Origin of the sequence: Myxococcus sp. AB036A (assembly GCF_006547355.1) — a bacterium.
GTDB lineage: Bacteria > Myxococcota > Myxococcia > Myxococcales > Myxococcaceae > Myxococcus > Myxococcus virescens.
In genome coordinates, this window is the sequence record NZ_VHLC01000002.1 from 172118 (window position 1) to 229788 (window position 57671).

27 protein-coding genes and 2 tRNA genes (2 of these 29 running past the window's edge) are annotated in these 57671 nt (G+C 67.3%); 11 read left to right on the top strand and 18 right to left on the bottom strand.

Annotated elements, in window-relative coordinates:
• A protein-coding gene (locus FL344_RS01635) for a GNAT family N-acetyltransferase (RefSeq protein ID WP_141617238.1) crosses the window boundary here: on the top strand, nt 1–822 show its 3' portion. The gene continues 417 nt to the left of window position 1, outside the view; the window shows 822 of its 1239 coding nt (coding positions 418–1239); its start codon lies beyond the left edge, outside the window; it ends in the stop codon at nt 820–822.
• A gap of 101 nt (nt 823–923) precedes the next feature.
• Here FL344_RS01635 and FL344_RS01640 read toward each other — a convergent pair whose 3' ends face one another.
• Both FL344_RS01640 and FL344_RS01645 read right to left on the bottom strand, forming a co-directional pair.
• Nucleotides 924–4118 (bottom strand): type I polyketide synthase, encoded by a 3195-nt coding sequence (locus tag FL344_RS01640; protein WP_141617239.1) that lies wholly within the window; start codon nt 4116–4118, stop codon nt 924–926.
• 54 nt (nt 4119–4172) lie between these two features.
• Nucleotides 4173–8696 carry a type I polyketide synthase gene (locus FL344_RS01645; RefSeq protein ID WP_141617240.1) on the bottom strand — a complete coding sequence of 1508 codons (4524 nt, stop codon included), beginning with the start codon at nt 8694–8696 and terminating at the stop codon, nt 4173–4175.
• Between the two features lie 513 nt (nt 8697–9209).
• Here FL344_RS01645 and FL344_RS01650 point away from each other — a divergent pair.
• From FL344_RS01650 to FL344_RS01665, 4 genes are all read left to right on the top strand, one after another.
• Nucleotides 9210–13817, top strand: a complete 4608-nt coding sequence (locus tag FL344_RS01650) for a type I polyketide synthase (protein ID WP_228564683.1) — start codon at nt 9210–9212, stop codon at nt 13815–13817.
• Nucleotides 13818–13876: 59 nt separating this feature from the next.
• Nucleotides 13877–27592: a non-ribosomal peptide synthetase gene (locus FL344_RS01655; protein WP_141617241.1), complete on the top strand. Its 13716-nt coding sequence runs from the start codon at nt 13877–13879 to the stop codon at nt 27590–27592.
• A 588-nt stretch (nt 27593–28180) separates the two neighbouring features.
• The gene (locus FL344_RS01660) at nt 28181–33178 is read left to right on the top strand and encodes a hypothetical protein (protein ID WP_141617242.1); all 4998 of its coding nucleotides are present in this window, start codon (nt 28181–28183) and stop codon (nt 33176–33178) included.
• On the top strand, nt 33175–36225 hold the full coding sequence (locus FL344_RS01665) for a helicase-related protein (RefSeq protein ID WP_141617243.1): 3051 nt from the start codon (nt 33175–33177) through the stop codon (nt 36223–36225). Before FL344_RS01660 ends, FL344_RS01665 begins: the two co-directional genes overlap by 4 nt.
• A 132-nt stretch (nt 36226–36357) precedes the next feature.
• Here FL344_RS01665 and FL344_RS01670 read toward each other — a convergent pair.
• From FL344_RS01670 to FL344_RS01730, 13 genes are all read right to left on the bottom strand, one after another.
• Nucleotides 36358–36434: transfer RNA gene (locus FL344_RS01670), tRNA-Pro, on the bottom strand.
• A gap of 88 nt (nt 36435–36522) precedes the next feature.
• Entirely contained in the window at nt 36523–36912 is a 390-nt protein-coding gene (locus FL344_RS01675) for an integration host factor subunit alpha (protein ID WP_002639669.1), read from the bottom strand.
• Between the two features lie 90 nt (nt 36913–37002).
• Nucleotides 37003–39417: a phenylalanine--tRNA ligase subunit beta gene (gene pheT, locus FL344_RS01680; protein WP_194862946.1), complete on the bottom strand. Its 2415-nt coding sequence runs from the start codon at nt 39415–39417 to the stop codon at nt 37003–37005.
• A gap of 61 nt (nt 39418–39478) precedes the next feature.
• Nucleotides 39479–40528 carry a phenylalanine--tRNA ligase subunit alpha gene (gene pheS, locus FL344_RS01685; protein WP_011553619.1) on the bottom strand — a complete coding sequence of 350 codons (1050 nt, stop codon included), beginning with the start codon at nt 40526–40528 and terminating at the stop codon, nt 39479–39481.
• A gap of 160 nt (nt 40529–40688) precedes the next feature.
• Nucleotides 40689–41036, bottom strand: coding sequence for a 50S ribosomal protein L20 (gene rplT, locus FL344_RS01690; protein ID WP_011553618.1), 348 nt, complete (start codon nt 41034–41036; stop codon nt 40689–40691).
• 99 nt (nt 41037–41135) lie between these two features.
• Nucleotides 41136–41342, bottom strand: a complete 207-nt coding sequence (rpmI, locus tag FL344_RS01695) for a 50S ribosomal protein L35 (protein WP_011553617.1) — start codon at nt 41340–41342, stop codon at nt 41136–41138.
• A gap of 167 nt (nt 41343–41509) precedes the next feature.
• Nucleotides 41510–43438, bottom strand: a complete 1929-nt coding sequence (gene thrS / locus FL344_RS01700; RefSeq protein WP_011553616.1) for a threonine--tRNA ligase — start codon at nt 43436–43438, stop codon at nt 41510–41512.
• Nucleotides 43439–43511: 73 nt separating this feature from the next.
• Nucleotides 43512–43583: transfer RNA gene (locus FL344_RS01705), tRNA-Val, on the bottom strand.
• A gap of 73 nt (nt 43584–43656) precedes the next feature.
• A complete protein-coding gene (locus tag FL344_RS01710) occupies nt 43657–44364 on the bottom strand; it encodes a uracil-DNA glycosylase (protein WP_141617245.1) in 708 nt (235 codons plus the stop codon).
• Entirely contained in the window at nt 44361–45536 is a 1176-nt protein-coding gene (locus FL344_RS01715) for an AI-2E family transporter (RefSeq protein WP_141617266.1), read from the bottom strand. The genes FL344_RS01710 and FL344_RS01715 overlap by 4 nt, the downstream gene beginning before the upstream one ends.
• Before the next feature lie 209 nt (nt 45537–45745).
• Nucleotides 45746–46108 (bottom strand): PEGA domain-containing protein, encoded by a 363-nt coding sequence (locus tag FL344_RS01720; protein ID WP_141617246.1) that lies wholly within the window; start codon nt 46106–46108, stop codon nt 45746–45748.
• A gap of 22 nt (nt 46109–46130) precedes the next feature.
• The gene (locus FL344_RS01725) at nt 46131–47054 is read right to left on the bottom strand and encodes a hypothetical protein (protein ID WP_141617247.1); all 924 of its coding nucleotides are present in this window, start codon (nt 47052–47054) and stop codon (nt 46131–46133) included.
• Between the two features lie 12 nt (nt 47055–47066).
• Entirely contained in the window at nt 47067–47402 is a 336-nt protein-coding gene (locus FL344_RS01730) for a PilZ domain-containing protein (RefSeq protein ID WP_171410519.1), read from the bottom strand.
• Nucleotides 47403–47622: 220 nt separating this feature from the next.
• Between FL344_RS01730 and FL344_RS01735 the strand changes: the two genes are divergently transcribed.
• Nucleotides 47623–48363 (top strand): FKBP-type peptidyl-prolyl cis-trans isomerase, encoded by a 741-nt coding sequence (locus tag FL344_RS01735; RefSeq protein WP_228564684.1) that lies wholly within the window; start codon nt 47623–47625, stop codon nt 48361–48363.
• Between the two features lies 1 nt (nt 48364).
• On the opposite strand, the gene FL344_RS01740 is transcribed toward FL344_RS01735, so the two are convergent.
• From FL344_RS01740 to FL344_RS01750, 3 genes are all read right to left on the bottom strand, one after another.
• The gene (locus tag FL344_RS01740) at nt 48365–50575 is read right to left on the bottom strand and encodes a hypothetical protein (RefSeq protein WP_141617249.1); all 2211 of its coding nucleotides are present in this window, start codon (nt 50573–50575) and stop codon (nt 48365–48367) included.
• Between the two features lie 33 nt (nt 50576–50608).
• Entirely contained in the window at nt 50609–50812 is a 204-nt protein-coding gene (locus tag FL344_RS01745) for a cold-shock protein (RefSeq protein ID WP_011553608.1), read from the bottom strand.
• A 115-nt stretch (nt 50813–50927) separates the two neighbouring features.
• Complete coding sequence (locus tag FL344_RS01750; protein ID WP_141617250.1) at nt 50928–52802, bottom strand: M2 family metallopeptidase; 1875 nt, start codon at nt 52800–52802, stop codon at nt 50928–50930.
• Between the two features lie 151 nt (nt 52803–52953).
• On the opposite strand from FL344_RS01750, the gene FL344_RS01755 reads away from it, so the two are divergent.
• The 5 genes from FL344_RS01755 to FL344_RS01775 form a co-directional block, all read left to right on the top strand.
• Nucleotides 52954–54015 (top strand): hypothetical protein, encoded by a 1062-nt coding sequence (locus FL344_RS01755; protein ID WP_228564685.1) that lies wholly within the window; start codon nt 52954–52956, stop codon nt 54013–54015.
• Nucleotides 54015–54572 carry a DUF3105 domain-containing protein gene (locus FL344_RS01760; RefSeq protein ID WP_141617252.1) on the top strand — a complete coding sequence of 186 codons (558 nt, stop codon included), beginning with the start codon at nt 54015–54017 and terminating at the stop codon, nt 54570–54572. Before FL344_RS01755 ends, FL344_RS01760 begins: the two co-directional genes overlap by 1 nt.
• Nucleotides 54573–54739: 167 nt before the next feature.
• Nucleotides 54740–55654 (top strand): SDR family oxidoreductase, encoded by a 915-nt coding sequence (locus tag FL344_RS01765; RefSeq protein WP_194862947.1) that lies wholly within the window; start codon nt 54740–54742, stop codon nt 55652–55654.
• Nucleotides 55655–55766: 112 nt separating this feature from the next.
• Nucleotides 55767–57224, top strand: a complete 1458-nt coding sequence (locus FL344_RS01770; RefSeq protein ID WP_141617254.1) for a metallophosphoesterase — start codon at nt 55767–55769, stop codon at nt 57222–57224.
• Between the two features lie 20 nt (nt 57225–57244).
• On the top strand, nt 57245–57671 hold the 5' end (the start) of the coding sequence (locus FL344_RS01775; RefSeq protein ID WP_141617255.1) for a heparan-alpha-glucosaminide N-acetyltransferase domain-containing protein. It continues 695 nt past the right edge of the window; the window shows 427 of its 1122 coding nt (coding positions 1–427); the start codon lies at nt 57245–57247; its stop codon lies beyond the right edge, outside the window.

The window sequence follows — 57671 nt, forward strand, 5'->3', positions numbered from 1 at the left end:
ATCCACTGTGCCGCGCAGTCCGTGGACGGCGCGAAGCAGGCGCGGGAGCTCATCCTCCAAGGGCTCCGGGAGCTCGCCACCAGCGAGCGGCTGCCGCTCTACTTCTACGGCGTGGAACGGGATGACACGACGCTGAGAGAGGCGCTCACCTCGGCGGCGTTCCAGGAAATCTTCATCTACGACGACAACGTCATGGATGTCCCGGGGGACAACTTCGACGCCTATCTGGGGCAGTTCAAGAGCGACGTCCGGCGGGTGCTCAAGAAGGAAATGGCTCACGCTCGGGATGCGGGCGTTCGCTTCGAGCGCGTCTCCCGGATGGGCGAGATGGCGGAGCAACTGGAGCGGTTCTACGAGGTGACCTACTCCAAGTACGGCAACGAGCACCTCCGCCATCCTTCCACGTTCTGGGCAGCGCTCGACGAGCACGTCTCGCCCGAGGCCGAGGCCGTGGTCGCCTACCAGAACGACGACCCCATCGGCTTCTCCCTGCTGCTCCACAAGAACGAAGAGATGTGGTTCTACCGGGTCGGCCGCGCCGAGGCCGGAGCATCCGAGACGCCGCTGTACTTCAACCTCGCCTTCTACGAGCCCCTGCGCCGGGCCTATGAGCTCGGCGTCAAGAAACTCTGGCTGGGCTCCAGCGGGTACGAGACGAAGCGGCGCCGTGGCGCACGCAGGCACGGCCTGTACAGCTACCTGTGGATTCCGGGGCGCTGGTCACGCACGGTGCTTCAGCCTTACGTGTCTGCCTACTCTCGCGTGGCAATGGCCATGGCGGCTAGCGGCACCCAGAACGCTCGCATTCGCAAGACACCCTGAAACTTCGAGGTGGGGACCTCCGCATCGCCCCCGCCCCAAACGATGCCCACGAGGGACGGCCCCTTCATGCGAGCCGTCCATCACATCAAGTCGTGGAGCGGTCACGCATCATCATCGTCGTCGAAGCGACGAAGGTTGCGCTGCCGCGCCAGGGTCTGCTTGCGACGCTGGAGCGAAGCATCCACCGCTGGCGCCTCTTCACGGCGCTCCTGCCCCTCCGCTTCCGCCGGCTTCAGCAGCGCTGCCAGGGCTTCCACGGTGACGCCTTCGTAGAGGCTCGACGCAGGCAGGTCCAAGCCCAACTGCTTCTTGATGCGGCCACTGAGCTGCACGGCGATGAGCGAGTCGCCGCCGAGTTCGAAGAAGTTGTCCTGGATGCCGATGGGCGCCACGCCCAGCATCTCCTGCCACAGCTCCACCAGCGACCGCTGAAGTGGCGTGCCCGCCATGACATACGCACTGCGAAGCTGCGGGCGCGGCTGGTACGGGCGAGCACTGACAGCTTCGCCTCCCTGTTCCGCCTGCGAGGCCTGAGGCGTGGCGTCCTCCGCCGCCGTCACGGGCTGGGATGCAATCGTGACCCGAGGCGCGGTCTCGACGGCGGCGGGTTCGATCCAGAAGCGCTGGCGCTCGAAGGGATAGGTGGGGAGCGGCACCCGGTAGCGAGCCTCCGCGCCATGGAACCCCTTCCAGTCCACGCGGACGCCTGCTTGCCACAGCCGGCCGAGCGTCTCATAGGCCAGCGGCGCCATGCCGGCAGTGGCCCCGCCGTCCTTGGGCGGAGGCATGGAAGCCAGCACCGTGTGTGATGTCGTGAAGGCGGGGTGACGCTTCGCCAGCTTCCCCAGCACCTGGCCCGGGCCTGCCTCCAGCAACACGCGCCTGGTGTCGGTGAGGAGCGCGTGCAAGCCGTCCGCGAAGCGCACCGTCCCGCGCAGGTGCTCGGCCCAGTAACGAGGGCTCGTCGCCTGCTCAGCCGTCACCCAGGTACCGGTGACGTTGGAGACGAATGGAAGCGTGGGCGCCGCCAGCGGTACCGTGGCCACCTGCCCGGCGAACGCGTCGAGGATGGAGTCCATCATCGACGAGTGGAAGGCATGCGACGTCACCAGCGGCTGGCACTGAATCCCCGCCTCCTGGAGCTGCTTTCGCACCGCTTCGACAGCCGGGTGCGTCCCCGACAGCACGCACTGCATGGGGCCATTGAGGGCCGCCAGACTGAGCTCGGCTCCGCCTGCGCGCAGGTACGGCTGAACCTCGTCCTCGGACAGGGGCACCGCCAGCATCGCACCGGAAGGAAGTCCCTGCATGAGCCGGCCACGCGCGGCCACCAGTCTCAGTGCATGCTCCAGCGAGAAGACACCCGCGAGGCACGCCGCCACGTATTCGCCGATGCTGTGTCCCAGCATCGCCTGCGGCATCACGCCCCAGGACATCCACAGGCGCGCGGTAGCGTACTCCAGCGTGAAGAGCGCGGGCTGCGTGAGCGCCGTCTGCGCCAGCTTCGTCCCGCTGACCTCGGCGGCCTCGGGCTGAGGGTACAGCACCGTACTCAGGTCCAGTCCGTCCAGGTGGGGCTTCAGCAACTCCGCGCAGCGGTCCACCTCGGCGCGGAAGACGGGCTCTGCCTCGTAAAGCGCTCGCCCCATGTCCACGTGCTGCGAGCCCTGGCCCGGGAAGAGGAACGCCACGGACCGCTCCACCGCGTCCTGCGCCTCCGTGAACACGCGAGGGCTTTGTGGCTGCGACAGCGCGCCGACCGCATCCTCCGCGCTGCGAGCCAACACGAAGCGACGGTGCAGGAAGCGTTGGCGTCCGCCCTGGAGCGTCCAGGCCACGTCCGCCAGATTCATACCCCCTTGGTTCTTCAATGACTCCACCAGCCGCGTCGTGACCGACTCCAACGCCGAGGGCGTCCGGGCTGACAGCGGCAACAGGTGCCATGCACGTCGCGAGGGTGCGCTCGCGGGCAACCGGGGAGCCTCCTCCAGCACCACGTGCGCGTTGGTGCCACCCACGCCGAAGGAGCTCACGCCCGCGCGTCGCGGCGAGTCCCCCGCGGGCCAGGGCTTGAGCGTGGCGTTGACGTAGAACGGGCTGCTGTCGAAGTCGATGGCTGGGTTGGGCCGCTCGTAGTGAAGGCTGGGCGGCAGCTCGCCGTGCTTTAGCGCCATCACCGTCTTCAGCAGGCCGGTGACTCCCGCCGCCGCGTCCAGGTGGCCCAGGTTGCCCTTCACCGAGCCCAGCGCGCAGAAGCGCCGCCGCTGGGTGGTAGCACGGAAGGCCTTGGTGAGCGCCTGCACCTCGATGGGGTCGCCCAGCGGCGTGGCGGTGCCATGGGCCTCCACGTAGCTGATGTCGTCCGCCTCCAGTGCCGACGCCGCGAGCGCCTCCGCCACCACCTGAGCCTGACCATCCACGCTGGGCGCGGTGAAGCCCGCCTTCAGCGCGCCGTCATTGTTGGTGGCCGTGCCCTTGATGACGGCGTGGATGGTGTCACCGTCCCGCACTGCGGCTCGCAGCTTCTTCAGCAGCACCACGCCCACGCCGCTGCCGAAGAGCGTGCCCTGTGCCTTCGCATCGAAAGGCCGGCAGTGGCCATCCGGAGAGGCCATGCCGCCCTCCGCGTGCCGGTACCCGTTGAAGAACCCCACGTTGACGGACGCACCGCCCGCGAGCGCCATGTCGCACTCGCCATTGAGCAGGCTCTGGCAAGCCTGGTGCACCGCCACCAACGAGGTGGAGCACGCGCTCTGCACGGTGTGACTGGCACCCCTCAGGTTGAGCTTGTACGAGACGCGGGTGGCCAGGAAGTCGCCCCCGTTGCCGATGTTCACCTGCACCGGCTCGAAGGACTCCAGCACGCGCGGGTTCCGCGCCAGGTTCATCAACAGGTACGTGTTGAGCGTGGCACCGCCGAACACGGAGATGGCGCCGACGTAGTCACGCGGTGAGTAGCCAGCGTGCTCGAGCGCCTCCCAGGACGCCTCCAGGAAGACACGGTGCTGGGGGTCTGTGATTTCCGCCTCGCGTGGCGGCATCTCGAAGAAGGCCGCGTCGAACGACTCCGGCTCTGGAAGGATGGCCGCGGCTCGCACGAAGGACGGGGCCTCCAGCCGCTCCTCCGGCACACCGGCCGCGCGGGCCTCCTCCTTGGAGAAGAAGCGGATGGACTCCACTCCCTCACGGAGATTGGCCCAGAGCGTGTCCACGTCCCGAGCGCCGGGAAAGCGCCCGGCCATGCCGATGATGGCGACGTCGGCGTCGTCGAACTCCTCAGGGAGCTTGCTGTCCAAGGTGTCGTCTCCAGGTTCTCGTAGGTCGAAGGGGCTTCAATGCGTGCACGCGCCCTACTCGCGACGGCTGCGCCGCTCTCTGCGCTGAGCCCCACGGCTCTGGCTGGACTCGAAGGCGGTGGTCTCCGCTGGAGCCGGTCCCTGTCCCAGCTTCTTCGCCAGGGTGGCCACGGTGGGGGCCTCGAAGACGCTGGTGAGGGGCACGTCCCGCCCCAGTTCCCGCTTCATGCGCCCGACGATCTTCAGCCACAGGAGTGAATTCCCTCCCAGGTCGAAGAAGTTGTCGTGAATGCCCAACTGCTCCAGTCCCAGCTGCTCCTGCCACACACGCACGAGCGCGCGCTCCACCTCATCGGTGGGTGCCACATACTCAGTGCCCAGCGCGGGACGTGAGTGCAACGTGCCCCCCGCGTCCTTCTTCGCGCCCGCGCCCTCGCGCCGTACCCACTGCGCCACGCGCGCGTCCAGGTTGCCCGTGGACACCAACACCTGCCCTTCCAGCGGCGCCTCCACCACCCGGCGAAAGGCCTCCACCGCCTCGTCGGGCGTCATGGCGAACTGGTCGATGCTGGTCTGGACCGCCTTCGCGCCCTCGGCGGCATCCACGGGCCACCCATCCCAGTTGGTGCTCAGCCATCGCGTGCCCCCGGTCCGCGAGCGCGCCGCCGCGAATGCATCCAGGAAGGCATTGGCCGCCGCGTAGGCCCCCAATCCCAGGCCGCCCAGCACCGTGGCGTTGGAGGACACCAGCAGCACGAAATCCAACGCGCGGCCCGCCAGCGCCCGGTCCAGTGCATATGTGCCATGCACCTTCGCCCGGAAGTGCGGCGCGCACGTCGTCGGCTCCATGGTTCCAAGCAACGACACCGCGCCGTCGCCCGCGAGCCCCGCGGCGTGGATGACGCCATCCAGCGCGCCAAAGCGAGAATCCACGTCCGCCAGGACCGCGCGCAACTGCGCCTCATCCGCCACATCCGCGCGAGCCACCAGCACCTCCGCTCCCGCGGCCTCCAGCGCTCGCACCGCACGTTGACGACGGCCATCCGCGTCCTGCTCCACGCCGGAGCGCCCCACCAGGACCAGCCGCGCCTGCCTGGTGCGCGCCAGATAATCCGCCATCCGCAGGCCCACGCCGCCCAGGCCGCCCGTGATGACGTAGACGCCGCGCTGCTTGAGGGGCCAGGACGCCGGCGTGTCGGCTTCGATGCGCAGCGGCTCGTACGCCTGCACCTGCCGATGAGGGCCGCGCCAGGCCACCACCGGCTCCGAGGCATCCGACGTCACCTCCCGCACCAATGCGTCCACCGATGGCGTGCGGACGTCCACGTAGCGGCACGCCACGGTGTCCAGCTCTTGCGGAATCACCTTGCACAGCGCCGGCAGCGTGGCGCGCTCGGGAGCCACCGCGTCGGCGCTCTCCACCTCCAGCGCTTCGCGCCCCACCACCGTCAACTCCACGGGCCCGGGCAGCTCCGCACCGGACAGGGCCTGCGCAAGCCGCAGCACGCCAAAGAAACCGCGCGCCTGGGCCTCGTCGAAGTCCGCCCCGGACACATCGAGGCTCCAGAGGTACACCACGCGCTCCACGTTGAAGCTCCGAGCCTTCAACGCATGCAGCAACTGGGCGTGGTCCTCACGCGCTCGCCCATCCACGGTGAACTCGTGCTCCGTCACCTGACGGAAACCGGGGCCGGGCGTCACGCGAATGACACCGTGGCCCAGTCGCTCCAACCGCTCCGCCAGGGCCGCCCCCAGGCCCCCCGCATCCTGGTAGACGACCCATCCGCGCGACATCACGGGCCCTGCCTTGGGCATCAACGGCGCACGCTGCCACGAGGGCAGATAGAACCAGCCGGCCACGTCCGCGCTCTTGCGCGCGCCCCCCCTGCGACGCGAGGAGGACGCCTCCGGCGCCAGCCAGTAATCCTGGCCCTCGAAGGGATAGGTCGGGAGCGGCACACGCAGACGCCGAGCACCGCCATGTACCGCGTTCCAGTCCACCTCCATACCCGCCGCCCAGAGCCGGCCGACAGTGGTGGTGAGAAACGCGTCATCCGGCACCGGGTCCTGGGGGTGACGCAGCGAGGAGAGGACCGAGGGGGCCTTGGGCCCATTGAGCTGCAGGCGCGCCAGTGTCCCCAGCGTGCGGCCTGGACCGACCTCCAGGTAGACGCGGCCAGGCTGCGCGGCCAGCGTGCGGATGCCGTCACCAAAGCGCACTGTCTGCCGCAGATGCCGCGTCCAGTAAGCCGGGTCCACCGCCTCCTCGGGCGTCATCCACGTGCCGGTGACGTTGGAGACAATGGGCAATGTGGGCGCATTGCGCGTCAGGGTCCCCACGAAGGACTCGAAGCGCGCGAGGATGGGCTCCACCAGGTGCGAGTGCGCCGCCACATCGATGGGGATGTGACGGAACTCCACCTCGCGCCGGGTCAGCTCGGCGGCCAGCGCCTCGACGGCCTCCACCGTCCCGGCGACCGCGCACTGCGCGGGTCCGTTCATCGCGGCAATGGACAGCGAATCCCCCAGCAACGGGCGAAGCTCCGCCTCGGGCAATGGGACGCTGAGCATGCCGCCACCGGGCAGTTCTTCGAAGAGCTTGCCGCGCAGCACTACCAGCGCCAGTGCGTCCTCCAAGGAGAAGACGCCCGCGAGGCAGGCCGCAGCGTACTCGCCCAGGCTGTGGCCGATGAGCGCCTCGGGCTTCACGCCCCAGGATTGCCACAACTGCGCCAGCGCGTATTCCACGGTGAAGAGCGCAGGCAGCGCCAGCGAGGTGCGCTTGAGGCGCTGCACGGCATCCGCGGCATTCGCCGCGTCCGGGTACATGACGGGCCGCAAGTCAAAGCCCAGCCGGGGCCGCAGCAGCCCACAGCAGCGGTCCACGGCCTCGCGGAACACCTTCTCGGAGGCGTAGAGGCCACGGCCCATGTCCGGGTACTGCGCGCCTCCGCCGGGGAACATGAAGACGGCCGACGGCGTGCTGTTGCCTGGGGCCAAGGTAAACATGCGCTGCGGGTCCTTGGACTCCAGCGCCGCCACGGCGCTCGCCCGGTCCACACACACCACCACGCGGCGCAGCTCCATGGGCTTGCGCCCGACCTGAAGCGTCCAGGCCACGTCCGCGAGCTGCTGCTCCGGGTGGGCCTGCAAGTGCGCCAGCAGCGCGGCCGTCTGGGACTCCAGCGCCGAGGCTGTCTTCGCGGACAACACCAGGAGCTGCCATGGGCGCGCCGCATCGCCCGGGAGGGTGGCAGGCGCCTCCTCCAGGATGACGTGCGCGTTGGTGCCACCAATCCCGAATGAGCTCACCCCCGCGCGCCGAGGCGTGTCCCCCACCGGCCATGGCTTGAGCGCGGCGTTGACGTAGAAGGGGCTGCTCTCGAAGTCGATGCGTGGGTTGGGCTTCTCGTAGTGCAGGCTGGGAGGCAGCTCGCCATGCTCCAGCGAGAGCACCGTCTTCAGCAGGCCGGTGACGCCCGCCGCCGCGTCCAGGTGGCCCACATTGGTCTTCACCGAGCCCAGCCCGCAGAAGCCACGCCTGTCCGTCCCCGCGCGGAAGGCCTCCGTGAGGGCCTGCACCTCCACGGGATCTCCCAGCGGCGTGGCGGTGCCATGCGCCTCCACGTACGAGATGGAGTCCGGGGACACCTCCGCCACGGCCTGTGCGCGGGCAATGACCTCCGACTGTCCCTCGACCCCGGGGGCGGTGTAGCCCACCTTCATGGCGCCGTCGTTGTTGATGGCCGAGCCACGAATGACGGCGTGGATGGTGTCACCATCGTTCAGCGCGTCCTCCAAGCGCTTGAGCACCACCACGCCCGCGCCGCTGCCGAAGAGCGTGCCCTGCCCCTGGGCGTCGAACGCGCGGCAGTGCCCGTCCGGAGAGGTGATGCCGCCGTCCTGAGAGTGGTAGCCCGTGCGCTGGGGCATGTGCACGGACACGCCGCCCGCCAGCGCCACGTCGCACTGGTAGCCCAGCAGCGACTGACAGGCGAGGTGCGTGGCCACCAGCGACGTCGAGCACCCCGTCTGCACGGTGAGCGCGGGCCCCTTGAGATTGAAGTGATAGGCCACGCGCGTGGCCAGGAAGTCTTTGTCGTTCCCGACCATGGCCGGGAACGTGTCCTCGGCCTGCTGGAACTCCGCCCGGGAGAGCAGATTGAACAGCAGATAGGTGCTCAAGCTGGAGCCCGCGAAGACGCCGGTGGAGACCGTCAACCGGCCCGGGGCGTAGCCCGCGTGCTCCAGCGCCGACCAGGCACACTCCAGGAAGATGCGGTGCTGCGGGTCCAGCAACTCCGCCTCACGTGGGGCGTATCCGAACAATGCCGCGTCGAAACGCCCTGGCCGCGCCAGGACAGGGGCTGCGCGAACGAAGTTTGGATTGGCCAGCCAGCCGGGCTCCACGCCCAACGCCTTCATCGCTTCGTTGGTGAAGAAGGTGATGGCCTCCCTGCCCTCACGCAGCAGGCGCCAGAAGGCGTCCACGTCTTCGGCACCGGGCACGCGGGCGGCCATGCCGACAATGGCTACCGCGAGACTCGCGTCCCCCTCATACCGGGTGTGACGACCCATGTTTGTCTACCCCTGCTTCCTTGCGCACGGCTGATGGAGCTCGAACCGCTCGAGCTGCTGCTCCGAGCGCCCCTGGGACGAGACTCGGCGGCGCTTCGATGAACTGAAGGACTGGACGGACTCACGTCAGGGGACGCCAGCATCCCAATCACCGGATGCCCGACATGCACCTGCCTGCCGCGTGCTCGCCCGCTCTCTCTGAGAACGGCAACTACACTCCAGGTAGCTCATCCTGGTACCAGTATGACATTGCCTACCGCGGCAACCTCAGTCGTAATCCAGCGATATCAGCCTAGTCAATTTACCAAGAAAAAGTAACTTGGCGTGCCTTATAAGTTTTTCCTGCTGTAGCGACTTTCATCCTGAAACCTGCTTTACTTGAAGCGCTGGGGGCCTGCTTCGTTGCTTGCTGTTTCGCGCGCCAGGGCCCTCAGCGTGCTCCGGAATGGAACCGCTGCGCGCGAGCGTGCGGGACCTCCGACTCCCGAAAACATCTTGGGGACTCAAGAAATCATGGCTGGCGACACCCACTGGAACGGGCTGGAGATTGCAATCATCGGGATGGCCTGTCGCTTTCCCGGGGCCTGTAACGCCGAGGCGTACTGGCGGAACCTTCGGGATGGCGTCGAGTCCATCACCTTCCTCCAGGAGTCGGAGCTGGAGCCTTCCGTCATGGAGGACCCGGCGCTGCGCAAGTCACCGCAGTACGTGCGCGCCGCGGCCCCCATCGAGGGCGCGGACCTGTTCGACGCGGCCTTCTTCGGCATCACCCCCAAGGAAGCCGAGGTGATGGATCCGCAGCAGCGTGTCTTCCTGGAGTGTGCCTGGGCGGCACTGGAAGACGCGGGCTACGACCCCGAGCGCTATCGGGAGCACATCGGCGTCTACGCAGGCGCCCGGACCAACACGTACGTCTTCAATCTCTTCTCCAACCCGGCCGCGCTGGGGATGCTCGGCGCGTTCGAGGTGGGCCTCGGCAACGACCTGGCCTTCCTCAGCACGCGGGTGGCGCACCGGCTCAACCTGAAGGGTCCGGCCTATTCCCTGCACACCGCCTGCTCCACCTCGCTGGTGGCGGTGCACCTGGCTTCCCAGGCGCTCCTCGCGGGCGAATGCCGCATGGCCCTCGCTGGCGGTGTAGCCCTCCAGTCGCCTCAGCGCACCGGCTACCTGTATCAATTTGGTGGTGTTGCATCGCCAGACGGACGCTGCCGCGCCTTTGATGCGCAGGCGCAGGGCACCCTCTTCGGTAACGGCGCGGGCCTGGTGGTGCTCAAGCGCCTGGAGGACGCCCTGGAGGATGGAGACACCATCCACGCCGTCATCCGTGGCTCGGCCATCAACAACGACGGCGCCCAGAAGGCCAGCTTCAACGCCCCCAGCGTCCAAGGCCAGTCACGCGTCATCCGCAATGCCTTGCTGACAGCGGAGGTGGACGCGCGGAGCATCACCTATGTGGAGGCCCATGGCACGGGCACCCAACTGGGAGACCCCATCGAGGTGCGCGCGCTCACCCGCGCCTTCCGGACGAGCACCCAGGACACAGGCTTCTGCGCGCTCGGCTCGGTGAAGCCCAACATCGGCCACCTGGATGCCGCGTCTGGAATCGCCAGCCTCATCAAGACGGTCCTCGCGCTGAAGCACCAGCAACTGCCGCCCACACTGCACTTCCAGGAGCCCAATCCGCAGATTGACTTCGCCACCAGTCCCTTCTTCGTCAACGCCACCCTGAGGGACTGGGCACCGGGCTCCTCCCCTCGCCGAGCCGGCGTCAGCGCCTTTGGCATTGGTGGCACCAACGCGCACATCATCCTCGAGGAGGCCCCCTCCGTCGCCCCCACCGCGGACGCCCGTCCCTGGTACGTGCTGCCGTTGTCGGCGAAGACGAGCACCGCCCTGGATGCCGCGACGGAGTCGCTGGCTGCCCACCTGGAACAACACCCGGAGCAGGCGCTGAAGGACGTGGCCTACACGCTGCAAGTGGGTCGGCAGGCCTTCCAGCACCGCCGCATCGCCGTGGTGAAGGACCGGGAGCACGCCATCCGCGTCTTGCGAGGCGAGGAGCCAGAGCGGCTGGTGACGCTGAAGCAAGAGGCGCGAGGCCGCCCCGTGGCGTTCCTCTTCCCGGGAGGAGGCACTCACCACCTGGGCATGGGCGCGGGCCTGTACCGCACGGAGTCCGTCTTCCGTGAGGCCGCCGACGAGGTCGCCAGCGTCCTGCGCCCACACCTGGGCGTGGACCTGCGCACGGTGCTCTACCAGGAGCCCCTCCAGGAGGTGCCGGGGCTTTCCCGCAACGCGCTCGCGCTGCCCGCCATCTTCCTGACGGAGTACGCCCTGGCGCGGCTGTGGATGTCATGTGGCGTGGAGCCGGAGCAGATGCTCGGCCACAGCCTGGGCGAGTACGCGGCGGCGTGCCTCGCCGGTGTGCTGTCGGTGGAGGATGCGGCGGCCCTGGTGGCCCTGCGTGGCCAGCTCATGGATGAGCTGCCCGCCGGGTCCATGCTGAGCATCAGCCTTCCCGAGGCGGAGGTGGTGCCGCTGCTGGGCCAGGAGCTGGACCTCGCGGCGGTGAATGCGCCCTCGCAGTGCGTGGTCTCCGGCCCACTCGCGGCGGTGAAGCGATTGATGGCGGAGCTGACGGCGCGAGGCGTGGAGCACCGCCAACTGCACGTGGAGGCGGCGGCGCACTCGCGCATGCTGGAGCGCATCCTGCCGCGCTTCCACGAGCGCGTGTCCCGTCTGACACTCCGTCCACCCGAGCGGCCCTACATCTCCAGCCGGACCGGCCAGCCCGTCACGGGGGACGAGGTGACGCAACCGCGGTACTGGGTGGACCACCTGCGCCACTCGGTGCGCTTCCGGGACGGCATGCAGGTGCTGCTGGAGGACTCGACGCGCGTCCTGCTGGAGGTGGGTCCCGCGCAGTCGCTGACCGCCGTGGCAAGGCTCCAAGGCGAGCCCGCAGCCGCGCGCACCATCGTCTCCTCCGCACGTCATCCCAAGGATGACCAGCCGGACGAGGCCGTCTTCTTGAATGCGCTGGGACGGCTGTGGCTCGCGGGAGTGGAGGTGGACTGGAGCGGCGTGCACGGGTCAGAGACGGTCCGGCGCATCCCCCTTCCCACGTACCCCTTCGAAGGACAGCGGTATTGGGTTGCTCCGCTGGACCGGTCCGCCGCGCTGCTGGCCTCGCAGGCTGCGGGCGCCAGCAAGCTGACCGACATCGCGGACTGGTTTCACCTGCCCTCGTGGCGGCGCACGCCCCCGGCCACGCCGGCGCCCTCCGCGCTCGCCCAGCCCCGGTGCTGGGTGGTGTTCACCGACGGAGGCCCGTTGGCCTCGCGGCTCGTCTCCCGGTTGGAAGATGCGGGACAGTACGTCGTCACCGTGCACGCGGGCGCCGCGTTCTCCCGTGACGGCGAGCGGCTCTTCACCGTGACACCGAGCGTACCTGGAGACTACGTCGCGTTGCTGAGCGCGCTGGCGGAGCTGACACCCCGGCCTGAAGTGTTCGTCCACCTGTGGAGCCTGACGCCGCAGGGCGAGCGCGAGTCCGCGCTGACGCGGTTCCAGGCCGAGCAAGCGTTGGGCTACTACAGCGTGGTGCACCTGGGGCAAGCCCTAGCCGGACTGAAGGATGCACGCCCCCTCCGGGTGGAGGTCATCTCCAACCACCTGTTCGACCCAGACGGCCGAGCGGAGGCACTGCCGGAGAAGGCGCCCCTGTTGGGCCCCTGCCAGGTGCTGTCGCAGCAACACGTGCACATCACCGCGCGTGGCGTCGATGTAATCCTCCCTGGCGCAGAAGGCGTTGCGGCGCTAGCCGAACAGCTCGTCGCCGAGCTCGCCACGGAGGCACGAGACGTCCGGGTGGCCTTGCGCGGTTCACGCCGCTGGGTCCAGGAGCTTTCTCCCGTGCGGCTGACGGAGGCGGCCGCCCCCGCACGGCCTCTGCGTGAGCGCGGCGTGTACCTCATCACCGGTGGCCTGGGCCGCGTGGGCCTGCTGCTGGCCAGCCATCTGGCGCGCACGAAGCAGGCGCGGCTGGCCCTGGTGGGCCGCACGCCGCTGCCGCCCCGGCGGCTCTGGGATGATTGGGTTTCCACCCAGGGTGAGGACGACGACGCCAGCCTGCTCATCCAGCGCGTGCGTGAATTGGAGTCACACGGAGCAAAGGTGCTCGTCCTGAGCGCCGACGTCTCCAAGCCGCACTGGATGCAGGAAGTCCTGGCCGAGGTGGACCAGCGCTTCGGCGCGCTCCACGGGGTGCTGCACTGCGCGGACCTTCCCCTGGCTCCGCCCGAGCGGCCCCCGCCCTCCTCGACGAACACGGACGCGGAGGCCCGTTTCCGCGCCAAGGTACGCGGCACCTACGTGCTGGAGGACGTCCTGCGCGGCCGGGCGCTGGACTTCGTGATGCTGTTCTCCGCGTCGGCGGCCGTGCTGTCGCCGTTCGGCGACACGCCTTCGACGGCGGCCAACCTCTTCGTGGATGCGTTCGCGGCCCACCGCAGCCGGGACACAGGAACGCCTTGGATGAGCGTGGCCTGGGACCCGTGGCCGCGAGCAGCCGGCGCCAGCGATGCGCGCGCTCCTGACCTCGAGCCGTATGCCATGGCCGAGGACGAAGCCACCGAGGCCTTCCAGCGAGTCGTCACGGGCGGCCTGGATGGCCCGGTGGTGGTGGCCACGGGTGACGTGTCACGGCGACTGACTGCGTGGCTCCAGCGAGCGGTTGCGCTGCCCAAGGTCGCTCGCAAGGTCCGCACCGGAGACGAAGAGCTTCCCGCCAATGAGCTGGAGCGTGTCATCGCGAGCCTGTGGCAGGAGATCCTGGGCGTCGAACAGGTGGCGCGGCACGACCACTTCTTCGAGTTGGGTGGGCACTCGCTGCTCGCCACGCAGGTCGTCGGGCGGCTGCGCTCACGGTTGCAGTTGGACCTGAGTCTGGCACTGCTCTTCACGTCGCCCACCGTGGCGGGGCTGGCGAAGGCAATCGCCGACCTCCAGGCGCGGCAACAAGAGTCCCTCTATCGCGAGCTGCTCGACCGGGTCACCCGCGTCTCCGAGCAGGAGCTCGCCGAAGAGCTTCGACGCCGCGGCGTGAAGGCCGCGTGAACGGAAGCTCCAGCCCCCGCTGGAGCACCCGATCCCCCACTTTCTGGATATCGACTTCGATGACTGACATCTCTCGGGCCCTCGAGCAGCTTTCTCCCTCGCAGCGCGCCCTTCTCGACCTGCTCCTCCAGGAGCAGCAGTCGGCGCAGCCTCACGCGGCGGCGCCCGTCCTGGTCCGGCGCGAAAGCAGCGAACCCGCTCCGGCATCGTTCCCTCAGCAGCGTCTGTGGGTCCTGCATGAGCTGGATCCCAGCAGCATGGCTGCCTACAACGTCCACGTGAGCGTGGAGTTCTTCGGGCGGCTGGACCGGGCCCTGCTCACGCGATGTGTGAACGAAGTGGTGCGCCGTCACGAATCGCTGCGCACGACGCTGAGGAGCCACGGCGGAGATCCGGTGCAGGTGGTCGCCCCCTCGCTGGAGCTCACCCTCCCCGAAGAGGACCTGTCGGCGCTGTCCCTGGAGGCGCAAGGAGATGAGATACGCCGCCGCATCATCTCGGAGGCCAACTTCGAGTTCGACCTCTCCGCCGGGCCGCTGCTGCGAGTCGGCATCCTGCGACTCGATGCGCAGCACGCACTGGTGCTGTTGACCCTGCACCACTCCGTAACGGACCAGTGGTCCCTGGGCGTGTTCCTCCAGGAGTTGATGGCGCTCTACAAGGCCTTCGAGGAGGGCCTGCCCTCGCCCCTGCCGGAGTTGGAACTCCAGTACCCGGACTACGCGCGGTGGCAGCGCGAGCAGCTCGAAACGCGGGAGCTGGCCGGTCAGCTCGATTATTGGCGACGGCAGCTCACGCCGCAGCCTCCCGCGCTGGTCGTGCCGTCGGACCATCCCCGACCAGCGCTGAAGACGTATCGCGGCGGGTGGCACCACTTCCGGCTCGAGCCAGAGCTGGCACGGAAGCTCAAGCAGTTGGCGCAGAAGGAAGGCGCCACGCTCTTCATGGTGCTGATGGCGGCCTACCAGACGCTGCTGCACCGTTACAGCGGCCAGCTGGACTTCGCGGTGGGCTCGCCTGTCGCCAACCGCCGGGCGCCCGAGCTCGAACCGCTCATCGGCTTCTTCGTCAACATGCTGGTGATGCGTGCGGATGCATCGGGGGACCCGACGTTCCGCTCGTTCCTGCACCGGGTGCGACAGGTCTGCCTGGATGCCTACTCACACCAGGACGTACCCTTCGACAAGTTGGTGGAGGAGCTGCAACCGCCCCGCGACCCCAGCCGCAATCCGTTTTTCGAGGCCGTCTTCGTCCTCCAGAACGTGCCTCAGCCGGCCCTGCGGATCCCGGGTCTGCTCGCGCGCTACGTGGAGTTGGATCTGGGCGCGTCCCAGTTCGACCTGCTGATGGAGCTGCGCGAGGACCGGCCGGACCGGTTCATCGGCCGCATCGAGTACTGCGCGGACCTGTTCGACGCGAAGACCGTCGAACGGATGGAGCACCACTACGTGCGCCTGCTGGAGAGCGTGGTGGAGAACGCCGACCAGCGACTCTCCGAGCTGCCCCTGCTACGCATCGAGGAGCGTCAACAGCTCCTGGTCGACTGGAACGCGACGTCCGCCGTGTTCCCGCGCGATACGCCGATTCACTCGCTCTTCTCCGAGCAGGCGGCTCGTACGCCAGATGCCGTGGCGCTCGTCAGCGGGGAGAGCGTCTTCACCTATGCGGAGCTTGAGCGCCGTGCGAACCAGCTCGCGCATCATCTGCGCACGTACGGCGTTTCCCGCGGCACCCGCGTGGGACTGTGCCTGGAGCGCTCGCCCGACATGGTGGTGGGCCTGCTCGCCATCCTCAAGGCCGGCGGCGCCTACGTGCCTATCGACCACCACTACCCCGCTGAGCGCATTTCCTTGCTGTTTCAGGAGGCTGGCATCGGCGTGCTCGTCACGACGAAGCCGCTGGCGGAAGAGCTCCCTGAATCCAACAGCAAGCACGTGTGTGTGGACACAGACGCGGACCTCATCGCCGCCTTGCCGCATGACGCGCGTCCTTCCGTGGACGTGGGCGGTGATGACCTCGCCTACGTCATGTTCACCTCCGGCAGCACCGGCCGGCCCAAGGGCGTCTGCATTCCCCACCGCGCAGTCGCTCGCCTCGTCCTCGCCAACCCCTTCATCCACTTCGGCCCTGACGAAGTCTTCCTCCAGCTCGCTCCCGTCGCCTTCGACGCTTCCACCCTGGAGCTCTGGGGCGCCCTGCTTCACGGCGCTCGTCTCGTCCTCGCTCCGCCTCACACGCCTTCTCTGGATGAACTCGCCGCGCTGCTGACTCACCACCGCGTCTCCACCCTCTGGCTCACCGCTGCCCTCTTCGAGCAGATGGTCCTTCACCAGGGCAACGCCTTGGCCGGTGTCCGGCAGGTGCTCGCTGGCGGTGACGTGTTGCCTCCTCTGCGTGTCCGGCAGCACCTGGAGCGCATTCCCCTCGGCGCAGTCCTCGTCAACGGCTACGGCCCCACCGAGAACACCACCTTCTCCGCCACCCACTCCCTTCGCACGGGTGACGCCTTCGGTACCTCCGTCCCCATTGGCAGGCCCCTGGGCCACTCCTCCGCCTTCGTCCTCGACTCGCGCATGGAGCCCGTCCCCGTCGGCGTCCCTGGCGAACTCTTCGTCGGTGGCGACGGCCTCGCCTGGGGCTACCTGAACCGACCGGAGTTGACGGCTGAGAAGTTCCTCCCTCACCCCTTCTCCTCCGCCCCAGGCGCTCGCCTCTACCGCACCGGCGACCGCGTCCGCTGGAGGGCCGACGGCTCCCTGGAGTTCCTCGGCCGCTCCGACTTCCAGGTGAAGGTGCGCGGCTTCCGCATCGAACTGGGCGAAATCGAATCCGTCCTCCAGCAGGCCCCGGGCGTCCAGGAGGCTGTCGTCCTCGCTCGTGAGGACGCTCCGGGCGACAAGCGCCTCGTGGCCTACTTCGTGCCCACCGCCGCAGCGCGGTCGGAAGAGCAGGCCTCGAATGCCGTGGGCGGCATCCGCACGTTCCTCAAGGCGCGGCTGCCCGAATACATGCTACCCGCGGTGTTCATGCCGCTGGAGGTCCTGCCGCTGTCCCCCAACGGCAAGGTGGACCGCAAGGCACTGCCCGCCCCGTACGCGGACCTGAATCGAACAGGAACGCCGTTCGAAGCACCGCGGAACGCCTCCGAGCAGACCCTGGCCGAAATCTGGGCCGAGGTCCTGGGCCTCCGTCAGGTCGGCATCGACGACAGCTTCTTCGAGCTGGGTGGCGACTCCATCCGCAGCATCCAGGTCATCGCGAAGCTGCGCGAACGGGGCTTGGAGCTGCCCACGCTGGAGCTGCTCCAGCACCCGACCATCCGCGAACTCGCCGGTGTCATCAAAGCCACGAGCGTGGCCCCCGCGCTCCAGCTCGCGCCCTTCAGCCTCGTGTCCGAGATAGACCGTCAGCGGCTGCCCGAGGACGTGGAAGACGCCTACCCGCTGGCCGCGCTCCAGTCAGGCATGCTGTTCGAGAGCGCGCTGGATGCCTCTGCCGGCATCTACCACGACATGTTCAGCTTCCATGTGGAGATGGCGCTGAACGAACCGCTGCTGCAACAAGCCTTCCGGGAGCTGTTCGCGCGTCACGCCATCCTGCGCACGTCGTTCCACCTGGACGGCCACGTAGAGCCCCTCCAGTTCGTCCACCGTGAAGTGGAACCGCCGCTAAAGTTCGAAGACCTCCAGCACCTGGAGGCCGCGCAGCAAACGGCCTACTTGCAAGCGTGGGCGGAAAAGGAACGCGTCCAACCGTTCACCTGGAACCAGGCGCCGCTGATGCGGCTCTGCGTGCATCGCCGGTCGGAAACCACCGTCCAGCTGACCATCGTCTTCCACCACGCCATCCTCGATGGCTGGAGCGCCGCGACCCTTCTCTCGGAACTCTTCGGCCGCTACCTCGAATTGCTGGAGGGCACTGAAGCCCCCGCCGCGCCGTCCCCGGCCGCCACCTACCGGCAGTTCGTGGCCTTGGAGCGAGACGCCCAGAACTCCCATGAGAGCGAGCGGTTCTGGCTGCGGCGCATGGATGGAGTGGACGCAGCAAGTCCGCGCCCGCTCCGGTCCCGGGGCGACGAGCGCGTCCTGCACACCCACGACGTGCGCATCCCCGCGCCGCTCCAGCAGGCCTTGCTACGCGTGGCTCATGAAGCGGGTGTGTCCCTCAAGACGGTGCTGCTGGCCGTGCATCTGCGCGTCCGGGGCTTCGTCGAAGGAAGCACCTCCATCGTCACCGGCATCGTCACCAATGGTCGTCCGGAAGTCGTGGATGGTGAGCGGATGATTGGCCTGTTCCTCAACAGCGTGCCTTTCCCGGTGACGCTGCCTGGAGGCACATGGCTGGAGCTCATTCAACAGGTCGCGAAGCATGAGCAGGAGTTGATGCCGCACCGCCGCTACCCCATGGCGCGGCTCCAGCAGAAACGCGGCGGTCAGCCTCTGTTCGACACGCTCTTCAACTTCATCCACTTTCACGTCGCGGGAGGGCTCTCCCAACAGAAGGGGCTGCGCTTCGTAGACGAGATGCTGGGCGCCGCCTGGATGGAACTCCCGCTCGGCGTCACCTTCACCCAGGACCCCGACACCTCGTCGCTATCGGTCTCCATCGCCACCACAGGCACTCGGCACGAAGCGGAGCGGACGCGGGAGTTGGGGCAGTACTACCTGCGCGCACTGGAAGCCGTGGCCGCGGGACCAAGTGGCCGCTACGAGCAAGCGGCGCTGCTCCCACCGGCCGACCGCGACACGCTGTTGGAGGCGTGGAATGCCACTCGCCGAGAGGTCGCCTGGGAAGGATGCTTGCACGAGCGGTTCGAGGAGCGTGCAGCCCTTTCTCCCGATGCCCTCGCCGTGGTGGACGATGAGCACTCGCTCACCTATGCCGAACTCAACCGTCGGGCCAACCAGCTCGCCTGGGCCCTGCGTACCCGAGGCGTAGGGCCCGAGGTCCGCGTGGGCCTATGCATGGAGCGCTCGGTCGACATGGTCGTCGGCGTCCTCGCCATCCTCAAGGCAGGCGGCGCCTACGTCCCCATGGATCCGGCATATCCCGCCCAGCGCCTGGCCTACATGGTGAGTGACTCGAATGTCGGCTGCGTGCTCACGCAGCAGCGCGTCGCGGACAAGCTCGCCGGGCACAAGGTGGAGGTCCTCTGTGTGGATGACGCAGGGCGCGTGAGCGGTTCGCGGGACGCGTCCAACCCGCCGCGACTCAGCGGGCCCCAGCACCTCGCCTACGTCATCTATACGTCGGGTAGCACCGGCATGCCCAAGGGCGTCATGGTGCAGCACGCCTCGGTGATGAACCTGCGCGCGGCGCTGGCGGCCACCGCCTACGCAGGTGTGGACACGCCCCTCCGCGTCAGCCTCAATGCGTCGCTGTCCTTTGACGCGTCCGTGCAGCAACTGGTGCAGCTCGCAGACGGACATGCGCTGTGCGTGGTGCCACAAGCGACACGTGAAGACACCCGCCTGATGCTGGCGTGGTTGGAGCGGCACTCCGTGGACGTCCTGGACTGCGCTCCCTCACAGCTGCGGCTGCTCCTAGACGAGGGCCTTGCCGCACACCGCCCCTTGCGCGTACTGGCCGGCGGCGAGGCACTGGACGAGGCGCTCTGGGCCCGGCTCTCCGCCCATCCCCACATCGAGTGCTTCAACGTCTACGGCCCGACGGAGTGCACCGTGGACTCCACGCTGCGTCCCGTACGCGGAGCGTCCCTGCCTCCTTCGCTGGGCGGTCCGTTGGCGAACGCTCAGACCTACGTGCTGGACGCCTACCTGCAGCCTGTACCGGTAGGTGTGCCAGGCGAGCTCTACATTGGTGGAGCGGGCCTGGCGCGTGGCTACCTGAATCGCCCTGAGCTCACCGCCCACCGCTTCATTCCCAATCCCTTCAGCGCGGCCCCCGGCGCCCGCCTCTATCGGACGGGAGACCGGGCTCGCTGGTTGCCCCAGGGCGAACTCGAGTTCCTGGGCCGCATCGACTTCCAGGTGAAGCTGCGCGGCTTCCGCATCGAACTGGGAGAGATTGAGTCCGCGCTACGCCAACACCCCGCCGTGCGCGACACCGTGGTCCTGGTCCGCGAAGACACGCCAGGGCTGCAACGCCTGGTGGCGTACGTGGTTGCGGAGGCGGAGACCACCACTGTCGTGGACTCCGGTACGTTCCGCCCGTTCCTCAAGGAGCGACTGCCCGAGCACATGGTGCCCTCGGCCTTCGTCACATTGGAGGCCCTGCCACTCACCCCCAATGGCAAGTTGGACCGCAGGGCACTGCCGGCACCGGAAGCTCCTCGGCACGCCGCCACGCGCCCGCTCAGCACGGAAACGGAGCGTCGTGTCGCCGCCCACTTGGCCTCGCTGCTGCATGTCGAGACGGTCAACGCCGAGGATGACTTTTTCGCACTCGGGGGCCACTCGCTCCTGGCCACCCAGTTGGTCACTCGGCTGCGGCAGGACTTCGGCGTCGACCTGCCGCTGCGGGCCCTCTTCGAGCAGAGCACGGTGGCGGCGCTTGCCGCGCGTCTGGACTCCGAGCGGGCTCGCGGCACCACGAGTGCCCTGCCTCCCATCCGTAGCGCGCCACGCGCTCAGCCACTGCCCCAGTCCTTCGTCCAGCAGCGGCTGTGGGTGATGGAGCAACTGACGCCCGACACCGCGACGTACAACAACCCTGCGGCGGTGGCCATCGACGGAGCGCTCGACGTTCGCGCGATGGAGCAGTCCCTGTTGCGGGTGGTGCAGCGACACGAGGCGCTGCGCACGACGTTCCGGAACGAGGGGGACCTGCCCGTGCAGGTCGTCCATCCGATCAAGACGCTGGAGTTGCCCATCACGGACATCTCCACCCTGCCCGAAGGTGAGCGTGATGCCCGGGCTCGTCAGCTCGCGAACGAGGAGGCCCATCTCCCGTTCAACCTGGTGCGCGGCCCGCTCTTCCGGGCGCGCTTGCTCCGGCTGGCTTCGGACAGACACGTCCTGCTCGTCACGATGCACCACATCGTGTCCGACGGCTGGTCCGTGGGTGTGCTGGTACGAGAGGTGGCGGAGGGCTACGAAGCCGCCGTCCAGGGCCGCGATGCACAACGGCCCCCGCTTTCGGTGCAGTACGCCGACTACGCCCTCTGGCAGCGAGAATGGATGCAGGGGCCGGTGCTGGAGTCACGGCTGAACTACTGGCGTGAGCAGCTCGCAGGAGCCCCCGCGGCCCTGGAGCTGCCTACCGACAGGCCGCGCCCAGCGGTGCAGACGTACCGGGGAGCGCTCCTCCCGGTGAAGATGCCCGCGAAGCTCTCCGAGGCGGTGACTGCGCTGGCGCGCCGTCAGGAGGCGACGCCCTTCATGGTCCTTCTGGCGGCATGGCAGTTTCTGCTCTCTCGCTACTCTGGTCAGCAGGACGTCTGCGTCGGTTCGCCCATCGCGGGCCGCACCCGGCCGGAGTTGGAAGGGCTCATCGGCTTCTTCGTCAACACGCTGGTCTTCCGGGCCCGCATGTCACCGGAGCTCACCTTCCGTGAGCTGTTGGCCCAGGCAAAGGCGGCGGCGCTTGGCGCGTCCGAACACCAGGACGTGCCGTTCGAAAAGCTGGTCGAGATGCTGCAACCCGCGAGAGACCCGAGCCGCTCGCCGCTCTTCCAAGTCACCTTCACCCTGCAGAATACGCCGCCCGTGCGACTGGAGTTGCAGGGGCTATCGTTGCGTGTGCTGGAGACGGAGCTGGAGACCGTCAAATTCGACTTGAGTCTCTTGCTGGAAGAGACCCCGGACGGGCTCTCCGGCGCGCTGAACTACAACACCGACCTCTTCGATGCCTCCACCGCCGAGCGCATGATGGGGCACTTCCGCACGCTGCTGGAAGCCATCGTCACGGATGAGCACCAGCGTCTGGCCGAGTTGCCCCTTCTGCGCACCGAGGAGCGTCAGCAGCTCCTGGTCGCCTGGAACGCGACGTCCGCCGCGTTCCCGCGCGATACGCCGATTCACGTTCTCTTCTCCGAGCAGGCGGCTCGCACGCCAGACGCCATGGCGCTTATCAGCGGTGAGAGCGTCGTCACCTACGCGGAGCTGGACCGCCGCTCCAATCAGCTCGCGCACCACCTGCGCGCGTATGGCGTTTCCCGCGGCACCCGCGTGGGCCTCTGTCTGGAACGTTCGCCGGACATGGTGGTGGGCCTACTCGCCATCCTCAAGGCCGGCGGCGCCTACGTGCCCATCGACCACCACTACCCCGCTGAACGCATCTCCTTGCTGCTTCAGGAGGCCGGCGTCAGCGTGTTCGTCACGCAGGAGTCGCTCGCCGATGAGCTGCCCAGCTCCGGCGGGTTGATGGTGTGCGTGGACACGGACGCGGACCTCATCGCCGCCTTGCCGCATGACGCGCCTCCTTCCGTAACCATGGGCGGTGATGACCTCGCCTACGTCATGTTCACCTCCGGCAGCACTGGCCGACCCAAGGGCGTCTGCATCCCCCACCGCGCAGTCGCTCGCCTCGTCCTCGCCAACCCCTTCATCCACTTCGGCCCCGACGAAGTCTTCCTCCAGCTCGCTCCCGTCGCCTTCGACGCTTCCACCCTGGAACTCTGGGGCGCCTTGCTTCACGGCGCTCGCCTCGTCCTCGCTCCGCCTCACACGCCTTCTCTGGATGAAATCGCCGCACTGCTGACTCACCACCGCGTCTCCACCCTCTGGCTCACCGCTGCCCTCTTCGAGCAGATGGTGCTTCACCAGGGCAACGCCCTGGCCAGTGTCCGGCAGGTGCTCGCTGGCGGTGACGTGTTGCCTCCTCTGCGTGTCCGGCAGCACCTGGAGCGCATTCCCCTCGGCGCAGTCCTCGTCAACGGCTACGGCCCCACCGAGAACACCACCTTCTCCGCCACACACTCCCTTCGCGCGGGTGACGCCTTCGGCACCTCCGTCCCCATTGGCAGGCCTCTGGGACACTCCTCCGCCTTCGTCCTCGACTCGCGCATGGAGCCCGTCCCCGTCGGCGTCCCTGGCGAACTCTTCGTCGGTGGCGACGGCCTCGCCTGGGGCTACCTGAACCGACCGGAGCTGACGGCTGAGAAGTTTCTCCCTCACCCCTTCTCTTCCACCCCGGGCGCTCGCCTCTACCGCACCGGCGACCGCGTCCGCTGGAGGGCCGACGGCTCCCTGGAGTTCCTCGGCCGCTCCGACTTCCAGGTGAAGGTGCGCGGCTTCCGCATCGAACTGGGCGAAATCGAAGCCGTCCTCCAGCAGGCCTCGGGCGTCCAGGAGGCTGTCGTCCTCGCTCGTGAAGACGCTCCCGGTGACAAGCGCCTCGTGGCCTACGTCGTGGGCGAAGACGGCGTGGAGTCTGTCGATCCGCGAGCCCTGCGCGACCACGTCCTGCGCAAGCTGCCCGAGTATCTGGTCCCCGCCATCTTCATTCCGATGGAGTCCCTGCCGCTGTCGGCCAACGGGAAGGTGGACCGAAAGGCCCTGCCCGCCCCCGCCGCAGACCGAGCGCTGATGGGCACATCCTTTGAGGCACCACGCGATGCCTCCGAGCAGGCGATCGCCGAAATCTGGGCCGAGGTCCTGGGCCTCCGACAGGTCGGCATCGACGATAGCTTCTTCGAGCTGGGCGGAGACTCCATCCGAAGCATCCAGGTCATCGCGAAGCTGCGCGAACGGGGCCTGGAGCTACCCATCATGGAGCTGCTGCAGCACCCGACCATCCGCCAGCTCTCCGGCGCGGTGAAGCACGCCGGAGAGTCCGCCCCTGCCGCACATGACGTGGCCCCCTTTGGCTTTGTGTCCGAAGCGGACCGCAAGCGGCTGCCGGAAGACGTGGAGGATGCCTACCCACTGGCCGCGCTCCAGTCGGGCATGCTCTTCGAGAGCGCGCTGGATGCCTCGGCCGGCATCTACCACGACATGTTCAGCTTCCATCTGGAGCTGGAGCTACACGAGCCGCTGCTGCGTCAGGCGTTTCAGGAACTGATTGCGCGTCACGCCATCCTGCGAACCTCCTTCCATCTGGATGGCTACGAGGAGCCACTCCAACTCGTCCACCGTGAGGTCAAGCCGCCTCTGCGCATCGAGGACCTTCGGCATCTGGAACCCTCCCAGCAGGACGCGTTCCTGCGGGAGTGGGTGGAAGCGGAGCGCATCAAGCCCTTCGAGTGGACCCAGGCGCCCTTGCTCCATGTCGCCGTGCATCGCCGCACGGACCGCAGCGTTCAGCTGACCATCGTCTTCCACCACGCCATCCTCGATGGCTGGAGCGCTGCGACCCTTCTCTCGGAACTCTTCGGCCGCTACCTCGAATTGCAGGACGACTCCAACACGCCCCCGGCACAGCCCCTGGCTGCGACCTACCGCCAGTTCATCGCGCTGGAGCGTGAGGCCCAACAGTCCGCGGAGAGTGAGCGCTTCTGGCTGAAGCGCATGGATGCCATGGACTCGCCAAGCCCCCGCCCGAACCGGGCCAGGGACGACGAGCGCGTGCTGCACAACCATGACGTGCGCATCCCCGCGCCGCTCCAGCATGCCTTGCTACGCGTGGCCCATGAGGCGGGCGTGTCCCTCAAGACGGTGCTGCTGGCCGTGCATCTGCGCGTCCGGGGCTTCGTCGAAGGCAGCACCTCCGTCGTCACCGGCATCGTCACCAATGGTCGTCCGGAAGTCGTCGATGGCGAGCGGATGATTGGCCTGTTCCTCAACAGCGTGCCTTTCCCGGTGACGCTGCCTGGAGGCACATGGCTAGAGATCATTCAACAGGTCGCGAAGCATGAGCAGGAGTTGATGCCGCACCGCCGCTACCCCATGGCGCGGCTCCAGCAAAAGCGCGGCGGCCAGCCTCTGTTCGATACACTCTTCAACTTCATCCACTTCCACGTCGCGGGAGGGCTGTCCCAACAGAAGGGGCTGCGCTTCGTAGACGAGATGCTCGGCGCCGCCTGGATGGAGCTGCCGCTGGGCGTCACCTTCACCCAGGACCCGGACACCTCGTCGCTGTCGATTTCCATCTCCACCACAGGCACTCGGCACGAAGCGGAGCGGACGCGGGAGTTGGGGCAGTACTACCTGCGCGCACTGGAGGCCGTGGCTACGGGCCCAAGCAGCCACTATGAGCAGGCGGCGCTGCTGACGGAGGCCGAACGCGACACGCTGTTGGAGGCGTGGAATGCCACTCGCCGAGAGGTCGCCTGGGAAGGATGCTTGCACGAGCGGTTCGAGGACCGTGCAGCCCTTTCTCCCGATTCCCTCGCCGTGCTCGACGATGAGCACTCGCTCGCCTATGCCGAACTCAACCGTCGGGCCAACCAGCTCGCCTGGGCCCTGCGTACCCGAGGCGTAGGGCCCGAGGTTCGCGTGGGCCTGTGCATGGAGCGCTCGGTCGACATGGTCGTCGGTGTCCTCGCCATCCTCAAGGCCGGCGGCGCCTACGTCCCCATGGATCCGGCATATCCCGCCCAGCGCCTGGCCTACATGGTGAGTGACTCGAATGTCGGCTGCGTGCTCACGCAGCAGCGAGTCGCGGACAAGCTCGCCGGGCACAAGGTGGAGGTCCTCTGCGTGGACGACGCCGCTCTCACGAACGAGCCGCGGTCCGAAGCCAATCCACCGAGGCGCAGTGAACCCGAACACCTCGCGTACGTCATCTACACCTCAGGCAGTACCGGCAAGCCCAAGGGCGTCATGGTACAGCATGCCTCGGTGATGAACCTGCGCGCGGCGCTGGCGGCCACCGCTTACGCAGGTGTGGACAAGTCCCTCCGCGTCAGCCTCAACGCGTCACTATCCTTCGACGCCTCCGTGCAGCAACTGGTGCAGCTCGCGGATGGACATGCGCTGTGCGTGGTGCCGCAGACCGCTCGCGAGGATGCGCGCGACATGCTGACGTGGCTGGAGCAGCATGACGTGGACGTGCTGGACTGTGCCCCGTCGCTGCTGCGCCTGCTGCTGGACGAGGGCCTTGCCGCACACCGTCCCTTGCGCGTACTGGCTGGCGGCGAGGCACTGGACGAGGCGCTCTGGGCCCGGCTCTCCGCCCATCCCCACATCGAGTGCTTCAACGTCTACGGCCCGACGGAGTGCACCGTGGACTCTACGCTGCGTCCCTTACACGGAGCGTCCCTGCCTCCTTCGCTGGGCGGTCCGTTGGCGAACGCTCAAACCTACGTGTTGGATGCGCACCTGCAGCCTGTACCGGTTGGTGTGCCAGGTGAGCTCTACATTGGTGGAGCGGGCCTGGCGCGTGGCTACCTGAATCGCCCTGAGCTCACCGCCGACCGCTTCATTCCCAATCCCTTCAGTACGGCCTCCGGCGCCCGCCTCTACCGGACGGGAGACCGGGCTCGCTGGTTGCCCCAGGGCGAACTCGAGTTCCTGGGCCGCATCGACTTCCAGGTGAAGCTGCGCGGCTTCCGCATCGAACTGGGGGAGATTGAGTCCGCGCTACGCCAACACCCCGCAGTGCAGGACACGGTGGTGCTGGCACGCGAGGATACCCCTGGCTTCCAGCGCTTGGTGGCATACGTGGTCCCGCATGCTTCACAGTTGGAGGAACAGCCTTCGATGGCTGCGGGCGTGCTCCGGGCGTTCCTCAAGGTGCAGCTGCCCGAGCACATGGTGCCCTCGACCATCGTCATGCTGAACGCCCTGCCCCTGAATCCGAGCGGCAAGGTGGACCGAAAGGCCCTGCCGATACCGGAGGAGACGTCCGTTCAGCAGGTGGCGTACATCCCGCCGCGTGATGCATACGAAATAGAGCTGGCCCGTATTTTCGAGGACCTGCTCGGCGTGGCGCCGATCGGCGTGAGGAGTGACTTCTTCGAGCTAGGCGGTCACTCGCTGGTCGCGGTGCGGCTGCTATCGATGCTGCGCGCACGCACGGGCCGTGCGCTCCCGGTAACGGCGCTCTTCCAGGCACCGACCGTGGAAGGGCTGGCCGCTTTCCTGCGGCGAGAACCCGCGCCATGGACTCCGCTCGTCCCCATCCAACGCGGTGGCTCGCGAGTGCCCTTCTTCTGCGTCCACCCCGTGGGCGGCACGGTGTTCTGCTACACCGAGCTGGCCCGGCGTCTCGGCCCCGAACAGCCATTCTACGGGCTGCAGGCCCAGGGGCTCGAAGGATCACTGCTGCCGAACGAGTCGATCGAGTCCATGGCGGCGAGCTATGTGAACGCCATCCGCACGGTGCAACCGAGGGGGCCCTACCGGCTGGGCGGCTGGTCACTCGGAGCAGTCATTGCCTTCGAGATGGCGAGACTGCTTCAAACAAGCGGAGAGACCGTGGATGTCGTCGCCATGATTGAACCCAGCTCCACATCGCAGGTTCGAGGCATGCCGGCCGCCGACGACCTGGCCGCGGCGACGATGTTCGCAGTGGACCTGGCACGCACGGCCGGAATCCCATGGGGGACCTCGGAGATCATCGAGGGTGACGCGAAGGTGCTGCTGGAGCGCGTGCTGGAGAAGGGCCGAGAGGCGGGCGTCCTCATCCCAGATGCTGACATGGAGCAACTCCACGCCCTGCTTAGCGTCTTCACCGCCAACGTGCGTGCGATCCAACAGCACACGCTGGGCAACTACGCAGGCACACTCACCGTGCTACGCGGAAGCGACTCAGAACTGGAGTCACCCGAGACCGAGGACCTGGGCTGGAGCCATCACGCCGCACACCTGGAGGTGCGCGAAGTTCCGGGAGACCACTATGGTGTCCTACAGGCACCGGGGTTGGATGCGCTCGTCAGCGCGCTGCGCGAACTCCTGGAGCGCGCCGACACGCCCACACGACTGGGGTTGTGAGGCGGAGGATCATCGCTAACTCCTTGTAACTGTGGAGCGGCAACGGCCTCCGCTCCACTTGCTGCTCGTCTGTCGTTGAAGCCAAGGAGCCCCAATCAGAGCCCCTAGTAATGAACTGTTTCGCCAAGAAGTCTGAGCCTGCATGCTCAATGCGGCGTTTTTTGAAGCGGCGACCACTTGCACCCCAAGGAACCCCGGGAGCCGTTCGGCCGCTGGGGTGCGAAATGCCCCGCGCGAGCTGGACATACGCGGCACTCGCCCACTATTACACGCGCCAGCAGCAGGCGCACGTGAGCGATGCCTGCATGCGCAACGTCTGCCAACGGCACGTTTCGTCGGCCCGGGACAGAGTCCCCATTCCCGTCAGCGCCCCTCTCTTCGCCGCCGCGTCCACGCTCCACGCTCAGCTACTCCAAGGCGCTCCGGGGCATTCGTCCACAGCGGGGTGTCAGAAAGCACCGCGCAGGCTCGGGCGACTTCACTGCGAGCAAACCAAGTGCATCGGCACGGCGAGGCTGAAATGCCCCTTGGTGAAAGCAGCGGATGCTTGCCTACAATCGAGGGGCATCCGATTGGGGGACAATGCCGATGGAGTCGCGCGAATCCAGGATCATCAAGGGGCTGCTGACTCTCCTGGATGCAGAGGGGTTAACGGACGAGCGACAGATTCTGGAGGCGGACTTCGGTGCCCGGAACTGGAGGGATCTCTCCCAGCAGGATGTCGATCGCGTCTACGCTGCCCTCCAGCGCGCAACTTCTCCGGCGAGCACCGAGCCTTATTCTGCGCAGCAGCCTGACAAGACTGCCGATCCAGTAGAAAGCAGCGCCTCGGTTCTCAAGCCCGTGGAGCCTCCCCACGCTCTGGCGCAGGTCGTCACGAAGCCTCACCCCATCACCAAGCCTGCATCCGCGGCCATCGCGGACTTCACCCCGTTCATTGAGTCCATCGCAGGAGGTTTCGCCATCGCGGCTGCACTCGAGGAACTGGCGGCAGCCACGACCTTGGACGAGAGCCAGGAGGCGCTTGAGGGAATCTTCGTAAGAGCTCTGGGATTCGCCCAAGATGCTCTGGACGAAACGGAGCGCTACCAGAGCGAAACGCTTCGCCATGTTCGGGTCATTGCTCGGGATGCAGGCTTCGACGTGACGCTCGTCGCACTCGATTACCCCTACCCCTATCCCAATATTCTCGCCCCGGTCTTCAAGAACCATCCCTATGGGTTGGTTGTCGTCGTCTCGCCGCGATGGAACACCTGTCGGTTCGTGTTCCGCCAGATCAAGGGCTCACGTGTGGGGGAACTTTGGGCGAGGACTTTTGTAGGTCGGCGGCCTGCTCCCGAGCCGCTCGACAATCTCGCAATCTGGACGCGCAGACTCGAAATGCTGCGGCCGGTCTACGGGGAGTCTCGGGGAGAGAAACAACTTCGGGTACAGCGTGCATTGGCGACGCCTGCTCCGGCCATGGCCGAGGATTGGAGCAGCGCCGCGGTGCCGCTGGATGTGGCTCCCCCAGGGATAGGCTGGGGAACGCTCATCTCCCGAAGGCTCGAGACCTTTCTTCAGCCAGTGGCTCCCATGTCAGGTAGGAGGAGCTTTACCGGACTTGAGAGAGCACTGCGCTCCTACTTTCCCGCCTCGGTCGCCCATGGCGCTGCGTGGCTGCGCTACGAATCCTATACGGTGGATCAGGAACAGGGTTCGGCGGACCAAGCCTTCGCCGAGGGGCGTACCTGGGGATGGCGGGTGGTACTCCACTTCTCCCTGACCAGAGATCTCTGCCAGCCTGGGCGGCAGATTGACATTCCCGCGGTAGTTCCCTCGGCTACGTCCAATGGACGCCTCGTACTTAACGGGAGCTGGTACCGGTTCGGTCCGCGCATGGGCAACAGTCCCCTGATTGAGGAGCTGCCCGTCATCTCGAGGGAGGATGACGCGGACGAGAACATCTTCGAATTGCTCATGCCCCCGGACCCGTTCAACGAGGCAAAGGAGCCTCCTCCAGAGGATGAGCCGCTCGTGCTCGCGGCGGATGCCAAGGTCGAGCCCCCCAAGCCCGAGGACGAGGAAGAGCAAGATGAAGAGTCCGCCATGGCCTTCTCAGGCATGGACCCTTGTGCCCTGCTGGAGCTGGCCACGTTCAGGAAGCTCAGCGCGGTGCGATACCACCTCTGGAACGCATCGGGGCTGGGCTTCTCGCTCCAGAATGGTCCCGCCAGGGAGAACCTGAGCGAGGATGAATTGGTGGGCGCGGTCCGCTGGTCCTTCCGCGCGTCCTGGGGAAGAGAGAGCCGCTTCCTTGTCGTCAGCAAGAAATACCTCGCGGCCATACTAGACCGCGCGCCGGACACCTCCTCGCCGCATGAGCACCTGATGGTGGTACGCGAGCCGGAAAGGGGCCGGGTGGTAACGCCGCCCGCGTGGGCATGCCCGGACGTCTCCGTGGACCTGCCCACTGGGTATTGGCATCCCGTAGCGGCAGCACGGTTGTCACCAGCGGGAAGACTCACCGTCCCCGTCCTTCGACGAGAGGGCCCCGTCCTGAGCCCCCTGGCTAATTCGGCCTCTAACGTCAACCCACGCCTTGGGGGCGATGGCCCTGGGCCACGTCGCTGGTGGATCGCTGAGTCCCTGGCCTTCTTCGCGGAACTGAAGCCGGGCTCGCTCCACGCTGCGGCACACATTGCGGCATTCGCCAAGCCCTTTCCCGCGATGCACCTATTCTCCGCGCCAAGCGAGACGACGGAGAGCGTGGTCCGGATCAGCCCAAATCAGCTGGCGTTGTTTCATGGAAACGAAGGACCCCACCTCGCTGTGGACATCCCCTGCGTAGACGCTCGGGAGTATTGCCCAGTCCTACGTGTCCGGGTGGGAGAGCGAGTACGGCCCGGTGAGGTGTGGCTCACAGCTCCCGCGGATCCTTGGCGACGGGCTTCGCTGGCGGCCGAGGCGACAATACCTCCCAAGGAGCCTCCTCCGCTGCTGCAGTTTGCGCGCAAAGGCTATCCTCAAGTGCCGCTGACGTTGGACATCGCTGATGACCTGGTCCGCTGGAGAATCCCCCCGGGCATCTCCGGCAAGGTGGTGGACGCCCGGCTCTCCGCCGTCCACGACCGCTCTGGAGGACTCCGTATGTCCTGGCGGGCATTTCTCCGCATCGCGGCCGAGGGAACGGGCACGGCGGGCGGGTACGTGATCCTGCCCGATGGGCGAGCCGTCCCGATCGTTTCCATGGATCCACTGGAGGCCCCATTCGACGAGACCGGAGCCGTGGCCGAAGCTGTGATTCAGGAACCCTGGCCCACCCATGAAAATTCTGGGCAGGTGGGCTCCTGGCGGTCCGGCGAAACGGGCGAGCCCATCCGGGTCATCCAGAGAGAGCAACTCCCGGTGCTCTACCTACCATCCTCGGGCTGTATGCTTGTCGAGAGCCCCGACTCCTGGCTGCGCGTCCGCGCACGAGATGGAGAGGGGATTCCAGCGCATGCCCGTGCGCCGGCGCTGCCAGTATGGCAACGGATGTGGTGGGCGGCGCGGGCGCCGAGAGACGACTTCGCCGCCGCAGAGCGTGACCGGGCTGGGGGAAGGCCTCCGTTCCTGCATCACCTGGAGGAAGTTCTGGAAGCGGCAATGGTCGATCCGCTGGATGAGCCGGAACCTTCCGCGCCGGAGACACAGGCGCTCGACCGACTGCCGAACGTGTTGCGTGACGGTGCGATGGGCTACCGGGGAGCCTTTGATTCCGGCCGGGCTTGGCACTGTGAGTGTGGAGACATCCATGGCGCACGGAGGGCCTTCGAGCGATGCGAGAGGTGTCTTGCGTTGGTGACACTCCACCCCAGGAAACGCCGACGGCTGCCGGTCCTCACCCTTCCAGATCTGGTCCTGCACCCATGGCGAGTGGAACTGGCGGCGGCGCTCCTCGGCACGAGCGTGGAAGACCTGCTGTCATTCCACGCGAGCCGGGGTGGAGCGGCCTTGGCTGCCGCACTCCTCGAATTGAGCCAACAGGACAAAGTCGCGCTCGCACGGCAGCGCCTGTTGGCAAGCGGGAAGAAAGGAGGAATGAGCCTTGGCTGGTTGGCGCTCCTTCAGGACACGAGTTCCGGCCCCTCCTTGGTCTCCAGGCTGCTCACACGCACGTTGCCCGTTCTTCCACCCATCCTCCATCCCACGTCTGCTCGAAGTGCGAACTCACGTACCGCACATCTGCCGCCGCTCGTCTCCAGCCACGTCAGCTCCCCCCTGACGTCGCGCTATTTCCGAGTCCTTCATCAGTCCAGAAGGCTTGAGCAGCTGCGCAGGAGCAACAGCCAGTTCTTGATTGAGGTCTCGCGCCGAGAGCTCCAACGGGCCGTCAGCGAACTGTTTGGCCCAGTGGAGGCGGGCCGAAGCAGCGCTGAGCCAGCTCACCTTGCCGCACTCCTGTGCAGAATCTGGCCACTGTCCCGGCCCACCGGGCTGAGGTCGGCCCTTCCCGATATGGTGCGTTCCTGGGCTCGTCCCGCCCGAGCTTCAGCCCGGAGCATAGTCGTTGAGAGACTGTCCCCCGACGACAAGAGCCTCCAGCCGCCAGCGGAACTCCAGTGCAAGAAACCCGACCCGGTCGTGAATCCAATTCGAGAAATCGAGTTCTTCGGGGTTGAGAGGATGTCACTCGCCCTGGCGCCCGAGAAGCCTGGCAGTGCCCACCTCGGGGTGATGAGCCGCGCTCAGTGGCGATGGATGCCAAGCCTGCCGCAAAGGCAGGCAGAGCCCGCAAGCCCTGAGTTCTGGCGGGAACGCTTCGCGATGGACGTCTTCGTCAAGGACCTGCTGCCCTTCTTCGTCGTCATTGTCGCGGGGCGTCCTCCCCACGAAACAGGCAACAGATGTCCCAGGAGCGAAGCCCAGCGGGACCTGAGTCAGCTCCTGGCCGCGTTGTCGAATCCGGCAGCAGCGCCAGCGGACCTCGTTCAGCTCTTCCAGGCCAAGCTACCCATGAACCTCCCCAGAGATGGCGATGAGGCGAGGCAAAACGTGGCGCGAATCATCCATCGAGCGTTTCCAGGCAACTCCCCCCTGCTGGAGACAGCCCGCGAGCGCCTGACGCTCATCCTCGCTTCGTTCTGGGTCGTCCCGGTCAGTCCGGAGCACCCCTTGGGTTGGGACTGGGTGGCGTTCGAATCGCCCAGCCCTACTCACGGCCGGCGAATGGTCCCGCCCCTTCAGTCCATGGCCTGGCGGCTCCTGCCAGACTTCAATGCCGTGGCGGCACCGGCTCGCTTCTTCCTCTCGAACCCGGAAAGGCGCTGGGACCTCCTGCCAGCGGCGATACGCGCCTGCCTGGGATTCGGCACGGTTCTGCCGGGTATACAGCCCGAGGAGTCACATGACGAACCACTTCCTCCAGGGGTGGAGGAGACGCGGGACGAAGCCCCTGCTCCGCACATGCCGGTCCCGGTGGCAGAAGCCGTTACTACCAGGTCATTGCCCGTCGAGCCTCTGACGTCCATTGAGCAGGCAGATGTCCAGTTGCTCTCCACCAGTTGGGTGAATTGGTTCGGCGTTACAGAGGCTGACGGACTGAACAAGGGAAGTGGCGCATGAATGCAACCACCGAATCTCGCACGTACGTGGCTCCCGGGGAACTGCGCGCGGACCTACTCGCGCTGCTCGCTGAAGAAAGCGCCGTGGACGTCTTGTTAACGAGCCCGGGACTTCTGCCCAAGTCGTTCGAAGGCTACACCGAACTTGCACGACAGCCACACCAGCGCCTCCCTGCCTCGGTGGGATTCGCCCACCGGACCGTGGTGCTTGAGTTCTTCGCGGCCCAGATTGACTCCTTGTCTCAAGAGGAGCGATGGCAGCAACTGATCTTGAGGTGGATCGGCCGCATCGACGAAGGGAGTGCGAAGTTCTTCCAATACATGCAAGAGCCTCTTTTCAGTCGGTTGATCAGCCGGGCCGACAAGTCGATGGTTCCCACAGGGCCGTTGACGCTGGAGTTCGCAAACGCCCTCCCCGGGCACGAGCTTGCCCTGACTCTCTCAGGAGAGGCCCACGTGGGCGCGCGGACATGGTTCGAGCAACACCGCTCAAACGCGGTGGACATCACCAGCGACGTGAGAGCGATCCTCGCGGACTCCTGGGCGGGCAATCTGGTTAGCCCCGACGACGTCTATTACAAGGTGCTGGCCGAGTACTTCCGTGAAACATTGGATGGAATGGACCTTGAGGCGGATGACAATCCGATGCTCGCGTTCATGACTGAGTTCCAGGCGGATGCCTACCAGTACGCAAAGGGCATCATGAGGAGGTTCGGTGGAGTCTTCCTCTCGGATGTGGTGGGTCTGGGGAAGACGTACATCGCACTGGCGCTGTTGAAGTACCTCCAGGATCAACTCGGGCTCCATGCCGTCGTGGTGGCGCCCCCCGCGCTCTGTCCGACGTGGCAGGATCTCGCCGCGGAGTTCCGCGTAGAGCTGCGCACCGTCTCTTATGGGAAGCTCGAGAAGCTCAATGAATTCTCGGACCGGGAGGTTCTGGTCATTGACGAGTCTCACAACTTCCGGAACTCGAACACGGAGCGCTATGAGCAACTTGCCGCTTGGCTACGTCCGGACCCCAATGTGCCCTCCGATCGGCGGGTGATCCTGCTCTCAGCGACTCCGCAGAACAACCGCCCCGTGGACGTGCTGCATCAGCTGAAAACCTTTCCCGACAACTTCCTTCGCTTGCCCTACCGTGGAGAGACGCTGGAGCGATATTTCAAGGCCGTCCAGAACGGGGCGGAGTCCCTGACGAGCTTGCTGCAACACGTCGTCGTCCGGCGGACCCGCCGCTTCCTTCAGCAAGCGTACCCTAACGCAACGTTACGCCGGAGAGTGGGCCCAGGTCGCTACGTCACCGAGCCCCTGAAATTTCCAACACGGGTATCCGGTCCCAACCAATGCCTGCGCTACAGCATCGAGGCGACTTACGGCAAAGGGGTCTATGAAAAGATCATCGATACCCTCGCCTCGCTGAAGTATCCGCTTCATGGCATTGCCGGATATGTGCGGAGGGAGCATGCGGATGACCCTCGCCTTGTGGGCGTGAGCCGCGTAAGTCACTCCCTGCGGGGACTTTTCAAGGTGCTGCTCCTCAAGCGTCTTGAGTCGAGCGTCGCTGCGTTCAAGAAATCCCTCGAGAGACTGCGCGAACGGCTGACCTTCTCGCTCCAGCGCTTGAGTCAAGGACAGGTCGTGGTCCGGGTCGTATCCGCGGGGAGCGGAGCCGAGGAGGTAGAGGAAGGGGACGATGAGGTGATGCCGGCGTCCATGTTCGACTCGCAGCGGCTGCATCGAGATTTGGCGGATGATCTCGAGCGGGTCAGTGGACTGACGGCAAAGGTGGAGGCCGTCATGCTGATGGAGGACGCCAAGCTCGATCGGCTCAGGTCCTGGCTGCGAGCCCGCTCCCCCACACACCACCGAACCCTCATCTTCACCCAGTTCGCCGACACAGCGCTCTACCTGGGAGAGAAGCTGGACGGTCTATTTGGTCGGATGGAGGTGGTCACTGGGGCCAGCGGGAACATCCTGCGGGTCGCGAAGCGGTTCGCCCCCAGGGCCAACCGGGCCGAGGTTTCCTCAGAAGAGCAGATCGATTTGCTCATCGCGACGGATGTGATGAGTGAAGGCATGAACCTGCAGGATGCCGACACACTCATCAACTACGACCTCCACTGGAACCCGGTTCGGTTGATCCAGCGCGCCGGCCGAATCGACCGTATCGGTAGCACCAATGAAGAGATCCACATCGCGAGCTTCCTGCCAGCCCGAGAGCTGGAGAGCCAGCTCCGGCTAGAGGAGGTGCTGCGGGCGCGCATCACCGAGTTCCTGAAGGTGTTCGGAGAGGACAGCGAGGTGCTTCCCTCCGATGAGCGGATCGAGGTGGCGTCAGCGGCGGATGCCTACTCTGGCCAGGCCTTCGAGCAGGCGGACGCGAGCGACGAACTGGATGGACTCGGGCGTCACGCAGAGCGGATCATCCTCCTTCGCCGCCAGGAACCGGAGCGATACTCGGCCATCCTGGCCATGCGCCCCGGACGCCGGGCGCTCTCGCACACCAAGGCTCCAGGCCTCTGTGCGTTGAGACTGGCCTGGTATTGGGGGTTCTTCCAAGCGCAGGGCGGGGAGATCGCTCGATTGGATGACCTCGTGGGGCTAGATGGGCTCTACAGGCACAAACAGGCTTGCGGCGTGGAGGGCTCCGGGCTGCGTGCAGCGGGGAGCAGGAGCCTTGACATGCTCGTCGAGAAGGCTCGAAAGGGCTTCGAGCGGGAGGCGCGTATCATCAGGGAGCAGCGCGCCCAGCCGAGCTTGGACCCGGTCGAGGAGTGGTTGCAACGGAGCCTCGAGGCGTACCGGCGCACATGCGTTGCCAGCAGAAAGGGGCTGTGCGACGAAATGGTGCAATGGGTCCTAGCGGGGCAACACAAGAACGCGCTGAAACGAGCGGCTCGTGGATGGAGGCGTGAGGAGCTTGCGGGCGAGGCTCTCTTCCAGGAGATGCGAGGCATTCTGCGCAGATACCCCCTAGTCAACGAGGAGCTGGGCGAAGTCTCCGTTGTTGGGTGCGTCATGGGGCAGAGTTCGGAAGCAAGCTCGTAACAAGGGGCCGGCCGGCACCGGTGTCGTGATCAGTGGGCTCGTCACACGGCGCGCCTGCTGCTGGAGTCCAGGAGCCCAAAAGGTGAAGGCCCTGGAATCCTCAGCTTTCGCCAAGAACTCCAGGGCCTTCGATGGTCGGGGCGACAGGATTTGAACCTGCGACCACTTGCACCCCAAGCAAGTGCGCTACCAGGCTGCGCTACGCCCCGGCACTGCTGCTGCCGTGAAAGGGTGCGCCCTTATGCCCCTACATGACGTTCAGGTCAAGCAAGAGAAGCAGGGCACCGTCCAAAAAACTCACCCTTCCATGTCCTCCATTCCCTCTTCGTCGAAGTCCTCGCCACGGGCCTCGGCCGCGTCGGCGGCGGCCTCCTCCCGGGCGTCGATCTCCGCGTGGTCCTCCGGCGGCGCCTCACCGTTCAGGGCGCTCTTCAGCACCTGGCTCGGCCGGAAGGTCAGCACCCGGCGCGCCGAGATCTCGATCTCCTTGCCCGTCTGCGGGTTGCGGCCCACGCGCGCCTTCTTCTGGCGCACCTGGAAGTTGCCGAACCCGGAGATCTTGATCTTGTCCCCGCGCTCCAGGGTCTCCTTGAGCGTGTCGAACACGAGCTCCACGATTTCGGCCGACTCCTTCTTCGAGAAGCCGACCTTCTCGTAGACACCCTCGATGATGTCCGCCTTCGTCATGCGAATCCTCGGGAAGCCCTCGGGGCTGAACGCCGGGCACTGTTGCAGCCTTCCCAAAGACGTGTCAACCCTCTGACTTCATTCAGGAATTCAGGCGCGCAAGGCAGCCCCCAGCCGCTGCTTCACCTCATCCACGATGCGCTGATGCGCCTCGTTGACCTCCACATCGGTCAGCGTCCGCTCGGCCGAGCGGTAGCGCAGCGCGTACGCCAGGTTCTTCCGACCCTGGGGAATCTGCTCACCGGTGTACACGTCGAACACCTGAGCGTCCTCCACCAGCGGCTTGCCCACCTCCAGGATCACCCGACGCACCTCGTCGTTGGGCAACTCCAGCGGCACCACCACCGCCAGGTCCCGCAGCACCGCCGGGAAACGCGGCAGCGACCTGTACGCCGGCACCAGCTTCGAGGCCGCGTACAGCGGCTCCGTGTCCAACTCGAAGACGAACACCCCGTCCGGCAGGCCCAGCGCCTTCGCCACCCGGGGGTGCACCTCGCCCACATGGCCCAGCACCGTGCCGTCCGCCGCCTTCACCTGCGCCACGGCCTTCGGGTGGTACGCCGCCGGCCCCATGGGCACGTACGTCACGCCCTCCACGCGGAGTGCGCCCAGCAGCCCCTCTACCGCCGCCTTCGCGTCGTAGAAGTCCGCGCGGGCATCCTTGTGCGTCCAGCTCCGGCCACCACCGCGCAGGCCCCACACCAGACCCGCCACGCGAGGCACCTCGCGCGCCGCCGGACGCTGCCCCTGCCCGCCTTCCGCGTCCTGGAAGTAGGCCCGGCCCGTCTCGTAGATGGCCACCGCCTCCACCTGGTGCCGCACGCTGCGGGACACGTTCTCCAGCAGGCCCGGCAGCAGGCTGGTGCGCATCACCGACTGCTCCGTGCTCAACGGATTGAGCAGCGCCACCGGCTTCTCCGCCCCACCCAGCACCTCCAGGCTGCGCGGCGCGACGAACGAGTAGTTCACCACCTCGTCGAACCCCGCCCCGGCCAGCGCCTGACGCATGCGGCGCTCGGCCTCGGCATTCGCGGGCTCCGGAGCCAGCGTGGCCAGTCCCCGCGGCAGCGTCGCCGGAATGTTGTCGTAGCCGTAGATGCGCGCGACCTCCTCCAACAGGTCCTCCTCGCGCTCCACGTCGACACGGGCCCGAGGCACCTCGTACGTCGCCTGCCCCGTCCCCTCCTCCACCGCCTTGAAGCCCAGGGCCTCCAAGATGCGGCGGACCTCCTTCTCCGCCACGGCCACGCCCAGCACCTGCTCCACCCGGGCGAAGCGCAGCGTCACCTTCCGAGGCGGCTTCGGCGCCGGGTACACGTCCACACGGCCAGGAGCCACCGTGCCCCCCGCCAGCTCCGCGATGAGCTGCGCCGCCCGGTCAATGGCCGGCACCACGGCGTCCATGTCCGCCCCGCGCTCGAAGCGGTGCGATGCCTCCGTGTGCAGCCCGTGCCGCTTCGACGAACGCCGCACCGTGGAACCCTGGAAGTTCGCCGACTCCAGCACCAGCCGCCGGGTGCCCTCGGTCACCTCGCTGTCGCCGCCGCCCATGACGCCGGCGATGGCCTGCGCCCGGTCCTTGTCCGCGATGACCAGGTCATCCACGTCCAGGACGCGGTCCTTGCCGTCCAGCGTCTTGAGCTTCTCGCCGCGCGTCGCCATCCGGACGACAATTTCCTGACCGGCCAGCTTCTCCAGGTCGAAGGCGTGCAGCGGCTGCCCGTACTCCAGGTTCACGTAGTTGGTGACATCCACCACGTTGTTGATGGCGCGCACCCCGGCCGCCTTCAGCCGGTCCTGCATCCACTGCGGAGACGGGCCAATCTTCACGTTCTCCACCACGCGCGCCACGTAGCGCGGGCAGCGGTCCGGGGCCTCCACACGCACCTTCACCTGCTCGGCGGCGGGCGTACCCGACTCCGCGGGCTTCGGCTGAGGCACCTTCAACGCGGAGCCCGTCACCACGCTCACCTCGCGCGCCACGCCCAGGTGGCTGAGCGCGTCCGGGCGGTTCGGCGTGACGTTCACCTCCAGCACCACGTCGTCCAGCCCCACGGCCTCCGCGATGGGCGTGCCCACGCGCGTGTCCGCCGGCAGGATGAGCAGGCCGCTGGACTCCTCGCTCAGGCCCAGCTCCTTGGAAGAACAGAGCATGCCGAAGCTGTCCACGCCGCGCAGCGCCGCCTGCTTGATGTCCATGCCGTTGGGCAGCTTCGCGCCCACGGTGGCCAGCGGCACCTTGTCGCCTACCTTGAAGTTCTTCGCGCCGCACACCACCTGGAGCAGCGCCGTCCCGCCGATGTCCACCTGCGTGACGGACAGCTTGTCCGCGTTGGGGTGCTGCACGGACTCCTTGATTTGCGCCACCACCACGCCGCGAAGGGCCTCCGCGGGGCGCTCCATTCCCTCAATCTCCAGGCCCGCGGCGGTCAGCTTGCGCGCCAGCTCGTCCTCGGACGGCGGCAGCGCTACGTAATCGCCCAGCCACTTCACCGAAATCTTCACAGGTCCACCCTCTTCATCAATCGGCTGGAACACGGGGGCCCACCAGCGGCCCCCTGGAATCTCAGAACTGCTCGAGGAACCGCGCGTCGTTCTCGAACATCATCCGCAGGTCGTCGATGCGGTAGCGCAGCATGGCGATGCGCTCCACGCCCATGCCGAACGCGTAGCCCGTCACCTCGTTCGGGTCATACCCGGCGGAGGTGAAGACGTTGGGGTGCACCATGCCGCTGCCCAGCACCTCCAACCACCCCGTCTGCTTGCAGATGCGGCAGCCCTTGCCCGCGCAGTTCGTGCAGGTGATGTCCACCTCCGCGGAGGGCTCCGTGAAGGGGAAGAAGGACGGGCGGAAGCGCGTGCGCGTGTCCGAACCGAAGAACGCCGTCACGAACGCCGCCAACGAGCCCTTCAGCTCGGCGAACGTCACGCCCTTGTCCACCAGCAGGCCTTCCACCTGGTGGAACATCGGCGTGTGCGTGATGTCCGAGTCGCGCCGGTACACCCGGCCCGGCATCACCGCGCGGATGGGCGGCTTGCGGTTGAGCATGTACCGCACCTGCACCGGGGACGTGTGCGTGCGCAGCAGCGCGGAGCTGTCCGCCTTCTTCGCGTGGCCCAGCGTGGCCTCGTCCACGTAGAAGGTGTCCTGCATGTCCCGCGCGGGGTGGTCCTTCGGCAGGTTCAGCGCTTCGAAGTTGAAGTAGTCCAGCTCGATCTCCGGGCCACTGGCCACGTCGAAGCCGAGCCGCGAGAAGGTCCGGACAATCTCCTCCATCGTCCGCGACACGGGGTGCCGGCTGCCCAGCGCCACGCCGCGTCCGGGCAGCGTCACGTCCAGGCCCGGGCCCTGAAGCTGGGCCTCCAGCGCGGCCGCCTCGGCGCGCTCCACGGCCTCGGCGAGCAGCTTCTCCAGCTCCGCCTTCACGCTGTTGGCCACCTCGCCCAGCGAGCGCCGCTCGTCCGGGGGCAGCTTGCCCATGCCGCCCAGCACGCCGGACAGCTCACCCTTCTTGCCCAGGTAGCGGACCCGCAGTGCTTCCACCGCGGACAGCTCCGACGCGCCGCCAATCTCCCGCCTCGCGGACTCCGCGAGCGCCAGCAACCGATCCCGCATGGACTTCCGCCTCCGTTCCAGTTCCCCGCGCGCCCTTGGCGCCGAGGCAAAAAAAAGGGCCGCCCCAGAGAGGCAGCCCGTTCAAACATCCGGACAGGGTGGCCAGCGTCAGCCCACCACCCCACCCGTTCTGTCTCCAGCCTTGCGGGCTGGATGTGTCTCAGGCCGCCTTCGCGATGTTGGCGACGGCCGCAAAACCCGACGGATCCGCGATGGCCATGTCGGACAGAACCTTGCGGTCCAGGCCGATCTTCGCCTTCGCGAGGCCCGCGATCAGCTTCGAATAGGAGAGGCCCACCGTGCGGGCGGCCGCGTTGATGCGGACGATCCACAGGCGACGGAAGTCCCGCTTGCGCTGCATGCGGTCGCGGCTGGCGTAGTCCAGCGCCCGCTCAACCGCCTCGTTGGCGCGCTTGTAGCAGTTCTTCCGACGGCCGCGGTAACCCTTGGCCAGCTTCAAAATCCTATTACGACGACGACGGGCCTTGACACCCTTCTTCACGCGCATGACTGCCTCACTTCGGACTGCGTAGTTTGGAAGCCCCCCGGCGCAGGCTTACCGCCGCTCCGACGAGGCCACGTTGTCCCTGACTTCAGAACCGCGAAATCAGCCCCCGTAGGGGAACATCTCCTTGATGACCTTCTTCGCGTCCATGTCGCGAAGGTGGCCGGTCCCGCGGTTGCTGCGCTTGGACTTCGGCGTCTTCGAGAACGTGAAGAGGTGCTTCGCGAAGGCCTTGCCGTGCTTGACCTTGCCGCTCTTCTTCACGTCAAAGCGCTTCTTCGCGCTGCTGCGGGTCTTCAACTTCGGCATCGTCCTGATCCTTCCATGCCCCATGCCGTTGGACTTGAGCGGCAGGTGCGAGAACTCTCGAAAATTGGGGAACTTGGGCAGGCTCCCCTCGAAAGTGCGCAAAGATACTTAGGTGCAACAGGGAGTCAAGGCCCGTCAGCAAGCCGACAGGCGTCCTGACCTTCCGATCACGGCAGGGCCGCTTCCTTCGCCAGCAGGGCCTCGAAGTCCGTCACCTTCATGGTCTTGAGGTCCTCGCCACCGTACCGCCGCGGCGACACGCCCTCGCCCGACACCTCGTTGTCGCCCACCACCAGGGTGAACGGCACCTTCTGGAGCTGGGCCTCGCGGATCTTCGCGTTCATCGACAGGCCGCGCTCGTCGAACTCCACCCGGTAGCCCTTGGCCCTCAAGGAGTCCCGAACCTTCCGGGCGTAGTCGTTCTGCCGGTCCGCCACCGTCACCAGCACCGCCTGGATGGGGGCCAGCCAGGCCGGGAAGGCGCCGGCGAAGTGCTCGATGAGGATGGCCGTGAAGCGCTCGAACGAGCCGAAGATGGCGCGGTGGAGCACCACGGGGCGGTGCTCGGCGTTGTCCTCGCCCACGTAGGTCAGGTCGAAGCGCTCGGGCGCCAGGTAGTCCAGCTGCATGGTGCCCAGCTGCCACCTGCGGCCGATGCTGTCCGACACCGCGAAGTCGATCTTCGGGCCGTAGAACGCGCCGTCACCCGGGGCCAGCTCGTACTCGAGCCCCAGCGACTCCAGCGCGGCCTTGAGGCCGCCCTCGGCGCGATCCCACAGGGAGTCATCCCCCAGGCGCTGCTCGGGCCGCGTGGACAGCTTCACCGCGTAGGTGAGGCCCACCGCCTTGTAGACGTGGTCCAGGAGCTTCACGAAGCGCCGCACCTCGTCGGTGATCTGCGCCTCCGTGCAGTAGATGTGCGCGTCGTCCTGCGCGAACTGGCGCACGCGCGTGAGGCCCCCCAGGGAGCCCGCCGCCTCATTGCGGTGCAGCACGTCCTGCGTGTGGTAGCGCAGCGGCAGGTCGCGGTAGCTGTGCTTCTTGAAGCCGTAGAACAGGTGGTGCGACGGGCAGTTCATCGGCTTGAGCGAGAAGTCATGCTCCCCCGACTCGCTGTCGAGCACGAGGAACATGTTCTCCTTGTACTTGCCCCAGTGGCCGCTGGTCTCCCACAGCCCCTTGTTGAACATCAGGGGCGTCTTGATCTCCACGTAGCCGTCGTTCTGCGTCAACTGACGCATCCAGTTCGACAGCGTTGTGTAGAGCGTGGTGCCCTTCGGGGTCCAGAAGGCGGAGCCCGGCGAGTACGGGTGGAAGTGGAAGAGGTCCAGCTCCTTGCCCAGCTTGCGGTGGTCGCGCTTCTTCGACTCCTCGATGCGCGTCAGGTACTCCGCCAGCTGCTTCTTGTCGAAGAAGGCAGTGCCGTAGACGCGCTGGAGCATCGGGTTGCGGTGGTCCCCCCGCCAGTACGCTCCACTGGAGGAGAGGATCTTGATGATGCCGATCTTCCCCGTGCTGGGCGCGTGGGGCCCCAGGCAGAAGTCCACCCAGTCACCGTGCGTGTAGAGCGTCAGCGTCTTGGCGCCCTTGGCCGCGATGTCCTTGACGATCTCGACCTTGAACTTCTCGCCCTTCTCCTCGAACAGGCGCACGGCCTCGTCCATGGAGATTTCGGTGCGGACGAAGGCCATGTCCCGCTTCAGCTCGGCGTTCGCCTCGGCCTCGATCTTCTCCAGGTCCTCGGGCGTGAAGGGCTTCTCGCGGAAGAAGTCGTAATAGAAGCCCTCCTCCGTCGCGGGACCGATGGTCACCTGCGTGCCCGGGAAGAGCTTCTGCACCGCGCTGGCCACCACGTGGGCAGCGTCGTGGCGGATCAACTCCAGGGACTCGGGGCTCTTGGGCGTGAAGATCTGCAGCTTCACGTCCTCATCCAGCTTGCGGGCCAGGTCCATGTCCTGGCCATTCACGCGCGCGAAGAGGGCGGCCTTCGCCAGGCCGGGGCCGATGCTCTCCCGCACGAAGTCCGCGATCGTGGTTCCCCGGGCCGTCTGCTTCTGCGAGCCGTCGGGGAGTGTCACCGTGATGATGTCGGACATGCGAACCTCGGAAAAAAAACGGGCGGCAGGCTCTTTTAAAGCCGTGCCGCCCGCTGAAGTCACTCTTTGATGATGGGTCGTAGTGGGATCGAACCACTGACCCCTACCGTGTCAAGGTAGTGCTCTACCGCTGAGCTAACGACCCGTTGCAGCCGCTTCGGTGGCGCGGGGAATAACAGCGGGCTCCCCCAACTGTCAAGCAAACACAGAAGGGTTCTTCAACTCTTCCCGCGCGCCTTCGGATCCGTCGTTTCCAGCAGCGTGTGGACCCGGGACATGACGGCGTCGAACATCGCCGGGGTCAGCCGCCCCGTCTGCGTGTTCTGCTGGCTGACGTGGTAGCAGCCCAGCAGCGTCCGGCCGCCCGGCAGGCGCAGCTCCGCCCCATGCCCGAACGCGGGCCGAGGCGACGGAACCTCCATCCCCTGCCGCGCCAGGGCCACGAGCGCGGCGTTCCAGCCGATGGCCCCCAGCGCGAGCATCACCCGGCCCGGCAGCAGCGCCAGCTCGCGATCCAGGAACGGCGCGCAGCGGGCCAGCTCCTCCGGGAGGGGCTTGTTGTCGGGCGGAGCACAGCGGGCCGCCGACACGATGAAGGCGTCCTTCAGCCGGAGCCCGTCATCCCGGTGCTCGCTGAGGGCCTGATTCGCGAAGCCCGCGCGGTGCAGCCCGGCATAGAGGAAGTCGCCGGAGCGGTCCCCGGTGAACATCCGCCCCGTCCGGTTCGCCCCATGGGCCGCCGGCGCCAGCCCGACGATGATGAGCCGGGCCTTGGGGTCTCCGAAGCCGGGAACGGGCAGGCCCCAGTAATTCCAGTCGCGGTAGGCGCGGCGCTTCACTCGCGCCACCTCCTCCCGCCACTCCACCAGCCGGGGGCAGGCCCGGCAGCCGGTGATCTCATTGTGTAGCGACTCCAGCTTCGTCACGGCGACTTGGGCTCCCCCGTGTAGAGCCGCGTCCGGCGGTAGCGCTCCACCACCACGCTCAGGACCACCTTGAGGATGGCTGCCACCGGCACCGCCAGCAGGATGCCCACGAAGCCGAACAGCTCACCGAAGGCGAGGATGGCCAGGATGATCGCCACCGGCGCCAGCCCGACCTTCTCCCCCACGATTCGCGGGGTGATGACGAAGCCCTCCAGCATCTGCCCGATGACGAAGGTGGCCGCCACCGCCGCCAGTTGCCACGGCCCCTGCCACGACAGCATGAGCCCCACCAGCGACAGCACGATGCCCACGCCCGTGCCCAGATACGGCACCATGTTGCCGAAGCCGGCAATCACCCCAATGACGATGGCCATGTCGATGCGCGCCGCGGACAGGCCCGCCGCATAGATGACCGACAGCACGCCGCCGACGATGAGTTGGCCGCGCACGAAGGCGGAGAGCACCTCATCCACCTCCGCGAAGCGCCGGCTCACCAGCCCCACTGCGCGCCGGGGCAGCAGGTCCTTCACCATGCCCATCAGCCGGGGGTAGTCCTGCAGGAAGAAGAAGGCCAGCACCGGCACCACCGACAGGCCCAGCAACGTCACCACCAGCCGCGCCGTGTTGCCCGCGAAGCTCGCCAGGATGCGCGCCGCCGCTGGCCCCGCGCTCTGGACCAACTCTGACGCCTGCTTTCCCAGCTCGGCGGTGCGCTGGCGCACCAGGTCCGGCAACGAATGCCCCACCAATCCTTCCACCTTCGGCACCACCTGGGTGCTCGCACGGTGGAAGAAGTCCGGCAGCTTCGACGCCTCCTCCCGGAACACCGGGATGAGGTACAGCACCGCGCCGACCAGCATCAGCGTCCCCACCGCGAAGACGAGCGTCGTCCCCCACGTGCGGTCCAGCCGCCGCTTCTCCAGCTCGGTGACGATGGGATTGAAGATGTACGCGCCGGACAGCGCGAGCAGTACTGGCACCGCCACTCCGCCAAAGACGGAGAGCAGCGCGAACACCAGCCCCAGCGAGCCCACCATCACCCCCGACCACCACAGGTCGATGCGCCGGGCGTCCGTCTCGGACAGGGCGTTCTCGGCCACCGCTACGGGCTCGGCGACCCGCGCACGGGTCGGCTCGGCCGCGACCTTGTCCTGGCCACGCGGCGGCGGCACCTCGTGAAGCAAGGGGGCGGACCGAGCTGGCGGCGGTACGGCAGCGGCGGCGGATTTCACGGCGGCGGTGGAACGACCTTTTCTGCGGCGTCCGATGGCGCTCTCCTCTTCAGTCCCAGCTACGGCGGCGTCATGTCCTGATTGCACTTCACGAAAGCACAGGAAACGGGCTTTCGTGGAGGCCCGCCCGCTTTACACCCAGCCCGGCGTCACTCCGAACCACCGGCCTTCGGCCCAGAGGCGCGGAGCTGGATGGTCAGCCGCGCGCGGGCCCGGCTGGGCTCGAAGTACGTCGTATAGGGCCAGTACCCCTGCTTCTTCACTTCAATCTCGTGCAGGCCGCTGCCCACTCGCAGCGCCTTGGGGGAACCCGAGAAGTCGCTGCAGAGCCCCTGCCAGACGCCATCCAGATACACCTCCGCGTCCACGGGCTCGCAGACCAGGGCCAGGTTGCCGCTGGGATTCTGGGCTTCCGCCATCAACTCGCGGGCCTTGAGCAGGGACTCCGGCTCCTGACGCTTCGCACACCCAGCGAACGTGGACACCATCACCAACAGCAGAACCTTCCGCATCAGCTCGCCGAGGACCTCGAAGTCACTGCGTGACGATCACGACCCGGCCCTCGGCTAGGAAGCGCGTGTTGGCCTCGACGAGCGCCTTCGCATCCTCCGAGGCGAGCACCAGGTCGGAACCCTTGGAACCCTTGGCCTTCACCACCAGGGGCTTGTCCCCCACCAGCGAGGCCTTCTTCGCCGCATCCAGGCTCTGGAACCACGCGGCCACGGCTGTCGCGGCACGGCGCTCGTTGGCCAGCGCCGCCGCGCCGTAGAGCGCCTTGCCGCTGTCATCCAGCAGGCGGGGCGCCAGCACGGGCTGCACACCGAGCCCTCGCGCATCCACCACCAGCCCTGTGTACTTCTTCGTGCCCGCGCCGTTGATGGCGATGACGGTGTCCGCGGCGGGCGGCGCGAACAGCGACGCGGTGAGGGCCGACAGCGGCACCTCCACGTCAATCTCCACGCCACTGTCTGAGAAGAACCGCCGGGCGACGACCTTGTAGCCACCCATCGCGGCCTCCACCCGCTTGCGGACGTCCTCGCGGGCCAGCTCGTCCGCCACGGTGCGGCCCGCGCTGATGTGGAGGCGCCCGGCCTGGTCCATGAGATTCTGGACGGCGGATTGCTTGGCGGTCCGCTCAGCGCCCAGCCGGGCCTGTCCGGGGTTGGAGGCCTTCAGGTCGGGAGCACCCACTCCCGTGGCCCGCAGAACCTGCCCTTCCCAATTGACGCCCGGTGCCCCCGGTGCCGTTTTCACGGCGGCGACGGTGGGCTTCGGGGCCTTCGCTTCCTTGCCCTGGCCGAACGCGGTCAGTGGCACGGCCAGCAATATCCCCCACAGCGAGTGCCTCACGGGAAATCCTCCAGCCCCTCGTCCGACGTCGCGGGTCGTGTCAGGGCAGAATGGCATCCCATTCAACGGGCCTGCTTCCGGGGAAGTCAAGGCAGGCCCCTGCGGCACGGCGGGTATGCGTCAGTTCTCGTTGCCGTGACGGTCGACGTAGGCGTCGATCATCTTGCGGTGACGGTCGGTGAGCAACGTGAAGCGCACACCCGAGCGCTCGCGCTTGGCCCCCAGCTCGGCCCACTCACGGACCACTTCACCCTCGGCGTAGATGATCTCCTCCGAGCCCGGGAGCTGGAACTGGAGGCCGATGCGCTTGGCCTCGTGCTGGGGCTCGAGCAGCCGGGCGAGGCTCAGCCCTTCCTGGCTGATGTCCGCGGCCCGCGACATGTACGGCACGCCACCCATGTACTTGTTCAGGTAGATGTCGAGGGGCGCCCGCTTGTTCTTCCGCTTGTCGCTCATGGCTTCTTCGCCTCCGGTCAGGTGGTGCAACAGGTTGCTCCGGGGGTGAAGCAACCTGGATGCAGGGTAGAGGCGCGCGCTGAACGCGCAAGAAAACGGACGGCGCGCGGAGGACTCGCGCGCTCGCTGTGCTTCCTCGGTGAATTCTTCGCGCGGGCTTGTGTCTTCCGAGCACGCGGCCACGCTCTATAGTGCGCCGGTTCTCATGAAAGGTGGATGCATGCGATCGATGTGGACGGCGGCCCTGGTGTTCGCGCTCAGCGCGACGGGCGCCCAGGCGCAGGACTCGAAGTCGGCGAAGAAGCCCGCGGCCAAGGCCGCACCGGCGACTCCGGCCGCCGCGCCGGCGGCGCCCGCTGCGCTGTCCGAGGAGGACCAGCAGACCCTCTACACGCTCGGTCTCTCCATTGGCCGTGACTTGTCCCTCTTCGCGCTGTCGCCCGAGGAGCTGAAGGTGCTGCAACAGGGTCTGTCCGACGGACTCGGTGGAAAGACGTCCGACATCGACCCGAAGGAACAGGCGCAGCGGATTCAGGCCTTCGCCAAGAGCCGGCAGGCCCTCGCGGGCAAGGCCGCGCTGGAGCGCGCCGCCAAGGAGCCCGGCGCGGAGGTGCTTCCCTCCGGCGTCGTCTACAAGCAGGTCCAGGCGGGAACCGGCCGCAGCCCGCGCGCCATCGACACCGTCAAGGTCCACTACGAGGGCCGGCTGGTGGACGGCACCATCTTCGACACCTCCGCCCGCCGCGGAATCCCCGTCGAGTTCCCGCTCAACGGCGTCATCCCCTGCTGGACGCAGGGCGTGGCGAAGATGAAGGTGGGCGGCAAGGCGAAGCTCACCTGCCCCGGCAACACCGCCTACGGCGAACGTCCGCCGTCCGGCTCGCGCATCCCGCCCAACGCCGTCCTCACCTTCGACGTCGAGCTCATCGACATCCCCGGCGACACGTCCCGGCAGCCGTAGGTCAGCGACTCAGGGCGGCCTCGGCGGCGCGGAGCAACGGCTCCGCGCTCACCGGGGCCCCGGTCGCATGAATCATCCACTGGTCCGGCGTCACCGAACCGTAGGTGGCCATGCGTTCGAACTCGGCGCCCAGCGGTCCCTTGCGCTTCAAGTGTTCTTCAATCTGGAACGCGATGAGGTGGCCCAGCGGATAGTCGGGCAGGTAGAGCGGATAGCTGATCATGTGGCTGTAGACGGCCAGCAGCGTGCTCCCCTCCCCACCCAGCACCGGCGCGAAGTACTGGTTCCACACCTCGCGGGCAATGCCCACCACCGCCTCGCGAAGCTGCACGGGCGTGGCATCCGGGTGCGCGTACATCCAGTGCCACACCGACATGTCCACCAGCGCGATGCCCGCGCGCTCCCACGTCTGCCACAGCTCGCCGAGCACCCGCTCCCGCTCGCTCGCCGCGTCCGGCTTGCCCAGTCCGAGCAACTCCAGGTCGCGCGACTGGAACACGAAGGCCAGCGCCTCCGTGAAGGCGTTGTTGGGCACCCCCGCGAGCAGCGTGTGGTCCACGCCGTAGAGGCTGAACACCTGCTCCACGTTGTGCCCCAGCTCGTGCACCGCGATGTTGTAGCCCTTGTAGTCCATGCCCCCCTTCTCCACGCGCGTGCGCAGCCGGGGGAAGTCGCCTCGCCGAAGCGCCGGCTGTGCGTGCCCCGCTCCGCGCGACGCGTCCACGCGAATTCGCTCCGCCAGCCACACGGCCTTCGCCTTCGTGAAGCCCATGCCCTGGAGGATGCGCGGCAGGTCCTTCGCGAACGCCTCCGCCGTGGGGTAGCGCTTGCGCGTCAGCGCATCCAGTTCGGACTCCTTCCGCTTGCCGCCCGGATTGAAGCCCGAGTACCAGAGGTCCTGCGGCTCCAGCTTCCGGCCCAGGCGCGCTTCAATCTCCTTCGCCACGCGCGGCACCAGCGGTGACTCCAGCACCTGTGTCAGCAGGGCCCGGACGCGCGCCTCAGGCAGCTCGCGGCCCAGCTCGAAGCTCCGGGCGATTCGCGTGGGTGCCACCGGCACGTAGGGGTCCGCCAGACGCGCCGCATGGAAGGTGGCCAGCAGGTGCGCGTAGCGCGTGTCCGGCTCCGGCGACGCATCCGGCTTCGTCGTGCGCGCGGGCGCATCCGCCTCCACTGTCTGCGGCGGCGCCACCGTCACGGTGTTGGTGAAGGGGTCCCAATCCAACCGCGGATTGTTGATGACGGCCGCGGGAATCGTCTGCGTGATGATGCGCTCCATCACCTGGACGATCATCCGCTGCTTCAGCGCGCCCGTCACCGCGTCGGAGTAGTCACCCTTCAGCTCGTCACGCAGGTTCCAGTGGCTGATGAGTCGCAGCCCCTTTGGGAAGGGGCGCCGTCCCTGCGCATCCACCAGGTGATGCATCCAGATGTTGTATTCGGCGATGTACAGGTTGGCCGCGGCGATGGCGCGCGAGGACGCCTGTTCAATCTCCGCGGGGACGCGCTGGTTGAAGCGCCCGGCCAGCCGCGTCTCGGCCCACTGCCGCCGCGTCCATGACGGCCCCTGCTCCACGCGCTCCGCCAACGTGGTGAGCGGGAAGTTGAGCAACACCACGAACCCCACGCGTGCGCGGAACAGGTCCGTGGTGACGTGGGCGGCCGGATCATACGCCGCCACCAGGGGCTCCACCGGCAGCAACGGCCCCAGGTCCAGGTCGGTGTACCACTGGAGCTCGCGCCCGATTTCGTACAGGTGACCGTCGAGCTGCTCGAACAGCCGCTCCAGCCGCTGGAAGGTCGCGTCGAGCGCGCTTGGATCGGACAGGAACTGTTCACGTGCGAACGCCGCGAGGTCTCCGTCCTCCGGCCGCCACATCGCCGCCACCTGATCCACGCCCCGCTCGATGCGGGCCCGCTGCGCCTCGCCGTGCCGCGTCACGAGCTCCGCCTTCAGGGCCGCCGCGTCGAACGTGGACGTCATGGCGGTGGGCTCCTTCTCCGGGACGTTGGCAGGGGGTGGTGCCTTGGACGACGCGGCAGGGAGGGCGGCCGTGCCCGTGCTCGACGGCACGGCTGGCGTGGTGGAGCAACCCAGCGCGGCGAGGACGGGCAACAGACAGACGCGTGAGCGGCGGAACTTCGTCGACAAAGGCACGGAGCGCTCTCCAGAAAGCACGAAGGGCCCGACCCCGTGGGGCCGGACCCTCATGATGCATCAGAAGCAGTTCGAACGACGCTCGGCTCAGGCCGCGCGGACGTTCTGGGCCTGCAGGCCCTTGGGGCCGCGGGTCACTTCGAACTCCACCTTCTGGCCCTCCTGGAGGGTGCGGAAGCCATCCATGTTGATGGCGGTGTGGTGGCAGAACACGTCCTCACCACCACCGTCCTGGGTGAGGAAGCCGAAACCCTTCGCATCGTTGAACCACTTCACGGTACCAGTAGCCATTTGCTCTCTTCTTCTTTCGTCACGGACGCGAATATCCGCCGTCCGGTCCTACGAGCGAACCCGCCTAGACGGCTGCAATTTAAGCGTGGCCGCCCGGCGCGTCTACTCCAGACCGTCACCAACCGCACTTCTGGCCCTTGTTCTGCGCCTGGAGCCAGGTGCGGAGCGGGCTGAAGTAGTCGAGCAGCGGCGTGGCATCCATCTGCCGGGTTCCCGTCATGGCCTGGAGCGCGTCGGGCCACGGCTTGCTCGCACCCAGCTCCAACATGGCCTGGAGCCGCTTGCCGGCTTCCTTGTTCCCATAGATGGAGCACTCGTGGAGGGCGCCCTTGTAGCCGGACGCCTCGCAGAGCGCCTTGTGGAACTGAAACTGGAGGATGCGCGCCAGGAAATACCGCGTATACGGAACGTTTGCAGGCACGTGGTACTTGGCCCCTGGGTCGAAGTCCTGCTCCGAACGGGCCACTGGCGCGGCGACGCCCTGGTACTTCTCCCGAAGCGTCCACCAGGACTTGTTGTAGTCCGCCGGCTGCACGCGGCCGGAGAACACCTCCCAGCGCCACTGGTCCACGAGCAGACCGAACGGCAGGAAGGCAATCTTCTCCAGCGCGTCCTTCATCTGAAGGTTGATGAGGTTCTTTTCGTTCTTCGGAACGGCCTTCAGCAACCCCGCCTGCTGCAGGTAGCCCGGGGTGATGGACAGCGTGAGCGCGTCACCAATGGCCTCGTGGAAGCCGTCGTTCGCGCCAGCCTGATAGAGCACCGGGAGCTGGTAGTAGTACGTGTAGTAGTAGTTGTGGCCCAGCTCGTGGTGGATGGTGACGAGGTCCTCCTCCGTGGGCTTGATGCACATCTTGATGCGCAGGTCGTTGCTGAAGTTCACGTCCCAGGCGCTGGCGTGGCAGACGACGTCGCGTCCTTCCGGCTTGGTGAACTGCGAGCGCTCGAAGAAGCTCGGCGGCAGCTCCTTGAGGCCCAGCGAGGTGAAGAACTTCTCACCCAGCTTCACCATGCGCATCGCGTCATACTTCTGCTGCTTCAGCGCCGCGTCCACGTCCAGGCTGGCCTGGCCGGGGAAGGGCTCCACCAGCGGGTAGATGTTGTTCCACTCCTGCGCCCACATGTTGCCCAGCAGGTGCGCGGGAATCGGCTTGCCGTCGGGTACCTTGTCGGCGCCGTACTGCTTCGCCAGACGGCCGCGCACGTAGCAGTGCAGGTCGTCATAGAGCGGCTTCACCTGGCCCCACAGGCGCTGGGCCTCGACCTCGAACTCGGCCGGCGACATGTCATACGCGGAGCGCCACAGCGTGCCCAGGTCGTTGAAGCCGATGTCCTTTGCGCCCTCGTTGGAGATGGACACCAGGCGCTCGTACAGCGGCCGCATGGGACGGGCCACGGAGTGCCAGCCCTGCCACGCGTCCAGCAGCTCGTCGTAGTTGCGGCTCTCCGCGATGACGTCGGACAGCACCTCCAGGTCGCGGCACTTCCCCTTCCCGTCCGGCCCGCAGTACTTGCCCTTGCCGTAGAGGCCCTCCAGCTTCGCCGCCGTGGCGGCCAGCTCAGACCGCCGCGCCGCGTCCGACGGCGCCGGCAGCGCCTGGGACACCTTGAGCAGGTGCAGCATGCGCGCGGTGTCCGCGTCCAACGTCAGGCCCTCGAAGCGCCGTGCCTCCTTGATGGCGCCGTTGACGTAGGCAAGCACCTCTTCGTTGACGAAGGCGGCGTTCTGCTCGGTGTCATCGGTGATGTACGTGGACTTGATCCACTCCGCGGTGGCTTGCTTCGTCCACAGGCGCTTGAGGTCCGCGTTCACCTTCTCCGCGAAGGCCTTCGCCTCTGCCGGCGTGGGCTGCGCCGCGGCGGCGGGGGACTCGGCGGGCGTGGGCGCCTCGCGCGTCACTTGCGAATCCTGGGCGCACCCCAGGAAGGCGGGCAGCGCCATGACCGCGGCCGCACGCAGGAGGGAATTCAGGGGACGTTTCCGGTTCATGGCCGCCGACCGTAGAAGAACCCGCGACTGATGACACTCCGAAACTGGGTGGTCCCCTCCCGGTTCGGCGCTGGATCTGCCCGGCCGGGTACCGTGCGGGCGCTCCATGCACGGCCTCCCGTGTCGCCCCACTGCATTAAACCTTCACCCCATGTTGCTCGGACACATGAAGGACCCCCGCTGGCCCGCATCCGAAGAGGCGCTGGCTGACGCTCGTGACTTCCTGAGGGCGCTGAAGGATCGCCACGTCGTGGTGGCGCCCCACCCCAGCGTGGACGGGCTCGCCGCAGGGGCGCTGGTGCTCCGCGCGCTCCAGGCCGTGGGAGCGCGGGTCAAGGCGCAGGTACCGGCCAAGGGCGAGCATGCCTTCTCCCCAACCTTCCAGCAGCGCCTCCGTGCGGCACAGGCCGACGCATGGGTGGTGCTCGAGATGTCGTCGGATGCGATGGACGACTCCGTCGCTCCGCCGGACCTCCCCACGCTCATCGTGGCGCCCCAAGCGGCCCCGGCTGGCAAGGCGGGCACGACCGTGCTCTCCGCACGGGGATTGGAGCCCGCGGTCAGTTGCAGCCTGCTCACCTACGCGCTCGTGTCGCCCTGCGTGGTGCCGGGCCCGTTGGAATGGCTGGCCGTCCTGGGGACCGTGGCGGACCAGGGCGTGGATGCGCCCATTCCCTTCCTCAAGGACGCCCTCCGCCGGGCGGGGCGCACCGCCGTGACGGAATCCGTGGCATTGCTGAACGCGGCCCGGAAGTCCTCCCGGTACGCGGCACCGCTGGCGTTGGGGGTCCTCCTTCGAGCGGGCAGCGCCACCGACATCACCCGGGGCAACGTCCCTGGCGTCGATACATTGCATGACTGTCGGCTGGAGGTGCAGCGCGAGGTGCTGAGGTGCTCGAAGACGCCACCTCGCATCGCCAGTCCCGTGGCGCTGTTGCTGTTCAGCTCGGAGGCCCAGGTCCATCCGCAGGTCGCGGTGCGCTGGGCCCAGCGGCTCCCCGAGCACATCATCATCGCCGCCAACGCGGGCTACCTGCCGGACCGCGTGGACTTCGCCGTTCGCAGCCGGACGCCGATGGAGCTCGGAGGGCTCCCGCTCAACGCAACCGGAGGCAGCCTCTCCCGGGAGGACTTCCTCCGCTTCGCCGCCGGACTGGGCTTCAAGGGCCTGCGCGACATTGACGTGGAGCGGCGGGGCGCGTTTCCCGGCTGATGCGGTATGACGCGGCCGTGATGCCACGCCCGCTCCTCCCCCTCCTGACGGTCCTCGCGCTCGCCGGCTGCGGCGACACTGCTCCCGACGATGCCGACGCCTGCGAGCGGTTCAGCTTTCCGCTGTCGGCGCCGAGCCCCTCCCACCACCTCGACACCTGCTCGAGCGAAGGGTGTGGCAACGGAGAGAATCCGCCCAACTCCGGCCTCCACTGCGGCAGCGTGGCCCCGTGCGGGAGCGCCTCCGAGCCCGTCTCCCCTTGCCTCTATGTCCACAACCTGGAGCACGGCCACGCGGTGTTCCTCTACAACTGCCCGGATGGCTGTCCGGACGAAGTCGCCAAGCTCGAAGCCGCGGCGGCGACTGCGCCTCGGGGAGGCAATGCCGTCCGCCGGGCCCTCGTGGCACCGGATCCCACGCTTCCCCGGCGCGTTGCAGCGATGCTGTGGCGCCGGACGTACCTGGCGGACTCCACGGACCCCGAGGCCCTTCGCTGCCTGCTGCGGCTCCAGGACGTCGACGCGCCGGAGCCGAGGCTCACCTGCCCCGCGCCCTGAGCCGCACAACCTCCTCGCGCGATGTCGAACAGGTGAGGAGATGAAAGGCCGCGGCGCGTTCCTCCGTGAACCCCGCCGACTCGCCCAATCATGACAGGAGGTGTCAACAATCCTCCGTAGTCTCGCCCCTCGGTACGGACATCCCCCAGGAGGCGGGCATGCGGGACATGAAGGATTCACTGAAGGGACGCGTGGCACTGGTCGCGGGCGGCACGCGAGGAGCAGGCCGGGGCATCGCGGTGCAGCTCGGCGCGGCGGGCGCCACCGTCTACGTCACGGGCCGGACGACACGGGCCCAGCGCTCGGAGCAGAACCGGCCGGAGACCATTGAAGAGACCGCCGAGCAGGTGACGGCGGCGGGTGGGCTCGGCATCGCCGTGCAGACGGACCACTTGGTGCCCGAACAGGTCCAGGCCCTGGTGGAGCGCATCGATGGGGAACAGGGCCGGCTCGACGTGCTCGTCAACGACATCTGGGGCGGCGAGTCCATCTTCGAGTGGAACAAGAGCGTGTGGGAGCACTCGCTCGACAAGGGGCTGCGGCTGCTCCGGCTGGGCGTGGACACGCACCTCATCACCAGCCACTTCGCCCTGCCGCTGCTCATCCGCCGCCCGGGAGGACTCGTGGTCGAGGTCACCGACGGCACCGCCGACTACAACGCGACGAACTACCGCATCTCCACGTTCTACGACCTCGCGAAGGCCTCCGTGCTCCGGCTGGCCTGGAGCCAGGCTCGAGAGCTCAGGCCCCATGGCGCCACCGCCGTCGCGCTGACGCCGGGCTGGATGCGCTCCGAAGGCATGCTGGAGCACTTCGGCGTCACCGAGGCGAACTGGCGCGACGCGACGGTGAAGGAGCCCCACTTCGTCATCTCGGAGACACCGGCCTATGTCGGCCGAGCCGTGGCCGCGCTGGCATCGGACGCGGACAAGGCCCGGTGGAACGGACAGTCCCTGTCCAGCGGCCAGCTCGCACGCGTCTACGGCTTCACGGACCTGGATGGCAGCCAGCCCGATGCCTGGCGCTACGTCGTCGAGGTCCAGGACGCGGGCAAACCCGCCGACGCCACGGGTTACCGATAGACATTGCCCAGAGTGGGTCTTCCAGGACCACGACTCGGGTGCTATTGATTTCCTCGCAATACTCGTTTTGCGGCCATCCCTGTCCGCAACACCCCCTTGCGAGGAGACACCTTTGAGACACCTGAGAACCTCGGTCCCCGTGGCACTGCTGGGCCTGCTGGCGGCGTGCGGCGGCCCGGTGGAATCACAGCCCAAAGTCGAGGTCGCCACCACCGAGTCCGCGCTGAACTGCGACTCGATGAGCCGGGCAGTCCATCACCGCATCAAGCCGGCCAACGAAGACAGCCTCTACACGCTCAACGCGAACGAGGCCGCCAACGCCGCCACCATCTGGGGCTACACGGAAGACCGGGGCGTGGCCTTTCTCGCCGCGGCCTCCACGGGGACGGGGCTGTCCCCCGTCTACCGCATCTACAGCCCCAGCCGGCAGGAGCACTTCTGGACCATCGATGAGGCCGAGCGGAACGACCTCATGCAGAACGGGGGCTACACGACGGACGAGAACGTCGGCTTCTACGCGTCGAAGACGGCCGCGTCATGCCTCGTTCCGGTGTACCGCTTCTCCAACACCACGCTGCGCAAGCACCGCTTCGCCATCACCGAGGCCCAGCGCGACGCGCTCGCCTCCACCGGATGGGTCAACCAGGGCATCAAGTTCTACGCCGCCCCGGAGTCCGCGCCGCCGGTCGACACGAAGTTCACCTTCGCCGTCATCCCCGACACACAGAACGAGGTCCTCACCACGCCCCCCACGCGACTCACGCACCGGCTCCAGTGGCTGGTGGACAACCGGAGCTCGCTCGACCTGCGCTTCGTGCTGCACACGGGCGACGTCGTGAACTGGGACACGCCGGACCACATCCAGTACGTGCGCGCCAGCGAGGCCACCGAGATTCTGGACGCCGCCGGCCTGCCCTACGTCTACGCCATTGGCAACCATGACACCGCGGCCGTGTGCCCCGGCGGCAGCGCCTGCCCGGGCAACGTCAACGCCAACCTGCGCGACACCACCACCTTCAACGCGCACTTCCCGCTCACGCGCTTCACCGCGCTGGGAGGCGTCTACGAACCGGGGAAGATCGACAACTCCTACCACACGTTCTCCGCCGGCGGCCTGGACTGGCTGGTGGTCAACCTGGAGCTGTGGGCCCGCACGGGCGCCGTGGACTGGGCGAAGACGGTGCTGGCGCAACATCCGCGTCACAACGTCATCATCAACACCCACTCCCACCTGAATGGCAGCGGCGCCATCGAGCAGAGCAACGGCGGCTATGGCAACAACAGCCCGCAGTTCGTGTTCGACCAGCTCATCAAGCAGTACGCCAACGTGCGGTTCGTCTTCTCCGGGCACACGGGCAATGCCGCGTACCGGGCCAGCACGGGGGTCCACGGCAACACCATCCACCAAATCCTGACGTCGTACCACGAGAACACATCGAACCTGACGCGGCTGGTGGAGGTGGACACGGCGGCCAACACCTTCTCCACGCGGGTGTACTCGCCGATGACGAACGCGGAGAAGCAGGACGGCTCTAAATTCACCATCAGTAACGTGAGCTGGGTCCGCTGATGCTCTAGGGTAGGCGGGCTGTGACGTCCACGCCCGCCTCCCCTGCCCTCGTCTCCCGTGATCGCATCCGAGCCATCGACTGGCTCCGGGGCATCGCGGTGCTCTTCATGGTCCAGACGCACACCCTGGCCTTGCTCACGCCCGAGCTGCGGCAGAGCGAATGGGTGGCGCGGCTGCTGCGCGTCGACGGGCTGGTGGCCCCCGCGTTCATCTTCTCCGCAGGCTTCGCCACCGCCCTGATGATGGTCCGCAGCGCCGCCAGCGGCGTGCTCCGCGAGCGCGTCCACCGCAACCTCCGCCGCGCTGGCGAGGTGCTCGCGGTGGCCACCCTGGTCAACTGGGCGTGGTTCCCCCTGCTGCGCGAGCCCCAGTGGATCTTCCGAATGGACATCCTCCAGTGCGTGGGCCTGTGCCTGCTCATCGTCCTGCCGGTGGCCGCGCTGCTCT

Bases quoted from the DNA above. Each gene is read 5' to 3' on its own strand.
- FL344_RS01730 (WP_171410519.1), bottom strand. From the start codon at position 47,402: ATGAGCGACAAGCGGAAGAACAAGCGGGCGCCCCTCGACATCTACCTG.
- FL344_RS01720 (WP_141617246.1), bottom strand. From the start codon at position 46,108: ATGCGGAAGGTTCTGCTGTTGGTGATGGTGTCCACGTTCGCTGGGTGT.
- pheS (WP_011553619.1), bottom strand. From the start codon at position 40,528: ATGCGGGATCGGTTGCTGGCGCTCGCGGAGTCCGCGAGGCGGGAGATT.
- FL344_RS01665 (WP_141617243.1), top strand. From the start codon at position 33,175: ATGAATGCAACCACCGAATCTCGCACGTACGTGGCTCCCGGGGAACTG.
- thrS (WP_011553616.1), bottom strand. From the start codon at position 43,438: ATGTCCGACATCATCACGGTGACACTCCCCGACGGCTCGCAGAAGCAG.
- FL344_RS01760 (WP_141617252.1), top strand. From the start codon at position 54,015: ATGCGGTATGACGCGGCCGTGATGCCACGCCCGCTCCTCCCCCTCCTG.
- FL344_RS01675 (WP_002639669.1), bottom strand. From the start codon at position 36,912: ATGACGAAGGCGGACATCATCGAGGGTGTCTACGAGAAGGTCGGCTTC.
- rpmI (WP_011553617.1), bottom strand. From the start codon at position 41,342: ATGCCGAAGTTGAAGACCCGCAGCAGCGCGAAGAAGCGCTTTGACGTG.
- FL344_RS01740 (WP_141617249.1), bottom strand. From the start codon at position 50,575: ATGAGGGTCCGGCCCCACGGGGTCGGGCCCTTCGTGCTTTCTGGAGAG.
- FL344_RS01745 (WP_011553608.1), bottom strand. From the start codon at position 50,812: ATGGCTACTGGTACCGTGAAGTGGTTCAACGATGCGAAGGGTTTCGGC.
- FL344_RS01755 (WP_228564685.1), top strand. From the start codon at position 52,954: ATGTTGCTCGGACACATGAAGGACCCCCGCTGGCCCGCATCCGAAGAG.
- FL344_RS01655 (WP_141617241.1), top strand. From the start codon at position 13,877: ATGACTGACATCTCTCGGGCCCTCGAGCAGCTTTCTCCCTCGCAGCGC.
- rplT (WP_011553618.1), bottom strand. From the start codon at position 41,036: ATGCGCGTGAAGAAGGGTGTCAAGGCCCGTCGTCGTCGTAATAGGATT.
- FL344_RS01750 (WP_141617250.1), bottom strand. From the start codon at position 52,802: ATGAACCGGAAACGTCCCCTGAATTCCCTCCTGCGTGCGGCCGCGGTC.
- FL344_RS01765 (WP_194862947.1), top strand. From the start codon at position 54,740: ATGAAGGATTCACTGAAGGGACGCGTGGCACTGGTCGCGGGCGGCACG.
- FL344_RS01645 (WP_141617240.1), bottom strand. From the start codon at position 8,696: ATGGGTCGTCACACCCGGTATGAGGGGGACGCGAGTCTCGCGGTAGCC.
- FL344_RS01650 (WP_228564683.1), top strand. From the start codon at position 9,210: ATGGCTGGCGACACCCACTGGAACGGGCTGGAGATTGCAATCATCGGG.
- FL344_RS01660 (WP_141617242.1), top strand. From the start codon at position 28,181: ATGGAGTCGCGCGAATCCAGGATCATCAAGGGGCTGCTGACTCTCCTG.
- FL344_RS01735 (WP_228564684.1), top strand. From the start codon at position 47,623: ATGCGATCGATGTGGACGGCGGCCCTGGTGTTCGCGCTCAGCGCGACG.